The organism is Aliidiomarina halalkaliphila (assembly GCF_007096385.1).
Taxonomy (GTDB): domain Bacteria; phylum Pseudomonadota; class Gammaproteobacteria; order Enterobacterales; family Alteromonadaceae; genus Aliidiomarina; species Aliidiomarina halalkaliphila.
This window is the reverse complement of sequence record NZ_VJWL01000003.1, coordinates 288,358-337,762: the sequence shown is the minus strand read 5'-3', so window position 1 is coordinate 337,762 and position 49,405 is coordinate 288,358. Positions and strand designations below refer to the sequence as shown.

47 protein-coding genes and 1 tRNA gene (1 of these 48 cut by a window edge) are annotated in these 49,405 nt (G+C 49.8%); 23 read left to right on the top strand and 25 right to left on the bottom strand.

What is annotated here, in order from left to right:
- Window positions 1–339: 339 nt before the first annotated feature.
- On the top strand, window positions 340–828 hold the full coding sequence (locus FM042_RS10230; RefSeq protein WP_143236326.1) for an RNA recognition motif domain-containing protein: 489 nt from the start codon (window positions 340–342) through the stop codon (window positions 826–828).
- Window positions 829–910: 82 nt separating this feature from the next.
- Here the strand turns inward: FM042_RS10230 and FM042_RS10225 are convergent, their stop codons facing one another.
- Window positions 911–2,728: a S8 family serine peptidase gene (locus FM042_RS10225; protein WP_143236325.1), complete on the bottom strand. Its 1,818-nt coding sequence runs from the start codon at window positions 2,726–2,728 to the stop codon at window positions 911–913.
- Window positions 2,729–2,999: 271 nt separating this feature from the next.
- On the opposite strand from FM042_RS10225, the gene trmA reads away from it, so the two are divergent.
- Window positions 3,000–4,100 (top strand): tRNA (uridine(54)-C5)-methyltransferase TrmA, encoded by a 1,101-nt coding sequence (gene trmA, locus FM042_RS10220; RefSeq protein ID WP_143236324.1) that lies wholly within the window; start codon window positions 3,000–3,002, stop codon window positions 4,098–4,100.
- Here trmA and FM042_RS10215 read toward each other — a convergent pair.
- The 3 genes from FM042_RS10215 to efp all read right to left on the bottom strand — a co-directional run bounded on the left by FM042_RS10215 (window position 4,097) and on the right by efp (window position 6,193).
- A complete protein-coding gene (locus FM042_RS10215; RefSeq protein WP_143236323.1) occupies window positions 4,097–4,540 on the bottom strand; it encodes a MerC domain-containing protein in 444 nt (147 codons plus the stop codon). The genes trmA and FM042_RS10215 overlap by 4 nt on opposite strands.
- 100 nt (window positions 4,541–4,640) lie before the next feature.
- Window positions 4,641–5,618 carry an elongation factor P--(R)-beta-lysine ligase gene (gene epmA / locus FM042_RS10210; RefSeq protein ID WP_143236322.1) on the bottom strand — a complete coding sequence of 326 codons (978 nt, stop codon included), beginning with the start codon at window positions 5,616–5,618 and terminating at the stop codon, window positions 4,641–4,643.
- A gap of 8 nt (window positions 5,619–5,626) precedes the next feature.
- Window positions 5,627–6,193, bottom strand: a complete 567-nt coding sequence (gene efp / locus FM042_RS10205; RefSeq protein ID WP_143236321.1) for an elongation factor P — start codon at window positions 6,191–6,193, stop codon at window positions 5,627–5,629.
- A 130-nt stretch (window positions 6,194–6,323) separates the two neighbouring features.
- On the opposite strand from efp, the gene epmB reads away from it, so the two are divergent.
- Window positions 6,324–7,331 (top strand): EF-P beta-lysylation protein EpmB, encoded by a 1,008-nt coding sequence (epmB, locus tag FM042_RS10200; RefSeq protein ID WP_143236320.1) that lies wholly within the window; start codon window positions 6,324–6,326, stop codon window positions 7,329–7,331.
- A gap of 81 nt (window positions 7,332–7,412) precedes the next feature.
- Here epmB and FM042_RS10195 read toward each other — a convergent pair whose 3' ends face one another.
- The 4 genes from FM042_RS10195 to FM042_RS10180 form a co-directional block, all read right to left on the bottom strand.
- Window positions 7,413–7,928, bottom strand: coding sequence for a DUF3016 domain-containing protein (locus FM042_RS10195; protein ID WP_143236319.1), 516 nt, complete (start codon window positions 7,926–7,928; stop codon window positions 7,413–7,415).
- Between the two features lie 195 nt (window positions 7,929–8,123).
- Entirely contained in the window at window positions 8,124–9,755 is a 1,632-nt protein-coding gene (gene groL, locus FM042_RS10190; RefSeq protein WP_143236318.1) for a chaperonin GroEL, read from the bottom strand.
- Window positions 9,756–9,807: 52 nt separating this feature from the next.
- Window positions 9,808–10,098, bottom strand: coding sequence for a co-chaperone GroES (locus tag FM042_RS10185; protein WP_143236317.1), 291 nt, complete (start codon window positions 10,096–10,098; stop codon window positions 9,808–9,810).
- Between the two features lie 158 nt (window positions 10,099–10,256).
- Window positions 10,257–10,790 (bottom strand): FxsA family protein, encoded by a 534-nt coding sequence (locus tag FM042_RS10180; protein WP_143236316.1) that lies wholly within the window; start codon window positions 10,788–10,790, stop codon window positions 10,257–10,259.
- A gap of 86 nt (window positions 10,791–10,876) precedes the next feature.
- Between FM042_RS10180 and cutA the strand changes: the two genes are divergently transcribed.
- From cutA to purD, 12 genes are all read left to right on the top strand, one after another.
- On the top strand, window positions 10,877–11,194 hold the full coding sequence (cutA, locus tag FM042_RS10175) for a divalent-cation tolerance protein CutA (protein ID WP_143236315.1): 318 nt from the start codon (window positions 10,877–10,879) through the stop codon (window positions 11,192–11,194).
- Window positions 11,195–11,207: 13 nt separating this feature from the next.
- Window positions 11,208–12,980 carry a protein-disulfide reductase DsbD gene (locus FM042_RS10170; RefSeq protein WP_232366421.1) on the top strand — a complete coding sequence of 591 codons (1,773 nt, stop codon included), beginning with the start codon at window positions 11,208–11,210 and terminating at the stop codon, window positions 12,978–12,980.
- Between the two features lie 205 nt (window positions 12,981–13,185).
- Window positions 13,186–13,638 carry a type II 3-dehydroquinate dehydratase gene (gene aroQ, locus FM042_RS10165; protein WP_143236313.1) on the top strand — a complete coding sequence of 151 codons (453 nt, stop codon included), beginning with the start codon at window positions 13,186–13,188 and terminating at the stop codon, window positions 13,636–13,638.
- 23 nt (window positions 13,639–13,661) lie between these two features.
- Window positions 13,662–14,120 carry an acetyl-CoA carboxylase biotin carboxyl carrier protein gene (gene accB / locus FM042_RS10160; protein ID WP_143236312.1) on the top strand — a complete coding sequence of 153 codons (459 nt, stop codon included), beginning with the start codon at window positions 13,662–13,664 and terminating at the stop codon, window positions 14,118–14,120.
- 29 nt (window positions 14,121–14,149) lie between these two features.
- Window positions 14,150–15,493 carry an acetyl-CoA carboxylase biotin carboxylase subunit gene (gene accC / locus FM042_RS10155; RefSeq protein ID WP_143236311.1) on the top strand — a complete coding sequence of 448 codons (1,344 nt, stop codon included), beginning with the start codon at window positions 14,150–14,152 and terminating at the stop codon, window positions 15,491–15,493.
- A gap of 115 nt (window positions 15,494–15,608) precedes the next feature.
- Window positions 15,609–16,490, top strand: a complete 882-nt coding sequence (gene prmA, locus FM042_RS10150) for a 50S ribosomal protein L11 methyltransferase (RefSeq protein WP_143236310.1) — start codon at window positions 15,609–15,611, stop codon at window positions 16,488–16,490.
- Between the two features lie 155 nt (window positions 16,491–16,645).
- Complete coding sequence (gene dusB, locus FM042_RS10145) at window positions 16,646–17,629, top strand: tRNA dihydrouridine synthase DusB (protein WP_143236309.1); 984 nt, start codon at window positions 16,646–16,648, stop codon at window positions 17,627–17,629.
- A gap of 10 nt (window positions 17,630–17,639) precedes the next feature.
- The gene (gene fis / locus FM042_RS10140) at window positions 17,640–17,936 is read left to right on the top strand and encodes a DNA-binding transcriptional regulator Fis (protein ID WP_143236308.1); all 297 of its coding nucleotides are present in this window, start codon (window positions 17,640–17,642) and stop codon (window positions 17,934–17,936) included.
- 162 nt (window positions 17,937–18,098) lie between these two features.
- A complete protein-coding gene (locus FM042_RS10135; RefSeq protein ID WP_143236307.1) occupies window positions 18,099–18,908 on the top strand; it encodes a DsbC family protein in 810 nt (269 codons plus the stop codon).
- A 130-nt stretch (window positions 18,909–19,038) separates the two neighbouring features.
- Window positions 19,039–20,610 (top strand): bifunctional phosphoribosylaminoimidazolecarboxamide formyltransferase/IMP cyclohydrolase, encoded by a 1,572-nt coding sequence (gene purH / locus FM042_RS10130; RefSeq protein WP_143236306.1) that lies wholly within the window; start codon window positions 19,039–19,041, stop codon window positions 20,608–20,610.
- Between the two features lie 160 nt (window positions 20,611–20,770).
- Window positions 20,771–21,613 (top strand): class I SAM-dependent methyltransferase, encoded by an 843-nt coding sequence (locus tag FM042_RS10125; protein WP_221931530.1) that lies wholly within the window; start codon window positions 20,771–20,773, stop codon window positions 21,611–21,613.
- A 9-nt stretch (window positions 21,614–21,622) separates the two neighbouring features.
- A complete protein-coding gene (gene purD / locus FM042_RS10120) occupies window positions 21,623–22,906 on the top strand; it encodes a phosphoribosylamine--glycine ligase (protein WP_143236305.1) in 1,284 nt (427 codons plus the stop codon).
- Between the two features lie 38 nt (window positions 22,907–22,944).
- Here the strand turns inward: purD and maoP are convergent, their stop codons facing one another.
- From maoP to orn, 3 genes are all read right to left on the bottom strand, one after another.
- Entirely contained in the window at window positions 22,945–23,313 is a 369-nt protein-coding gene (gene maoP / locus FM042_RS10115; RefSeq protein WP_143236304.1) for a DUF413 domain-containing protein, read from the bottom strand.
- Between the two features lie 341 nt (window positions 23,314–23,654).
- Window positions 23,655–23,729 (bottom strand) — tRNA-Gly (locus FM042_RS10110).
- Between the two features lie 76 nt (window positions 23,730–23,805).
- On the bottom strand, window positions 23,806–24,378 hold the full coding sequence (gene orn / locus FM042_RS10105; RefSeq protein ID WP_143236303.1) for an oligoribonuclease: 573 nt from the start codon (window positions 24,376–24,378) through the stop codon (window positions 23,806–23,808).
- A gap of 148 nt (window positions 24,379–24,526) precedes the next feature.
- On the opposite strand from orn, the gene rsgA reads away from it, so the two are divergent.
- From rsgA to FM042_RS10090, 3 genes are read left to right on the top strand one after another with little or no spacing between them, the layout of a single operon-like run.
- On the top strand, window positions 24,527–25,540 hold the full coding sequence (gene rsgA / locus FM042_RS10100) for a small ribosomal subunit biogenesis GTPase RsgA (protein WP_143236302.1): 1,014 nt from the start codon (window positions 24,527–24,529) through the stop codon (window positions 25,538–25,540).
- Between the two features lie 38 nt (window positions 25,541–25,578).
- Complete coding sequence (gene asd / locus FM042_RS10095) at window positions 25,579–26,448, top strand: archaetidylserine decarboxylase (RefSeq protein ID WP_143236301.1); 870 nt, start codon at window positions 25,579–25,581, stop codon at window positions 26,446–26,448.
- A 53-nt stretch (window positions 26,449–26,501) separates the two neighbouring features.
- A complete protein-coding gene (locus tag FM042_RS10090; protein ID WP_143236300.1) occupies window positions 26,502–27,221 on the top strand; it encodes a glycerophosphodiester phosphodiesterase in 720 nt (239 codons plus the stop codon).
- A 74-nt stretch (window positions 27,222–27,295) separates the two neighbouring features.
- Here the strand turns inward: FM042_RS10090 and FM042_RS10085 are convergent, their stop codons facing one another.
- From FM042_RS10085 to nudC, 4 genes are all read right to left on the bottom strand, one after another.
- Window positions 27,296–30,442, bottom strand: a complete 3,147-nt coding sequence (locus FM042_RS10085; protein ID WP_143236299.1) for an efflux RND transporter permease subunit — start codon at window positions 30,440–30,442, stop codon at window positions 27,296–27,298.
- A 14-nt stretch (window positions 30,443–30,456) separates the two neighbouring features.
- Complete coding sequence (locus FM042_RS10080; RefSeq protein ID WP_143236298.1) at window positions 30,457–31,512, bottom strand: efflux RND transporter periplasmic adaptor subunit; 1,056 nt, start codon at window positions 31,510–31,512, stop codon at window positions 30,457–30,459.
- Between the two features lie 117 nt (window positions 31,513–31,629).
- Entirely contained in the window at window positions 31,630–32,697 is a 1,068-nt protein-coding gene (gene hemE / locus FM042_RS10075) for a uroporphyrinogen decarboxylase (RefSeq protein ID WP_185960771.1), read from the bottom strand.
- Window positions 32,698–32,734: 37 nt separating this feature from the next.
- Window positions 32,735–33,541, bottom strand: coding sequence for an NAD(+) diphosphatase (nudC, locus tag FM042_RS10070; protein ID WP_143236296.1), 807 nt, complete (start codon window positions 33,539–33,541; stop codon window positions 32,735–32,737).
- A gap of 133 nt (window positions 33,542–33,674) precedes the next feature.
- Here nudC and rsd point away from each other — a divergent pair, with 133 nt between their 5' ends.
- On the top strand, window positions 33,675–34,154 hold the full coding sequence (gene rsd, locus FM042_RS10065; RefSeq protein ID WP_143236295.1) for a sigma D regulator: 480 nt from the start codon (window positions 33,675–33,677) through the stop codon (window positions 34,152–34,154).
- A gap of 203 nt (window positions 34,155–34,357) precedes the next feature.
- On the opposite strand, the gene FM042_RS10060 is transcribed toward rsd, so the two are convergent.
- A complete protein-coding gene (locus FM042_RS10060; RefSeq protein WP_143236294.1) occupies window positions 34,358–35,356 on the bottom strand; it encodes an FKBP-type peptidyl-prolyl cis-trans isomerase in 999 nt (332 codons plus the stop codon).
- A gap of 116 nt (window positions 35,357–35,472) precedes the next feature.
- Here FM042_RS10060 and FM042_RS10055 point away from each other — a divergent pair, with 116 nt between their 5' ends.
- Entirely contained in the window at window positions 35,473–35,715 is a 243-nt protein-coding gene (locus FM042_RS10055) for a SlyX family protein (protein WP_185960770.1), read from the top strand.
- 24 nt (window positions 35,716–35,739) lie between these two features.
- Window positions 35,740–36,627, top strand: coding sequence for a phosphoribulokinase (locus tag FM042_RS10050; RefSeq protein ID WP_143236292.1), 888 nt, complete (start codon window positions 35,740–35,742; stop codon window positions 36,625–36,627).
- A 58-nt stretch (window positions 36,628–36,685) separates the two neighbouring features.
- On the opposite strand, the gene FM042_RS10045 is transcribed toward FM042_RS10050, so the two are convergent.
- The 7 genes from FM042_RS10045 to rpe all read right to left on the bottom strand — a co-directional run bounded on the left by FM042_RS10045 (window position 36,686) and on the right by rpe (window position 43,476).
- Window positions 36,686–37,093 (bottom strand): OsmC family protein, encoded by a 408-nt coding sequence (locus tag FM042_RS10045; RefSeq protein ID WP_143236351.1) that lies wholly within the window; start codon window positions 37,091–37,093, stop codon window positions 36,686–36,688.
- Between the two features lie 22 nt (window positions 37,094–37,115).
- The gene (gene astD / locus FM042_RS10040) at window positions 37,116–38,591 is read right to left on the bottom strand and encodes a succinylglutamate-semialdehyde dehydrogenase (RefSeq protein ID WP_143236291.1); all 1,476 of its coding nucleotides are present in this window, start codon (window positions 38,589–38,591) and stop codon (window positions 37,116–37,118) included.
- A 34-nt stretch (window positions 38,592–38,625) separates the two neighbouring features.
- Window positions 38,626–39,639, bottom strand: coding sequence for an arginine N-succinyltransferase (gene astA / locus FM042_RS10035; protein WP_143236290.1), 1,014 nt, complete (start codon window positions 39,637–39,639; stop codon window positions 38,626–38,628).
- A 9-nt stretch (window positions 39,640–39,648) separates the two neighbouring features.
- Window positions 39,649–40,860, bottom strand: a complete 1,212-nt coding sequence (locus FM042_RS10030) for an aspartate aminotransferase family protein (RefSeq protein ID WP_408608857.1) — start codon at window positions 40,858–40,860, stop codon at window positions 39,649–39,651.
- Window positions 40,861–41,037: 177 nt separating this feature from the next.
- A complete protein-coding gene (locus tag FM042_RS10025) occupies window positions 41,038–41,697 on the bottom strand; it encodes an anthranilate synthase component II (RefSeq protein WP_143236288.1) in 660 nt (219 codons plus the stop codon).
- A 24-nt stretch (window positions 41,698–41,721) separates the two neighbouring features.
- Window positions 41,722–42,726, bottom strand: coding sequence for a tryptophan--tRNA ligase (gene trpS, locus FM042_RS10020; RefSeq protein WP_143236287.1), 1,005 nt, complete (start codon window positions 42,724–42,726; stop codon window positions 41,722–41,724).
- Window positions 42,727–42,798: 72 nt separating this feature from the next.
- Complete coding sequence (gene rpe, locus FM042_RS10015; RefSeq protein WP_143236286.1) at window positions 42,799–43,476, bottom strand: ribulose-phosphate 3-epimerase; 678 nt, start codon at window positions 43,474–43,476, stop codon at window positions 42,799–42,801.
- 454 nt (window positions 43,477–43,930) lie between these two features.
- On the opposite strand from rpe, the gene FM042_RS10010 reads away from it, so the two are divergent.
- Complete coding sequence (locus tag FM042_RS10010) at window positions 43,931–44,140, top strand: DUF2970 domain-containing protein (RefSeq protein WP_143236285.1); 210 nt, start codon at window positions 43,931–43,933, stop codon at window positions 44,138–44,140.
- 68 nt (window positions 44,141–44,208) lie between these two features.
- Here the strand turns inward: FM042_RS10010 and prlC are convergent, their stop codons facing one another.
- Both prlC and FM042_RS10000 read right to left on the bottom strand, forming a co-directional pair.
- Entirely contained in the window at window positions 44,209–46,254 is a 2,046-nt protein-coding gene (gene prlC, locus FM042_RS10005) for an oligopeptidase A (protein ID WP_143236284.1), read from the bottom strand.
- Between the two features lie 72 nt (window positions 46,255–46,326).
- Window positions 46,327–48,420, bottom strand: coding sequence for a tetratricopeptide repeat-containing diguanylate cyclase (locus FM042_RS10000; protein ID WP_143236283.1), 2,094 nt, complete (start codon window positions 48,418–48,420; stop codon window positions 46,327–46,329).
- A 187-nt stretch (window positions 48,421–48,607) separates the two neighbouring features.
- Between FM042_RS10000 and FM042_RS09995 the strand changes: the two genes are divergently transcribed.
- A protein-coding gene (locus FM042_RS09995) for a mechanosensitive ion channel family protein (protein WP_143236282.1) crosses the window boundary here: on the top strand, window positions 48,608–49,405 show its 5' portion. Its footprint extends 549 nt past the window's final position; the window shows 798 of its 1,347 coding nt (coding positions 1–798); its start codon is at window positions 48,608–48,610; the stop codon falls past the right edge of the window.

The following is a 49,405-nucleotide window of genomic DNA, read 5'->3' as shown; positions in this document are numbered from 1 at the left end:
GAGGTGCGCATTCTACACGCCCCATTTTTTCTGTCAACCGCTTTCGGAAAGTTTTTTGTTTTCCTATGCTTCTGGTTAATCAGAAGGCCAAATTCGCGTAGGAAAACCTACTTTTTTGCGAACTTGCCGTTCGTCCGAAGACGAGAGGCGCATTTTAGGCATTTTTCATGATGGGTCAAGCCCAAAATTGTACATTTAAAACTGTTCGCTCAGGAATTGAGCAACGCTTATTTTGCCGGATGCTTAGATAACCGCTAAGATGAGGGCACGGTTGCTTGTTTTTCGTCACCGTTTCCTTATTGACTCTTTATTTTCACTTAATGCGAAAGGATTTTTATTATGAATCGCGCTTTTTCAGGCTTTCAGGTTGTTATCGCTGCTGTTGTAGCAGTTGTTTTTACCATTATTGCGCAGTTATTTATCGAAGCTCCAGACACTCTTGTTGTTTCCTTATTGGCGCTCGGTACGTTTTTAGGCGGGGTTGTGACTCCCTTTGTTTCTTTTTTCCTAAAGCAAAAGAAACAAGCCACGCAAACTACTCCAAAGAGTAAACGCTCGAGTAAAGGAACAGATAGCCGCACCCTCTATGTTGGCAATCTACCATTTAAAGTGACCGAAGAAGAAGTTGAAGGTATATTCGGCCGCTATGGTGAGGTGTATGAAGTACGTTTGGTGAAAGATCGTCGCACCGGTCGTAAGAAAGGCTACGGCTTTGTTGAAATGGAAGTGACTGGTGCAGACCTCGCTTTAGCGAAATTGAATGATCGTGATTTCGAAGGGCGTACCTTAAAAGTTCGAACCGCTCACGCTGATCAGAACGAAGAGTAAATCCTTGATGAAGGTTTTATAGAAAGGAAGAGGCCAGCATAACGCTGGCCTCTTTTTTACAACTATTACTTACCGGTTGGGGTTAGTAAGAAACAGTCACATCATCGGAACATGTTTGCGTTCCAGCTTCACACACTTTGTACGTTAAAGTACCGCTTCCGCGTAAGTTAGTTACATCGGTGTAAGACCCAGTGTTTGCTACTGTGGCTACTGAAGAACCGTTACGGAAGATAGTTACGCTTGACGAGTCAGCACCAGACCATGTGAGATCGGCACGTGCGCGACCTTGAACTTTATAGGTTGATGCACTCAGAGTGATTGACGCGCCATCATCGCCGCCATTATCACCACCGTTATCGTCATCGCCGCCGCCATTATCACCACCAGCACAGCCATTCGCTGTCAGGTAGTCATACGCAGCTTTGGCTTTCACAATACCGTGACCATAGTAGTTATCACGACCGGCTGCACCACGATCTTCCGCAGTCGCGTTAAGCGCCGCACGGATTTCATCGTTAGTACATTCAGTAAAGTGACTCCATACGAGTGCCGCAACACCTGCAACGTGAGGAGACGCCATCGACGTACCGTTGTAGCTTGCCCAATCGCTTGCACCAACAGATACTGACGCTGAAGAACCGACGCTACCTAAGGCAGTTTGACCATCAGCTTGGCTGATACCCACGGCTGGAATGTTTACAGAAACACCACCAAGGGTACCGTTTAGTGGGCCTGATTCGTTGTTATAAACAACTGCCGCAACACCGCCGCCATTTTGGCACGCGAGTACTTTATCGGCGAAGCTAATTTGGCCGCGCTCCATCAAACACACATTACCTTGCGCGCCCTGACAGGTTGACGTACCCAACCCACAGTCAATCAACGCACCTGAACCTTCGCCCTCAGGCGAACCGTCCATAGCTATGGCGCTGTATGTACCGCTGCCTGCGCTGAACAACGAAAGCTGACCCATGCCACGAGGCACTGTAGACATCACGTCAACGCCTGGAGCAGCAATCTCAACTTCATTGTTGTACTGTGAAAACGATGCATGGTTACCGTCGCGGTCTACCGCAGCAACCGAATATACCGCTGGGTATGAAGCAGGATATGAATGACGATTGTTACCGCCGTTACCTGCGGCTGCAACACTCAACACACCGTCATCGTTTAAACGCTGGAATGCATTGCGTTCCGTAGTGCTTGAGAAAGAACCACCCAAGCTCATGTTGATCACGTTCGAACCATAGTTCGCGCACTGATCAGCAGCAGCAATCAGGCTTGACGAATACGCCCAACCACTCTCGCTAAATACTTTAACAACATGGATGTTCAATTGGCCGTTTGGCACAACACCAACAACCCCTAAGCCATTGGCAAGCGCTGCAATAGTACCGGTAACGTGGGTTCCGTGACCGTTTTCGTCAGTGAACCAGTTACCTGTACCGCTATCAAAGACACCATCAACACCTGAAGTTTGTAAATCTGGGTGACCCAGATCATAACCCGAATCGATCACGCACACTTTTCGGTTGCCCGCTAGCGCTGCGCTTACCTGATCCGCTTGCACCATCATAATGCCGTAAGGCAGGTTAGGTTCAAACTCTGTGCTATACAGTTCGCGCTTCACATCTTCTTCAATGTAAAGAACGTTCGGGTTGCGCTCAAGGCCTCGCAATGCTTGCGCTGGCACTTTAATCGCCATGGCATTGTCGTTTGATAAATCAACAACAGTGCGGCCACCGGCACGCTCAACCGCTTGTTGTACAGCAGCTTTAGCGCCTGGCTGGAATGCAACGATGACGCGCTCTTCATCATTTGCGATAACAGATGGTGCAGCCAGCAATGAAGCGACTGCTGCAGCGATTGCGCCGCGTGTGAATACTTTTGTCTTTGACATGAATTATACCTTGTTGTCCTGAATATTATTTTTATCCTTCCGAAACGAAGTTCCCTAAAGCTCCTTGTAACTACCAAGCGCAATCGCGCCCAACGGCTCTGTTCGAGTTGTTATTATTTTGTGAACAGCGTTTAGGGATGTCTATTAATAACTGAACCCTAGGTATAACAAAATAGGGGTTTACCCCTGTATTTGAGTAAAAGTGCGGATTAAATGAAAAACAGGTAGAATGCGCGGCCTAGAAAACGTCGACTCAACACAGGTGTTAGTTATGCAAAAACCAATCGATCTCGGTGCGGCTTATCAAGCCCAATTGGCGGAGAAATCTGATCGCCTCACCACCTTGCTCACACCTTTTGCAGCACCTGCATTGGCAGTATTTCCATCCCCTCCTGAACATTACCGCATGCGTGCGGAATTTCGCGTGTGGCACGATGGCGATGATCTTTACTATGTGATGTTTAATCCTGAAACCAAAGAGAAGTACCGAGTCGATCAATTCGCCGCTGCAAATGTACTGATTAATCAGCTCATGCAGGGGGTGTTAGATTTTATTCGCGATAAACCGCAACTGCGACGCAAGCTATTTCAGGTGGATTTTCTTACGACCACCACAAATGAAGCGCTCATTTCCTTGCTTTACCATCGGCAGCTCGATGACGAATGGAAAGCGCATGCCGAACACCTGCGCGACCACCTTCAGCAGTTCGCTACTGTTGATTTGATCGGCCGGGCCCGAAAACAAAAGGAAGTATTGCATCGCGATTATGTGGTGGAGAAACTCACGATCCACGAACGGCCCTATCAGTTCGAGCATATCGAAAATAGTTTTACCCAGCCCAATGCTGCAGTGAATACTCATATGATTGAGTGGGCCTGTGATGTCGCCAAAGATGCGCAAGGGGATTTGTTAGAGCTCTATTGCGGCAACGGGAATTTCAGCTTGCCCTTGGCAAGTCAATTTCGTCATGTGCTGGGCACGGAAATTAGCAGAACCTCGGTAAACTCGGCGAAGAAAAACATTGCCATGAATGGCATTGAGAATGTTCGCATCGAACGCTTATCTGCCGAAGAGTGCTCTGCCGCGATCAAGGGCGAAGCCTTGCCGTCGCGGCTGCAAGATATTGACTTAACGAGTTATGATTTTACCACCGTGCTGGTGGATCCGCCGCGGGCGGGACTTGATGAGATGACCGTAGCCATGGTTGCGGAGTTCCCAGCGATTATATATGTATCTTGTAATCCGGAAACACTTGCGGAGAACTTGAAGGAATTAACCAAAACCCATGATATTCAGCATGCGGCCTTATTTGATCAATTCCCGTTTACGCACCATATCGAAGCGGGCGTTTACCTTACACGGAAAGCTTAAACCGTACTTTCGTTCGCCTGCTTTGCAGCTTCCAGCGCGCTGTGCTGGGCGGCTTCCACTTCCTCGCACGGCTTGTTTCTATTTTTCACGCGGCACAAATGCAAGTTCAGAGTGTGTGCAACAACGATAAACGCCGCTCCCGTCAAAATAAGTAATGGTTCCCATGTACTTCCAAAGGTGTTCTTACCGAAATACAGCACCCCACCTAAGGCGAGAAAGAAAAACGGTGTCCAGCTCCGGTGGTGACGCATGCCCATAAACACGGCCACACTACCAATCAACAAACTGATAGAAAGGATAATGCGTTCGAAGAGTTCAAAGCCCAAAAACGACAAGCCCACCAACGCTAATGTTGGTAATACAACAGGGACTAATAGGCAGTGAATGGCGCACAAAACGGCGACAATAATTCCTGCTTTATCGAGGGGCTTGTGGTACATACGCGTGATCTAACCTTGGACTGACTAAAAAATTTAGGATGTAATAATATAACAAAGAGTGCGAAATTGAAAGGCGACTTTTTGACCAGCTCGCTACCAACTAGGCTCTCTCAATAGGAAACGACAGTACCTGACTAATGTCTTGTGCTCCCACGCGAAGCATCAGCAATCGATCTAAACCCACCGCGATGCCAGCGCATTCAGGTATGCCCGCATCTAACGCCGCAAGGAAACGTTCGTCTACCGGCTGTTCTTGCAAACCGAGCGCTTTCCGCTCCCGATTATCCTGCTCAAAACGTTGGCGCTGCTGCTTGGCATCGGTAAGTTCCCAAAATCCATTTGCAAGTTCTAATCCCTGATAAAACAACTCAAAACGATGGGATACTCGCGGGTCATCGGTGCTTAGCTTGGCAAGCGCCGCTTGCGACGCTGGAAAGTGCGTTACAAAACACGGCCGCTCCTGCCCAATATTCGGCTCCACATACATACTCATGGCTAACTGCAAAAGTGTATCGGCGCTGTCACTTTCATCGATGGCGCTTCCATAGCCATCATGAAGTAACCGTTGCTTTAATTCGGCAATGCCCGCTGAGGTTAATGGATCAATGTTGAGCTCACGCTGAAACGCATCTTGATAGGTAACATACTCCGCTTCCGCGCAGCCAAGAATATCCCGCACTAAGACGTCGGTTTCCGCCATCAGATCCGCATCGCTAAAACCAGGCCGATACCATTCGAGCATGGTGAATTCGGGGTTGTGGCGCACGCTAATTTCATCATCGCGTACCACCTTACAAATCTGATAGATGGAACCGCTCCCTGCCGCCAACAGCCGTTTCATCGCGTATTCTGGTGACGTTTGTAGATAGAAGGTTGTTGGGATTGGCATCCCCGGCCCCTGCAATTGCGCCGTCACATTCTGAAGGTGCACATCAGTGACACCCGCGTGAGACAGGAGCGGCGTGTCGACCTCAAGTACATCGCGTTCAGCAAAAAAAGTGCGAATACGCCGAAGCATATCCGCACGATTATGAAGCACGTTCCACGATGCCGTGGGTTGCCAGCGAACGTCGGTCATTCGAGCGCTTATTTTACCCGTGACACGTATTCGCCAGACCGCGTATCAACCTTGATCACTTCGCCGATTTGCACGAATAAAGGTACGCGCACCACTGCACCGGTACTTAAAGTCGCCGGTTTTCCGCCAGTTCCCGCGGTATCACCTTTCAAACCAGGATCGGTTTCAACGATTTCCAACTCAACGAAGTTTGGCGGTGCAACGTTAATCGGCTTGCCGTTCCAGAGTGTTAACGTACACACGTCCTGTTCCACCAACCATTTTTTATTGTCACCGACAGCCGCGTCGTCCGCTGCAATTTGTTCGAAGGTTTCGTTGTTCATGAAGTGCCAGAACTCGCCATCTGCATACAAATACGCAAGTTCAACATCCACTACGTCCGCACCTTCAACGCTATCGCCAGACTTGAAGGTTTTCTCAACCACCTTGCCAGACAATAATTTACGAATGCGTACCCGGCTAAATGCCTGACCTTTGCCTGGCTTAACCATTTCGTTCTCAAGAATCACGCACGGCTCGCCGTCCTGCATGATTTTTAAGCCCTGTTTAAATTCATTTGTACTGTAATTGGCCATGAGCCCCTCGTGCCTTCGATAACGAATTTGAAAAACGGCCTAATAATAAACCAAAGCGAATTGTATTTCAGGTAAAATAGTTGACTCAAGTGATGAATACGTCGATTCAATGGAGCTTAGCACCTAGCGTATGGCAGACCACGCATTCAATATTCAACTCCAAAGCAGTTGGCAGCGCGAGCTGGCCCAATCCTTTACCTCGCCGCAAGCACTCGCCGACTATTTGCAGTTACCTGCCGATTGGGTGACTGCGCACGAGTCTGCGCGCTCTTTATTTCCTATGCGAGTGCCTAAGCCTTTTGCTGCATTGATGGAGCCAGGCAACACCCAAGACCCATTGCTGTTGCAGGTGCTTCCACAAAGTGATGAGTTTGCGCAGGTGCCTGGATACAGCACGGACCCATTAGACGAGAAAAACGCCAGTCAGATTCCCGGGTTACTGCACAAATATAAGAGTCGTGTATTGGTGATCTTTCGTGGGGGATGTGCGGTAAATTGTCGCTATTGTTTTCGGCGCCACTTTCCCTACCAAGAGCATCACATTAGCAAATCAGACCTAGACCATATGTGCGACTACATCGCGCAGCACCCAGATATTAATGAAGTGATCCTCAGCGGCGGTGACCCCTTAATGGCAAGTGACGCGCATGTAGTGGATGCCTTACACCGCTTTACCGCTCTGGCACAAATTCGGCGCGTACGCATTCATACACGCCTACCTGTGGTCATTCCCCAACGCCTTACTTCCGATCTCGGTGACGCACTCAGTTCATTGCCCGTTCCAGTAACAATGGTGCTGCATATTAACCACGCCCATGAGGTTTCAACAGAGCTAAGTGATTTTGTCGCTCAGTGGCGCCAGCGCGGAATCCACTTTTTAAATCAAAGCGTTTTACTCAAGGCAATTAACGACAGCCTAGATGCACAGATAGCCCTTCACGAAGCCGTGTTTCGCGCCGGCATACTGCCCTATTATTTGCATCAGCTCGACCCGGTGTCTGGAGCGGCCCACTTCGCAGTCGACGATGCCAAAGCGTTGAAGCTACATCAACAAATGCAATCCCAACTTCCCGGATTTCTGGTGCCCACTTTAGTGCGCGAGCTAGCAGGGGAACCCAATAAAACACCGTTGCGCTAGAAGCTCTCTCTCCATTGTTTGCCAACCAATAAAAAACCACCGTTACAAAGAACGGTGGTTTGGTATAGCACTATTGTTTACTTAATCGTCTGCTTTAAAAGTATTTTTAAACCAGCGATCCAACATGGCACCTTCGTACTCAATGAGCTCAACGCCTCGGCGCCGCTGCTTTGATTCCAAACGACCTTGACCAAAAAGCTCTCGGCCTCGAATATGTTCATCGCCGGCCTGAACTTCATTACCATCCGCATCTACGAGCGAGTAAGTTAGTTTCATTTCCGGATAATAGCCCGGACGAATCACGCGCATTTGCTTCGGTTGACCTTGTAAGTCATGCATTTCCACCAAACCCGCTAGCATTACGTCTGTCACGATAATAGAAAGCGTGTAGCCGTCAGGTAGATCTGCTGCGAGCGACTCAAACTTGCTTTCGAAAGCCGCAAACAACTGCTCTTGAAAGCGTGCTTGTTGCATATCAGCCGCTTGAATATCTCGATAGCTACTTGGATCTTGCCAAGTAACTTTCACATCCGCAGCGTTCACTGCCACGGAAACAAACATCGTGCTAGTGATCAACGCGATCCACAATGCTTTCATATATGCCCTCCTTCAAGGTAACGCATCTCATCTTAGGTATAGTTGTTACGCCGGTTTACTACAAGTGGATGCCTACCGCTATTTCGTAAAGAATTGTCAAAGATGTGGATAGAAAAAAGGGCGGTGCTCGCGCACCACCCTTTTTCAAACACCAGAGGTCGCCAACGCAATGCGTTGGCTGCCTTAGGAATGGGCTTACATCATGCCGCCCATGCCCATATCACCGCCAGGCATGGCTGGTGCGTCTTCCTTTGGAAGTTCAGCCACCATTGCCTCGGTGGTAATCATCAGGCCAGCGATTGATGCAGCAAACTGCAGTGCAGAACGGGTTACTTTTGTTGGATCCAAAATACCCATTTCTAGCATATCGCCGTATGTGTCGTTACCTGCGTTGTAGCCGTAGTTACCTTCACCCGCTTTCACGTTGTTGGCAACAACTGAACCTTCCGCGCCAGCGTTGGCAGCGATCTGGCGCAGTGGCGATTCCATTGCGCGCAGTGCTAAACGAATACCCACGTTTTGGTCTTCGTTGTCGCCCATCAGCTCAGAAAGCTTGCTTGCGGCACGAACCAATGCCACACCGCCACCAGGAACCACGCCTTCTTCAACGGCAGCACGAGTTGCATGCAGCGCATCTTCAACCCGGTCTTTCTTCTCTTTCATTTCTACTTCGGTTGCAGCACCTACTTTAATTACCGCAACACCGCCGGCAAGCTTCGCTAAACGCTCTTGTAGCTTCTCGCGGTCGTAGTCAGAGGTTGTTTCTTCCATCTGCTGACGAATTTGCGTGACGCGTCCTTCAATGGCTTTATGGTCGCCAGCGCCGTCAACAATGGTGGTGCTGTCTTTGTTGATGACAACACGCTTCGCGCTACCCAACTCTTCTAGGGTCGCTTTTTCTAGCTCCATACCGATCTCTTCAGAAATCACGGTACCGCCAGTTAAAGCCGCGATATCTTGTAACATCGCTTTACGACGATCACCAAAGCCTGGTGCCTTCACCGCGGCAACTTTCACGATGCCACGCATATTGTTGACTACCAAGGTGGCTAAGGCTTCGCCTTCCACGTCTTCAGCGATCATCAACAATGGCTTGCCTGATTTTGCCGTGCCTTCCAGTACCGGCAACAACTCACGGATGTTGCTGATCTTCTTGTCGACCAACAAAATCAACGGATTGTCGAGCTCTACAGAGCCAGACTCTTGATTGTTGATGAAGTAAGGAGACAAATAGCCACGGTCAAATTGCATACCCTCAACCACGTCGAGTTCGTCTTGCAGACCTTGGCCTTCTTCAACGGTGATCACGCCTTCTTTGCCCACTTTGTCCATAGCTTTTGCGATGATCTCACCGATGGTGCTATCTGAGTTCGCAGAAATGGTACCTACTTGAGCAATAGCTTTGTTGTCGGCACAAGGCTGAGAGATTTTCTTCAGCTCTTCAACCGCGGCGATAACGGCTTTATCAATACCGCGCTTCAGATCCATTGGGTTCATACCCGCGGCCACTGCTTTTAAGCCTTCGGTTACAATTGATTGCGCTAACACGGTAGCGGTCGTCGTACCGTCACCGGCTTCATCATTCGCCTTAGACGCCACTTCTTTCACCATTTGTGCGCCCATGTTTTCGAACTTATCTTCTAGCTCGATTTCTTTGGCAACGCTCACACCGTCTTTGGTGATGGTTGGAGAACCAAAGGATTTTTCGAGTACAACGTTACGGCCTTTCGGGCCCAGGGTTACTTTTACCGCATCTGCTAAAACATTCACGCCTTTTAGCATCTTCTGACGCGCAGTATTTCCAAATTTCACTTCTTTCGCTGCCATCTTCCTAATTCCTTCTCTTTAAATACGTTGTTCAATATGCTTGCAAAGACAATTATTCAGCCACTGCCAGAATGTCTGACTCGCTCATAATGAGGTATTCTTCACCGTCAATTTTCTCAGTTTTCACACCGTAGCCTTCACTGAACAGCACAACGTCGCCAACTTTCACATCTAATGGCTTTACATCGCCATTGTCGAGAATGCGACCGTTGCCTACGGCAATCACTTCACCGCGCGTTGATTTTTCTGCAGCCGAACCGGTGAGTACGATACCACCTGGTGATTTGCTTTCAGCTTCAGCGCGCTTAACAATCACACGATCATGTAATGGACGAAGTTTCATTCGAGTTACTCCTACTCAATGATAGTTTGTTTGGGTTTCAATAAGGTGATGCTCGCAAGCTCACCTCGGTTTAAAAAATTCGTGACGTGCTTTACCGCACTCGGGTGTTCTGAAAATGGGGGCGGCCCAATGGAATACAAGGGGCAGATCGCAAAAAATTACTTATCGTCGCGATCATCGCGCTGGATACGCTCTTGATCGGCGTCTTCCGCTTTATATTCACCTTCAAAGGTACGTCCGCCCTGTGATTCATTGCTTGGCCCTCGAGGATCACTGCCGGGGCCACGTGGGCCTGCACGAAATGAACCATGCATATGTACCCCGCCGTGCATGGTATGCATTTGCATCCGTTGCATGACTTTTCGCGCAAAGGCTTGTCGGAATCCCGGTAACAAAAACACCACCGCAACAATATCAGTCACAAAGCCAGGCGTGACAAACATCACCCCCGCCATAAAGATAATCATGCCTTCCGCTAACTGCTGCCCTGGCATTTCGCCCATGGCCATACGTTGTTGCGCTTGCGACCATGCCCGCAGGCCTTGGCTCCTCACCAACGAGGCACCCACGACCGCGGTAACGATCAGCAACAAGATCGTATTTAAGCCACCGATCACTTGCCCCACTTGAATCAAAACCAGAATCTCGATTAAGGGAACCACGATAAATAGAAGCAGTATTACTGGAAACATAAGTCACCTTGTCTTGGTTATCTCGCATACATGGGGCATCATACCCCTGTTTTCAAGTGCTCACATTCGAAGAGTTGGAGGTTCAAATGACCCTCATGGTGTTTTGTACCGTACCTGATATCGAAACCGCTCGTGATTTAGCTAGCCGCTTAGTAAAAGAAAAACTGGTGGCTTGTGTGAACATTCAGCCTGGAATTGAGTCGGTATACGAGTGGCAAGGAAACATTGAGCAAAGCAATGAAGTAATGCTGATATTAAAAACTACCGACGAGCGCTATCAAGCGCTCGAGCAACAGCTGCAAGAATGGCATCCCTACGATACGCCGGAGATTCTAGCTGTGCCTGTCGCCAAAGGTTTGTCGGATTATATACAATGGGTCGCCGAGGTCACGGCACGAACATGAGGTAACCAATACTGTGCGTACACGTAGTAGCAAACGTTTTTCCCGCTGGTTCAATTGGATTGGTGTACTTTTTCTGGTGTGGGGTGTCGCTCAGGCGCAACCATCATTCTTCTCTAATGCCGAAGGTGAATTCCTGCCGGTGCACCAAGCCTTTCCTTTTTCATACAGTCAGGATGGCGACCGCCTGTATCTCAATTTTGAGATCACGGAAGGCTACTACCTATATCAGCATCGCTTTGGTTTAACGCCTGAAACTCTCGTCAATGAACTTCACCCGCTCCCCGAGGGCATCGCGCACAATGATGAGTTCTTTGGTGATTCCATAATCTATCGAGATTTTGTAACCCTAACCGTGGACCTTGCTCAAGCACAAACTGGGGATGTATTAACAGTGCGCTTTCAAGGCTGTGCCGATGCCGGGCTGTGTTATGCACCAGCCACCGTGGATGTGTTCCTCGATGGTACTACGGGGGCAGGGCCAAGCGGAAGCTATCAGCTCGAGGATTTTTCCAGTACCTCACCAGCACCTGCTACCGGCGTATTTAGTTTATTACAGCCAGACCGTATTTGGCTGACCGCCGGCATTTTCTTGTTGCTCGGTCTAGGACTCGCATTCACACCCTGCGTGTTCCCCATGTATCCGATTATCTCAGGCATTATTATTAACCAACAGCAAGGTGGACGCTCACTCAGTGTGCGGCGTGGCTTCTGGTTGTCATTCGTATACGTGCAAGGAATGGCGATCACCTACACCCTATTGGGTATTCTGGTAGCACTGGCCGGAATGCAATATCAAGCTTACTTGCAACACCCGGTGTTACTCGGAGTTCTCGCGGCGTTATTTGTAGTTTTTGCGCTGGCGATGTTTGGTGCGATTCGCATGGATATGCCCAGTGGTCTAAAACAAAAACTCACGGAACTTAGCTCCAAGCAAAAAGGCGGTGTGTACCCAAGTGTATTTATGATGGGTGTTTTATCAGGCCTAATTGCATCACCATGCACCACGGCGCCACTCTCGGGAGCATTGCTCTTTATTGCCCAATCCGGCGACGTCTTTGTCGGTGGTTTTGTGCTTTACGCTCTGAGTTTAGGCATGGGCATACCACTGATTTTAATTGGGATGTCCGGTGGCAAACTATTGCCGAAGAGCGGCCAGTGGATGAATACCGTGAAAATCCTATTTGGCATCTTGATGTTGGCAGTCGCCATATTCTTGGTAGAACGTCTGTTGCATTACAGCATTGCCGGTTGGGTCTGGATTGCTTTCTTTGTGGGCAGTGCTGCCTTATTACTACGGGAACTATGGAAACAACTCGGAACCACAGGACGAGCCATTAGTCTTATCTTATTACTTGGCTACGCCGGCGCCGGTGTAAAGTGGCAATTACCGTACGTTGATGGCTCTTTCGCCGAACGTAAATTGCAATTTACCATGGTGAGCGATCTGAGCGGACTGCAAGAGCAGATAGCCAAAGCTAATACACAAGGCCAATGGGTTATGCTTGACCTCTATGCCGACTGGTGTGTTGCCTGTCTTGAACTTGAGCGTTACACCTTCGCCGATCCTGAGGTACAAAGCACCCTTAACGACTTCCATGTGCTGCAAGCAGATGTGACGTCTATTAGCGCCAACAACACGGCGCTGTTAAGTGAATATCAAGTATTAGGCCTCCCGACGGTGCTGTTTTTCAATCGCGATGGCGAAGAAATGACCGAATGGCGCGTTACTGGATTTATCGATGCAGAGCAATTTAACAACCATTTACGGCGAATAATGCAGCAATGATGCGGCAATAATAGAAAATCCGATGCTTTAGTGATGGCGTCGCGGTTCAGAAGCAGCAAACATTGCTGCGAATTTCGCTGATAAGACCAGTATTTTGCTGCGAAAACGAAATTATTATTTATAATGACCCGAACCTTGTTGAAAGTTTCGGGTCTTTTTTATACTTAGGCCGAAATATTTCAATTTCGCAGCAGATAGCGACACGATGACAGATAAAAAACATATTTTTGTGGTGAACGGACCGAATCTAAACTTGTTGGGTACACGGGAACCCGACGTTTACGGAACCACGACCCTGAACGACATCGAATCAATGCTGCGCACGGAAGCCAGCCAGCTTGGCCTCTCGATAAGCTTTATCCAGAGCAATGCCGAGCACATATTGATCGACGCAATTCATCAGGCGCGTGGTCAGGCCGATTTCATCATTATCAATCCCGCTGCGTTCACGCACACCAGTGTTGCGTTGCGCGATGCTCTACTCGGGACAGGGATTCCTTTTATTGAAGTGCACCTTTCAAATGTGCACGCTCGGGAGCCCTTCCGACGTCATTCGTATTTTTCCGACTGTGCCAAAGCCGTGATTTGTGGCCTAGGCGCACAAGGCTACCACTTTGCATTGGCTGCAGCGGCAACGCAGCTTTCGAATTCAAATTAAACTAGTTAAAGGTTATTCAGCTAATGGATATTCGTAAAATTAAGAAACTGATCGAACTGCTCGAAGAGTCTGGCATCTCTGAGTTAGAAATTACTGAGGGTGAAGAATCAGTACGTATTAGCCGCCACTCGGCAGCCCCTGCTTATCCGCAAATGACGCACATGCAAATGCCGGCGCCCCAGCAAGCGGCACCAGCTGCAGCACCAGCGGCCGCTCCTGCCGCTGAGCCGAAGGCAGAAGAGATTTCTGGTCATGTGGTGAAATCGCCGATGGTTGGTACCTACTATGAGTCGCCAGCCCCTGGCGCGAAGGCCTTTATTACTGTTGGTCAACGCGTGAACGTAGGCGATACCCTCTGTATCGTTGAAGCCATGAAAATGATGAATCATATCGAAGCCGACGTATCCGGTGTGGTGAAGCAAATTCTGGTAGAGAATGAAGCTCCCGTTGAGTTCGATCAGCCATTATTCGTGATCGAGTAAGCCACGCGTACGCAAAAAAGGCACTTGTTATGCTAGATAAAGTAGTGATTGCGAACCGGGGCGAGATTGCACTGCGAATTTTGCGAGCCTGTAAAGAGCTTGGCATTAAAACGGTGGCAGTCCATTCCACGGTCGATAAAAATTTGAAGCACGTGCTGTTAGCGGATGAGTCCATTTGTATTGGTCCGCCTTCAGCCACCGAAAGTTACTTAAATATTCCGCGTATTATTAGCGCAGCAGAAGTCACCGACGCAGCCGCCATTCATCCAGGCTACGGGTTTCTTGCAGAAAACGCTGATTTCGCCGAGCAAGTCGAAAATTCCGGATTTATCTTCGTTGGTCCAACGCCTGAAGTTATTCGCATCATGGGTGACAAAGTATCCGCGATTGAAGCCATGAAAAAAGCAGGTGTACCTTGTGTACCTGGTTCCGGTGGCCCACTCGACGATGACGGCGAGAAAAACAAAAAGATCGCCAAACGCATCGGCTACCCTGTGATCATTAAAGCGGCCGGTGGTGGCGGTGGTCGCGGTATGCGCGTTGTACGCGAAGAAAAAGACTTACTAAAATCCATTCAAGCTACTCAAAGTGAAGCCCGTTCTGCGTTCGGTAACCCTGTTGTGTATATGGAAAAGTTTCTTGAGAACCCACGCCATATCGAAGTTCAGGTACTCGCCGATGGTCAAGGCAATGCGATTCACTTAGGTGAACGTGATTGCTCTATGCAGCGTCGCCACCAAAAAGTGGTAGAAGAAGCGCCTGCGCCAGGGATCACCACTGAGATGCGTAAGAGCATCGGTGAGCGTTGTGCGCGAGCCTGTGTCGAGATTGGTTATCGCGGTGCCGGTACCTTTGAATTCTTGTACGAAAATGGCGAGTTCTATTTCATTGAAATGAACACCCGTATTCAGGTTGAGCACCCGGTAACTGAAATGGTCACCGGAGTCGATTTGGTGAAAGAACAGTTGCGTATCGCCGCCGGTCGACCACTGTCTATCAACCAAGAAGACATTATTGTGCGCGGTCATGCCATTGAGTGTCGGATTAACGCCGAAGATCCGAAGAACTTTATTCCGTCACCGGGTACCATCAATCGCTTCCATCCTCCGGGTGGTATGGGCGTGCGTTGGGATTCCCACATCTACACGGAATATCGGGTACCGCCAAATTACGATTCAATGATTGGTAAGCTGATTACTTACGGCGAAAACCGTGATGTGGCCATTGCGCGCATGCGCAACGCGTTAAGCGAACTGATTATTGAAGGCATTAAAACCAATGTTCCGCTGCAAAAAGATATTATGGCAGACGAGAACTTCCAGCACGGTGGCACCAATATCCACTATTTGGAGAAAAAGCTCGGGCTGAGCTAAATCCAATTGTGCTAAACTATGCCCCGTAATCGGGCGCCGACATACACCAAAGCTCAGGTTCCTCCTGAGCTTTTTTATTGGCCCCAGAGATTTATTGATTGATAAAGAGATTGCCATGGCTTGGATACAACTCACCCTCACTACGAAAGAAGATTACGGACGGCAACTTGGCGATATTCTTATGGCCAACGGCGCCCAAGCGGTGACCTATCGCGATGCAAAAGACGCCCCTATCTTCGAGCCGGGTCCCGGCGAAGTCCCTTTATGGGAGCTTTCTCAGGTGACGGGTTTGTTTCCTGCCGAAACCAATATGCAGCCCGTAATAAAAAATCTTGCCAAAGTGAGCTTTCTGGAAAAGCCCTTGCGCTATAAAACCGATCAATTAGAAGATAAAGATTGGGAACGGGAGTGGATGGACAACTTCAAGCCCATGGATTTCGGCAACGGCCTATGGATCGTTCCATCATGGCATCAGCCGCCCCACCCGGACGCAACTAATATTCTCCTCGATCCGGGCATGGCCTTTGGCACCGGTACCCACCCCACCACCTCTATGTGTTTAGCCTGGATCGGCGAGACTGAGCTTCAGGGAACAAGCGTCGTAGATTTTGGCTGTGGTTCTGGCATCTTGGGTATTGCCGCGCTTAAGCGGGGCGCTGCGCATTGTGTAGGCACGGATATCGATCAGCAAGCACTGCTTGCCACGCGTGAAAACGCAGTTTTGAACCACGTGTCCGATCAGTTTGACGTCTACCTTCCAGAGTTTGCGCCAAATGAACCTGTGGATGTCGTGATTGCCAATATTCTGGCAGGCCCGTTGCAGGAGTTAGCACCTATCCTGTTGAGTTACCTCAAACCGGGTGGTCAGATTGCACTTTCCGGAATACTTGCACGGCAAGCGGAGGATGTTATGGCGGCCTATACACCAGAGGTAACCTTTGCCCCTGTGCGTTACCATGACGAATGGTGTTTCCTACACGGAACACGGCAAAAATAACAACTCATTAACAGGCGTCCGCGAGAGAGTCTTTCGGACGCTAAAGTCAAGTGTAAAAATTGCAATTTTATTCAAATTTGGTCACTTTCTCGCCTTTTCTTTAGGCGCTAAATTCCCTAAAATTCTCGTCCCTTTCGCTGAACAGAAAATAACCGATGCGGATAGGTTCCTACGAATTGACGAACAATGTGTTACTCGCACCCATGGCTGGGGTGACCGACCTGCCGTTTCGTCGATTGTGCGTTCAATTAGGTGCAGGGATGGCGGTATCCGAGATGCTTTCGAGTAATCCGGATGTATGGGATACCGAGAAATCTCGCGCACGAATGGTACATACACAGGAACCGGGAATTCGAGCGGTCCAGATTGCCGGATCCGATCCGGAGTTAATGGCGCGAGCGGCTCAGCACAATGTGCAGGAAGGCGCTCAGATCATTGATATCAATATGGGCTGTCCAGCGAAAAAAGTGAATAAGAAGCTCGCAGGATCTGCGTTATTGCAAGATCCCGCATTGGTGGAGCGCATCGTCACCGCAGTTGTGCAAGCGGTTGATGTTCCGGTCACCTTAAAGATTCGAACCGGGTGGAACCCGGAGAATCGCAATGGCGTAGACATTGCGAAAATTGCCGAGCAAGCAGGGATTCAATCGCTCGCAGTTCATGGACGCACTCGCAGCTGCATGTATAAAGGCCACGCGGAGTACGACACCATAAAGGCGATCAAACAGGCCATCTCCATTCCTGTAGTCGCTAACGGCGATATCACAACGCCACAGCAAGCTCGCGATGTACTGCTGTACACGGGAGCCGATGCAGTAATGGTGGGACGAGGAGCCCAAGGAAACCCTTGGATTTTTCGAGAGATCGTGCATTTTTTGAATACCGGCTCGGAATATACTCCGCCTACGGGTCAAGAAATCACAGAGGTAATGCGGACACATTTAAACGCGTTGCACGAATTTTACGGCGAACAACGTGGGTTACGCATTGCCCGCAAGCACATCGGTTGGTACTTGCAGGGGAACTTGGCAGATAAGCCCGGTGCAGCGAACTTTAAACGCGCCTTTAATGCGTTAGAAAGTGCGCCAGCCCAATTGCAGGCACTTGAAGAATATTTTGTTAACTTAGACGAGAAATAAGAGCGCTATTATGTTTGACCAAAACGCAAATCGTGAAGCAGTATCGACACCTTTGACTACCATTGGCCAGAATTCAAATCCGAAGCCATTACGCAATTCGGTAAAGCAAGCGCTGAATAACTTCCTTAAGCAGCTGGATGGTCAAGATCCAGAAGAGCTGTATGAGTTAGTTCTCGCAGAAGTCGAAGCACCATTGCTTGAAGAAGTGATGACCTATACCCGCGGCAACCAAACCCGCGCAGCAACCATGCTTGGCATCAATCGCGGTACATTACGCAAGAAATTAAAAAAGTACGGCATGAACTAACGGATCATCGCCAAAACTATTGTGGAAAAGCGCTGTCGAAATAACAGCGCTTTTTTATTGGCTAAGACCTGCCCGAAAAACTTTCTGTAGCGCAACTTTGCGCTCGTAGGTAACTTCGGTTAGAGTGAGTTTTCTTTTCTTGTAGTAACGGATACCGCCTTGATGAACAAACTATTGATCCCTGTTTTTGCCATCCTTGTCGCGATCGGAATTTTTCTAAGTTCAAGCAATGGAAACGACGTCGCCGAGGTAGATACTCACGATCACAGCGCCCTAGTGAATGCCATTCGCGAAGGAAATCCGCGCTTCGCCAATGCTAGTGTTATTGTGCATCGGAACCTCAGTGAGTTCGGCTTTAACGATCTCTACGAAATCAGCTTAGGTGGACAAAGCATGGTGGTAAGCAGCGACGGTCAATATGCCTTCGTGGGCGATTTTTTCGAACTTGCCAGTATTACCAACTTGAGCCAAGAATTCCGCGCGCAGCGTATGGCTGAAATCGCCTCAGAGGAAATTCCGAACTTACCGCAAGAGATGCTCGTGAGCTATCCAGCGAACAGTAACGTGAGCGAAGTGGGAGCCATCTATGTGTTTACCGACCCAACCTGCGGTTATTGCCGTCGCCTCCATGAAGAGCTTGATATTTATGCTGCTTCAGGTGTAAGCGTTCACTATCTACCATACCCGCGCACAGGATTACAGGGCGGACGCGATTTCGATCAGTTAACGACGATTTATTGTGCCGATGATCAACAAGCCGCCATGAACGACTTTAAAGCCGGCACCCAAGGTAGCACCTATGCTCAAGTCGATAAGACAGAAGCATGTCAGCGCACCGTACGTGAAGGCTACCAGCTTGGTCAACGGATTGGCGTTACAGGCACACCATTTATTGTGTTGTCGAACGGCGGCGTTATTAACGGTTACCAGCCGGCGCAACAAATCGTACAGCGATTACGCCAAGGCGGTTAATCACCAACGCCTTTGACTTCGCTTCACTGCGCTTTTCGCGTATAATGCTGAGCCGCATCCATCATGCGGCTTCTCCTCCTCGGTGCGCCCGTGATGTCCCCTTCACGCTAGCAAATTACGAGACCTGACCATGAGCCAGATTCGTCCTATTCGTCGCGCACTATTAAGCGTTTCCGATAAAACCGGCATTGTTGAATTCGCCGAAGCCCTGCACGCCCGCGGTATCGAAATTCTATCCACCGGCGGCACCGCAAAACTTCTTGAACAAGCCGGTGTACCCGTGATTGAAGTGTCTGCACATACAGGACAGCCGGAAATTATGGATGGGCGAGTAAAAACGTTACACCCAAAAATTCATGGCGGAATCTTAGCAAGGCGCGATCAGGACCAGGCGGTGATGGATGAACACGGTATTGCACCCATTGATTTGGTAGCCGTTAACCTATACCCATTCGCTGATACCGTAAAAAAACCAGGGTGTACGCTAGAAGATGCCATTGAGAATATCGATATTGGCGGCCCCACCATGGTGCGCGCGGCAGCCAAGAACCATCGTGATGTCACCATCGTAGTCAATGCAACTGACTATGACCGCATTCTTGGCGAACTTGCCGACCTTGATGGTGTGACCGATGAAACGCGCTTTGATTTGGCCATTCGTGCTTTCGAGCACACGGCCGCATACGACGGTATGATTGCAAATTACTTTGGCCAACGTACCAACGACTACCAAGCACCCGATCGTTTTCCACGCACCCTTAATTTTCAACTTCATAAGAAGCAAAACCTGCGCTATGGCGAAAACGCCCACCAACAAGCGGCGTTCTATGTGGATCCAAGCCATCAGGAACCCTCGGTGGCAAGCTCAACACAGCTACAAGGCAAAGAGCTTTCATTTAATAACATTGCCGACACTGACGCCGCCCTTGAGTGTGTAAAGTCATTCCATGAGCCTGCCTGCGTCATCGTCAAACATGCGAACCCCTGTGGTGTCGCCGTTGGCGAAAACATTTTTGACGCTTATGAGCGCGCGTTCAAAACCGACCCAACCTCAGCATTTGGCGGCATTATTGCCTTTAACCAGCCGCTCGATGAAAAAACAGCCCATGCCATTATCAATCGTCAGTTCGTGGAAGTGATCATTGCACCGGGCGCCAGCAAAAAAGCACAGACGATCGTTGCGGCGAAAAAGAATGTGCGCTTGCTGGTCACCGAACCATTCACCAAGCGCCAAGCACAACTAGATTTCAAGCGGGTTCAAGGTGGACTGCTCGTCCAAGAAATCGACCATGGTGTTGTTGCCGATGTCGACTTAAAAGTAGTCACCGAAGTGGCTCCGACGGAACAGCAACTCAGTGATTTGCGCTTCGCGTGGAAAGTCGCTAAGTATGTGAAGTCCAACGCAATCGTGTACGCGAAAGATGGCATGACCATTGGTGTCGGTGCTGGCCAAATGAGCCGGGTATATAGCGCCAAGATTGCCGGCATCAAAGCCGCTGACGAAGGACTCGAAGTTCCGGGTTCAGTGATGGCATCTGATGCCTTCTTCCCGTTTCGCGATGGTATCGATGCAGCAGCGGCAGCGGGAATTAAAGCCATTATCCAACCTGGCGGATCCATTCGCGATGAGGAAATCATTGCAGCTGCAAACGAGCATGGGATCGCTATGGTCTTTACCGGCATGCGTCATTTCCGTCACTAATCTTAATAGGAAACATCAACGTAGTGTCATGAGTGCATGCAGGGGTTCAACACAAATTTGAATCCCTGCTACGCTTATTAGCACGAAATTACACTCAATGTACGCATGACCCATATGCATGCTCGTGCATGCATGACAACTACGAATGCAAGGAGCGTTTATGAACATCCAAGCAAAAATCCTGTTAACAAGTGTGGCCGCTGTTTGTGCCATGTCATTTAGTGCTCTGGCTATTGCCCATAACCACGGTGGTAATCAAGCCCTTAAAGACGCCATTGCGGGCGAACATCGCACGCCGGCGTTTGTTGCCCGTGATTCATTTCGCAACCCCTATGAAACGCTGAACTTCTTCGAAGTGAAGCCAGATATGACCGTGGTCGAGATTTGGCCGGGTGGTGGTTGGTATACAGAGATACTCGCCCCGTACCTGCATGATAACGGCACCTTATACGCGGCGCATTTCTCAACAGACCATCCACGGGAAATGTATCGCAACTCGCGCACCCGATTTGATGAAAAGATGGCCAGTCATTCCGTGTATGAGAACGTCATCGTCACATCATTTGCTCCAGGCACTGAGCATGATATTGCGCCTGCCGGCAGCGCTGACCGCGTACTAACCTTCCGTAATCTGCACAACTGGTTTATGCAGGGCCAAGAAGAAGGCATTAGCGATGCCTTTGCTGCATTCTATGCTGCGCTGAAACCAGGTGGCATTCTCGGGATTGTCGATCACCGCTTACCTGATGATCGTGCCGATGAAGAAATGCAATCCTCTGGTTATATGAAAGAAAGCTGGGCGCGCGCTTTTGCGGAAGCTGCCGGATTTGAATATATCGGTAGCAGTGATGTGAACGCGAATCCAAATGACACAGCGGATCATGAAGGCGGTGTGTGGGCGTTACCCCCCACCTTACGCCACGGTGATATCGACCGTGAACATTATCAACGCATCGGGGAGAGCGACCGCTTTACCCTGAAATTTCGAAAACCTGACGCGTAGGAAAAAAGCATGAAGGTACTGGTGATTGGCGGGGGTGGTCGCGAACACGCCCTCGCTTGGAAAGCGGCGCAATCGAGCCGTGTTGAACATGTATTTGTAGCCCCTGGCAATGCTGGCACTGCAGCAGAAGCACATATTTCCAATGTCGACATTGCCGCCGACGATATTTCGGGCCTGCTCGCCTTTGCTCAAAAGGAACGCATCGATCTCACTATCGTAGGCCCAGAGGCTCCGCTTGTACTTGGCGTGGTGGATACATTTCAGGCACACGGATTGGCGATTTTCGGCCCCACCAAAGGGGCTGCACAACTGGAAGGCTCTAAGGCGTTCTGTAAAGACTTCCTCGCCCGTCACCAGATTCCCACTGCCGCCTATCAAAATTTTACCGATATTGAGCCGGCTAAAGCCTACGTGCGCACTCAGTCATTGCCTATCGTGATCAAGGCCGACGGCCTTGCCGCAGGCAAAGGGGTGATCATTGCCGAATCACTCGAACAAGCCGATGCAGCCATCGATGATATGTTAGCTAGTAACAAATTCGGTGATGCTGGCAGCCGGGTGGTCATCGAAGAATTCTTAGTGGGCGAAGAAGCCAGTTTTATTGCCATGGTCGATGGCGATACCATTCTGCCATTTGCATCTAGCCAGGATCACAAAGCCCGTGATAACGGCGACAAAGGTCCGAATACAGGTGGCATGGGTGCGTATTCTCCCGCGCCTGTGGTCACGCAAGCGGTCAATGATTGGGTGATGGAACACGTGATGCGGCCTACCGTGGAAGGCATGAAAGCGGAAGGTAACACCTATGTCGGTTTCCTCTACGCTGGTTTGATGGTGGCACCAGACGGTTCCGCGAAGGTTTTAGAATACAACTGTCGGTTTGGCGATCCAGAAACTCAGCCGATTATGATGCGCTTACAATCCGACTTAGTGGAATTGTGTTTAGACGCATTAGCGGCTCGTTTAGGCACTACGCCAATTGAATTTGATCCGCGCGCTGCTGTGGGGGTTGTACTCGCTGCCAGGGGCTATCCTGAGAGCTATCGCAAAGGCGATATTATTGAAGGTATTCCTGCTGCCACTGAGAACAGCAAAACTTTCCACGCGGGCACCGCACTTAAAGACGAGAAAACCGTAACTGCAGGTGGTCGGGTGCTTTGCTGCACGGCCATGTCCGACTCCGTCACCACAGCACAACAAGCTGCCTATAAACTGGTTAAGCAGATTCATTGGGACGGTGTGTATTACCGTACCGACATCGGTCATCGCGCCATAAAACGCGAGCAAGTTTAACGACACAAACAAAAATGGCTCCCGAGGGAGCCATTTTTTTAATCTTCAACCACCAGATCATCGTCTGCGGTAGTCGAATCAAAATCTGAGTCGTCTTCCACTACTTTTGAGCGGCCGTACATGCTGCCGACCTTCGGACGGTTAATTCGCGCCTGATATTTCGCCCACGCCTTTTCAACTGCCGTTTCCGGGGCTTGTTCGCCTTTTGCTACCGCAAGCAACGATTTATCTTCCTTCGTTTCCGGTGCAAAATCGCCATTTAGCATGGCCGTAATCAAGCATCCGTAATGCAACAGTGCGTCACTCTCGCGAATTGAAAAATCACCAGAGCGGGCGAATCCATAAGGATAATTCCGAAAATCGTTAAACGGTTTCCGAAGCAATGTATCTCGGTTTGCAGTCGCCATATCATTCCCACCATTCAGACAACTATCCTAAACGACAGTGAACTGTCGCGTTCAGGAGACGATATAGAGGTACTGAAAAACTTTGTCAATCTTTTTCGACAAAATTTCGCAATTGCTTGCAACCGTATTTCTAAAAACCACCAGACTGAAAACGCAAAAAGCAGCCCTAAGGATGCTTTTCTGCAATTTGGAGCGGGACTCCGAGCACACGGATGTGCGAGAGCGTGACCGCAGGGAACCCGAAGGGCTCAGGCCAGGGATGGCCTGAGCAATCGAGATGTAATCTCGTTTCCCCCGGTTAGAAACGCAAAAAGCAGCCCTAAGGCTGCTTTTCTGCAATTTGGAGCGGGAAACGAGATTCGAACTCGCGACCCCAACCTTGGCAAGGTTGTGCTCTACCACTGAGCTATTCCCGCATTTTTTGTTGCACCGCTATATTGCAAGTGCGGAGCGCATTTTACTGAATTCAGGGGGCAATGCAACCCCCTTTTTTTAAGATTTTTTCTGTTCGTCGAAAAAATGCTCACGATAATATTTCAATTCTTCAATCGACTCGCGAATATCCGCCAAAGCTTCATGCTTATTATGCTTCGCAAACCCAGGTAAAATCTCAGGTTTCCATCGCTTGGCCAGCTCTTTTACAGTGCTCACATCTAAATTTCGATAATGGAAAAACGCTTCGAGAGTTGGCATATAGCGCGCTAAAAAGCGGCGATCTTGGCAAATGCTATTCCCACACATGGGCGATTTACCGGGCGCTACGTGCTTCTCCAAAAAGGCAATGGTCTCGGCTTCCGCTTCTGCCTCGCGATATTTGCTCTGCTGCACTCGTGCAACTAGGCCAGAACCCGTGTGCGTACGTGTATTCCACTCATCCATGGCCGCCATCCGTGTTTTACTCTGGTGTACGGCAAGCACTGGGCCTTCGGCAATAATATTTAATTGATCGTCGGTCACAATAGTGGCAATTTCGATAATGACGTCTTCTTCGGGGCTTAATCCGGTCATCTCAAGATCAATCCAAATCAGACGCCCGTTGTCCGCAGCTGAAGTCTTTTCGCTCATCCGTATCTCCTTCCCTTTCGTGATCTCATGCTAGCACGAAATAGCTCCCTTCGGCATTGAAAAACGTGCAGCCAAACACGCTTTATGTAACTCATTAACAAATATTTTGCTACCATAAGCACAGCGTTTCTTAAAGTTGGAATAAGCATTGGCAAAACGTTCAAAATTGACCAAAGGGCAACTTCGCCGGGTGCGTGAAAATCAAGAAAAGCGCCTTGCCAAACGGCACATGAAACAAGAAGCCGAGTGGCTTGAAGAAGATCTCGGACATCTTGAACATGGTCGCGTTGTCAGTCGTTTCGGTCAACATGCAGATATTCTCACTGCGAGCGGAGAAATATTGCGCTGTAATATCCGTCGAACAGTGGCATCTCTGGTGACTGGGGATCGGGTTGCATGGCGACGTGCTGGTGAGGAAGAGCAGGGCTTACAGGGTGTCGTTGAAGCCGTGGAAGATCGCGCCTCGGTACTGTGTCGGCCAGACCAATACGATGGCATTAAGCCGATCGCCGCAAATGTCGATCAGATATTTATTGTGTCGTCATCGCAGCCAGCGTTTTCCGACCAAATCATCGACCGCTATTTAGTGGCCTGCGAAGATGCCGGAATTGATGCCATTATTGTCATGAACAAAGTTGATTTGATCACACCGGAGGAAGCGGATGTGATTGAGTCGCGCTTGCGTGTGTATGAAGCCATTGGGTATCCGGTGATTCGTGTGAGTGCTCACACCGGCGCAGGCATTGAGGCATTGCGCTCGCGCTTCCCCAATCATATTTCCGTGTTTGTGGGGCAATCAGGTGTTGGCAAATCGTCTTTAATTAAAGCCTTGTTGCCGGACATTGACCTCGCCATAGGTGCCATTTCAGATAATTCAGGATTAGGACAACACACCACCACGGTGGCGCGTTGGTACGCATTGGAGCAAGCTGGTGCCTTATTGGATTCACCAGGGATTCGAGAGTTTGGCCTCTGGCACATCGATCCAGAACGGGTGGCTTACTGTTTTAAAGACTTTCGCGCCTATTTAGGAACCTGTAAATTTCGCGACTGCAAGCATGGCACCGATCCCGGATGCGCCATACAAGCAGCCGTCGCCGAAGGTAAACTCGATGGCAAGCGCCTCGAGAATTACCATCGTATTGTCAAAGAACATGCATAATACATTGTTAGATTTAGCACGAGTGGAGAGGTAGTTACGTGTCAGCTTTCGATCGGTTTAAAATTATTGCCCAATACATAATGCCAAAGCATTTGCTATCCAGAGCTATGGGTAAATTCGCAAGCGCACGCGCTGGCTGGTTCACCCGTACCTTCACCCGATGGTTTATCAACAAATATAACGTGGATATGAGCGAAGCTCAGCAGGAAGATTACCGTGCCTACTCGACGTTTAATGAGTTTTTTACACGCCCATTAAAACCCGAAGCGCGGCCCTTGCAATGTACGGAAGGCGAATTGGCGCATCCGGTCGATGGTGCGGTTAGTCAACTCGGTCCTATTCATGGGGATAGCATTGTACAAGCTAAGAATCATAATTATTCGACCCGGGCGTTGTTAGGGGGGGATGAAGCCCTCGCCGCGGAGTTTGAAAATGGTCAGTTCGCTACCATCTATTTGGCCCCTCGGGACTATCACCGGATTCACATGCCTCTCGACGGCACCTTACGGCAAATGATTTATGTGCCGGGCGATCTATTCTCAGTGAACCCACTGACAGCGGCGAATGTACCCAACCTGTTTGCCCGTAACGAGCGCGTTGTTGCGGTATTCGATAGCCCCCAAGGTCCATTTACCTTGGTATTGGTAGGCGCCACTATTGTCGCAAGTATCGAAACCGTATGGGCTGGCACAGTCACGCCACCCACGGGGCCGCGGGTGCACACTTGGGATTATCCCGCAGAAGGATTAAACGCTATTCATTTGCGTAAGGGCGAAGAAATGGGCCGATTTAAACTCGGCTCTACAGTGGTGCTCACCTTCCCAGAGAATATGGTGGAGTTTGCCAATGACTTACAACCCGGCACCATCACACGGATGGGCACGGTGATGGGTACAGTTAAGGGGTAAACGTACCCTGCAACGGCAACAGATCCGAAGGCAACCTCAGAAAGGAGTGAAGGATGTTAGTGATCGCACACCGTGGCGCGAGCTTTGAGGCCCCTGAGAACACCCTGGTGGCCTTTGAGCGTGCAATTGATGCCCACGCCGATGGTATCGAATTCGACGTCATGGCGGTGGATGGAGAGCTGTTCGTCTTTCATGATCGCTATTTACGTCGCCTTGCTGCGCAACCGGGTCGCTTTCAAGATCTCACCGCTGATCAGGTGCGTGCTTTGCGCATATTTAGTCAGCATCCCATTCCTACACTGATGGAGGCTCTGGAGTTCATTCAGGGCCGATGCATGGTGAATATTGAGCTCAAATCTCAGGTTGATGAAGCGGCGCTCATTCAGCATTTGGACCATGCGGAGAAGTCCCTTGGGTTTCGTCCAGAACAACTGTTGGTGTCGGCGTTTAATCATCATTGGTTACGTGCGCTAAAACAACATCGACCACATACACGCATTGGTGCCTTAAGCGCCAGTTGTTTGTTAGAGTACGCCCGGTTTGCAGAACAGCTATCGGCTTACTCACTCCATATCGATATCGACTTCGTAACGCCTGAGCTAGTTGCTGATGCACATCAGAGAGACTTGCAGGTTTATGTTTACACTGTCGACGAGCCAGAGGATATTTTGCTCCTCCAGCAGTGGCAGGTCGATGGGATCTTTACCAATCATCCGCGCCATACCCGAAATATTCTCGACGGCCTGACTCGCGCATCCCCGTTTACCCTGTAATTTGTCGTTCAGCATAAAAAAACTCCCGAGCGGTATATTCAGCGTCGGGAGTTTTTTAGCGCGTGCGTTCGTGGCTAGGACTTCGCCACTTCTTCAGCTTCTGTTACTACATCAACTTCGCCGCGGCGATCCGGATGTTCGATTTCCATCCGTTTTAGGTCGCGCTCTAGTTCACGTGGTGAACGAGTATTCTTCGCAAGACCCATATACAGCGCAGGCACTAAGAAGATGGTCATAAACGCAGAGAAGGCGACACCGGCGAAAATCACCGTACCAATCACCATCCGACTTTCTGCACCAGGGCCTGAAGCCAATACCAGTGGCAAGGCACTCATCAGTGTCGTGAAGGCCGTCATAATAATCGGACGCAAACGCAAGCGAGAGGCGCGAGCCAGTGCATCTTCAAACTTCATGCCTGCATCACGGAGCTGGTTGGCAAACTCGACAATCAAAATACCGTTCTTTGCCGCCAATCCGATCAGCATCACCAAGCCTATCTGGGAATAAATATTAATCGTCATACCCGTAACCATGAGCCCGAACAAGGCGCCGAATATGGCCAAGGGTACGGTTAATATAATCACAAACGGATGCACAAAGCTCTCGAACTGTGCCGCCAGCACTAAGAAGGTGATGGCCAACGCTAATGCAAATATAAAGATAATGGTGTTACCACCCTCTTGATACAGGAGCGACTGGCCTTTGTAGTCGATCATCACATCGTCAGGTAAGTGCTCTGCCACGATATTTTCAAGATAGCCAAGGGCCTCACCCAGCGAATAGCCATCCGCTAAATTCGCGGTAATGGTGATAGAACGCATTCGGTTGTACCGGTTTAACTGAGAAGCTGTCGCCCCTTCAGTGACCGTCACCAAATTCGACATCGGCACCAATTGGCCGGTGCGCTGGGAACGCACATAGATATTGTTGATCGACTGCGGTGTGCGATAATCATCCCGCTCACCCTCTAAGATCACGTTGTATTCTTCCCCGCGATCTTGATAGCGAGTTACCCGTCGCTGCCCTAGCATACTTTCCAGAGTGCGGCCGATATCGCCTACAGAAACACCTAAATCAGCAGCGCGCTCTTGATCAATTTGAATCAACAACTGCGGTACGGTTTCATTGTAGTCACTGTCTAGCTGGATCAAGCCCGGATTCTCCGAGGCTTTTTCCAAAACGATATCTCGGTAGCGGGCCAAGTCTTCGAAGGTGTTGCCTTGCAGAACAAACTCCACTGGTCGACCGCCGCCGCCACCGCCGCCAATACCACTACGCATATTGGCAAAAGAAATGACATCCGGCACATCTTGTAACTTGACGCGAATTTCATTCATCAAGTCAAAAGAACTCCAATCCCGCTCATTGAATGGAATGGTCCCTACAATCGCGATACCCGCGCTATTGCCCCACCCTGGAGTACGGATAATCAAACGGTCGACCTTGCCTTGATCGATATAAGGCAACAGGATGTTCTCAATTTCACGCATGTTACGGGCATTGGATTCTTGACTCGCCCCTTCTGCTGCACGGATCATCACAAAAAAGTTACCGCGATCTTCCGGTGGTACAAATTCTTGGCCAATACGATCAAACATCAAGTAACCTGCGCCAGCGGCAAGGATGACAACCACGAAGGCCATAATCGGCATACTGATGGTTTTGCGCACCAAGACTTCATACTTTTCTTCGATGCGTTTAAAGCCACGATCAAGAAACTTCCCGAATCCCTTATTGCGCTCTTGTTTCTTTAAGATCTTGGAGCACAACATGGGCGATAACGTAAGTGCCGTTATACTGGAGAACGCGACCGCCGCAGCGAGCGCTATGGCAAACTCCGTAAACAGCATCCCAATATTGCCATCAAGGAAAATGAGCGGCACAAACACCGAGATCAGTACCAGAGTCGTCGCGACTACCGCAAACCCAACTTCTCGAGCGCCTCGATACGCAGCGAGTAGAGGTGGATCTCCCGCTTCAACGCGTCGATATATATTTTCCAACACTACAATGGAGTCATCCACCACCAACCCGATCGCCAACACAAGCGCTAGCAGGGTTAATAGGTTAATGGAGAAGCCCATGGCATAGAGCACGATATAAGACGATAGCAAAGCCACCGGTACCGTAATGGCGGGAATCAGGGTAACCCGGATATTTCCGAGGAACAGGTAGATGACGATCACCACCATTCCCATGGCGATAAACAGGGTGTTATATACTTCCTGAATCGAGTCGCGAATGAAGATCGAGGAGTCGTAAGATGGCACTAAAATCATACTGGCCGGCAGCGTTGCACGCAGGCGTTCAATTTCGCGCTCTACGTTGTCAACCACCTCGAGGGTGTTTGCGTCCGACTGACGAATAATCCCCAGCCCGATCATATTAATGCCGTTACCGCGGAATTCTGAGCGGTCGTCTTCGGCTTCGAGGGATACCCGTGCAATCTCACCTAAACGCACTAGATAGCCATCGGATCCAGACACAATGGATAGATTAGCGAAATCCTGAGGGCTCAAATAACTCCGCGCAACACGCACAGAGAATTCCCGATCCCGCGACTCAATGCGCCCAGCCGGTAATTCCACGTTTTCTGCCCGCAGCCGGTTTTCTATATCTGTGACCGTAATACCCCGTGCCGCCATCGCATTGCGATCAAGCCAAAGCTTCATAGCATAACGCCGCTCACCACCGATATTTACCCGTGCAACACCATCCACGACCGATAAACGATCGACAATATAGCGACTGGCGAAGTCCGTGAGTTCTAGGGTGGTCATATTCTCACTGCGCAAGTTATACCAAACCACCGTATCTTCATCGGCATTCGCTTTGGTCACTTCGGGAGGCATGACTTGTTCAGGGAGGTTTCGTAGTACCCGCTGCACCCGCTCGCGCACATCGTTGGCGGCCGAATCAATATCACGGCTCTGTTCGAATTCGATAGTAATCCGTGAGTTACCGTCGCGGCTGCGCGATGTGATGGTTTTTATCCCATCAATACCGCTAATGCGCTCTTCGATCACTTGGGTGATTTGTGTTTCCACGATCTCGGCATTCGCACCGGGATAATTGGTATTTACCGAAACAACAGGGGGTTCAATATTGGGATACTCGCGCAGTGGCAACGATGTAAAGGCTACCACTCCGAAAATAATCAATAGAATATTTATTACCGTCGCAAAAACTGGACGCTTTACCGACGTATCAGACAGAAACATCGCACTGCCTCCAATTAGCGTTCAGTGACATTGACAGGCAAACCATCACGGACGCGAATGGTTCCCTCAACGATAATCATATCGCCTTCTTCGATACCACCGAGGATTTCAATCCAACCCGGTTGACGACGTCCGGTTTCTACGAGCGTGCGTACGGCACGACTTTCATCGTTGACCACATACACAAACTGCTCGTTACGAATTGGGATTACCGCACTTTCAGGGACCATTAAGGTGTGATCAACGCGACGCTCCAATTGAATGCGTAACAACATTCCAGAACGTAATTCCCGCCCTTCGTTATCGATGGATGCGCGCACTAGGATGGAGCGGGTAACCGGATCGACACGAGAGGCCAAGCTTACGATTTCACCAATAAATTCACGATCGGGGTAGGCTGCAGAGATGGCTATCACACGTTGGCCTGCGTTCAAACTTGGGAGGTATAACTCAGGAACGCTAAAATCGACAAAAATAGGGGTGATGGCATCGAGCGTGGTGATCACATCGCCGGACCGGACCAGTTGCCCTTGGCTCACTTTACGTAGACCCAACTTACCGGAGAACGGCGCATGGATGGTCATTTCAGCAAGGCGCGAACGCGCCACTTCAAGTTCAGCACTGGTTTGCTCGACCCGCACTTCCTGCTCGTCGATCATACTTCGCGATGCAGCGTTTTCTTGGGCAAGCTCGCGCAAGCGACTTAATTGGCGGCGGTTCTCTGCCAACCGGAACTCAAGCTCTTGCACACGAGCGCGCTCTTCGCGATCCGAAAGGCTCACCAAAAGCTGGCCTTCTTCCACATCATCACCGTCTGAGAAATGGATGCTGCTCACGGTTTGTGAGACCCGTGCCATGATATCCACCGACTCACGCGCTTGGGCGGTACCCAAGCCTTCGATAACATCTCGAAATTCCATGACTCGGGCAGGTGCCCCGATAATTGACGCAGCACCCATGCCACGCTGATCTGATGTGCCTTCTTCTTCAGAAAAATACAACACACCAACAACCACAGCCAATATGACTGCGACCACGGTTAACGGTGTAAAATATGAACGATTCGACATATGCTCCCAGCGTCCCTTTAATTCAGCTCTAAAACTATATACGAGCATTGTAACGTAAAGGTGCCAGTCCTCCTGACACCTTCAACGCTTATATATCGGGATTGGTCGCAAAAACGATCACTTATGGAAGGCAGGGCTCAATTCAGTAACCGCTTTAATAAAGGCTTCGGCATGTGCCGGATCGACTTCCGGATGAATTCCGTGGCCCAAATTAAATACATGCCCGGTACCATGACCAAAGCTTTCCAGTATCGTTTGCACTTCTTCCCGAATGCGCTCAGGACTACCATACAACACACTTGGGTCCATATTGCCTTGCAGGGTAACTTGATCGCCAACACGCGCCCGGGCGTCGCCCAAGTTGGTGGTCCAATCCACGCCCAACGCATCGCATCCTGTGGCCGCCATCATCTCGAGCCACTGACCGCCATTTTTGGTGAACAATGTGACAGGAACATGACGCCCTTCGTTTTCGCGCGTTAAGCCATCGACGATTTGTGCCATATAACGCAAACTAAATTCTTGATAATCACGTGGTGACAGGACACCGCCCCAAGTATCAAAAATCATGACAGACTGCGCACCATTAGCAATCTGTGCATTCAAATATGAGGTGACCGACTGCGCCAGTTTATCCAGCAACTGATGCATCACTGCCGGTTCTTGGAACATCATTTTTTTCACGATAGAGAAATTCTTGGTGCTACCCCCTTCCACCATATAGGTCGCTAGGGTCCATGGACTTCCAGAAAATCCAATCAAGGGTACTTCACCTTTGAGTTCCCGCCGAATGGTGCTCACGGCGTTCATCACGTAGCCCAGTTCATCTTCAGGATCGGGAATACCTAAGGCCGCTACTGCACGCGCGTCGCGTAGTGGCCGTTGAAAACGCGGCCCTTCACCTTGTTCAAAATACAAACCTAAGCCCATGGCATCAGGAATCGTGAGAATATCCGAGAACAAGATGGCTGCATCAAGCGGATACCGACGTAATGGCTGTAAAGTTACTTCACACGCCAACTCGGCGTTACGACATAAACTCATAAAATCGCCGGCTTGTGAACGTACTTCCCGATACTCTGGTAAATAACGTCCCGCTTGGCGCATCATCCAAATCGGCGTCCGATCAACCGGCTGTTTTGCCAGGGCCCGCAAATAGCGATCATTCTTTAACTCAGTACTCATAGCATCCTGATCCTTAAAATTTATGCGCGGAATTCTATCAGGAAGCATCCAAAACTTCAGCTTTTACTATCGCAATTAAACGCGATGCGATGGTTCCTGCGGGCGGTATCTGCGGTAAGTCATCGAGCGGAAACCAGCCCCCTTCAATCAGTTCGCTTGGATCTAACGTGAGATCCCCTGACTTCCATTGGGCAGTAAAGCCCGCCATTAGCGAGTGGGGGAACGGCCATGGCTGACTGAATGCATAGTGAATGTCGCAAATTTCGATGCCAGCCTCTTCAAATACCTCTCGGTGAACCGCTTCCTCGAGCGATTCTCCACTTTCCACAAAACCCGCCAATAGCGAAAACACCCCTTCTGGATGACGGTTTCCCCGGGCCAATAAAATATCGGTTCCTCGATAAATAGCGACGATAATGCATGGTGAAATACGCGGGTAACAAACAAAGTCGCACTGTGGACACAATACCGCGAGCTCATGCTCCACATGTACAGTGTCACTGCCGCAGCGTCCGCAGTACTGATGGGTTTGCAAGAAGTGCTGTACCTGGCACGCACGCCCAGCTAAGGCGAAGGTCTCAGCATTACTGTTTAGAAATAATTGGCGCAACGGTGTCCAGCGGTACCCCGCCGGCTCGGCTTCGGCGGCCGGCCACAACAGCACATAAGCGGAACGGCCTTCGAGCTCACCAATCTTTGCCGTGTACTCCGTTTCCGCAAGCGGGAACTGATCGATGTCAGCACAGGGCAGTTTCCCATTTGGGTCTGTCAGGAGCTGATTGCCCTGAACGATAAACCAATGAACCGCATGTTTCTGCTTAGGTGTATCTGCTGGATGTATCATCACAAATCCTTGGCGACAGGCCGCGTGTAAAGAAAACGCAAGGTGCCGATGAATAAATTTGATCTTGCCTATCGTCCCACAGTACAGTGGAGTTAATCACCCGGTCTGCCGGACGCTTGCAAGGAGTTATATTATGTTACGCCGGAACAAAGAAGCCAAACAACAATGGGCAGGATTGCACTCGGCGTTGGACCGCTGGCTTGATGAACGCCAAGACCTACTCGTACGCTATTTTAAGCTCGCCGGATTACCGCCTTACGACCAAAATCGGGAACAATTGCCCTCGGCAGCAGATATTCGGGAATTCTGTGAAATTTTGGTGGATTACGTATCCGCAGGTCATTTTGAATTGTATGACCATATTCTTGAGGAAGCCAAAGCTCATAATCAACACACAGACGCACTGTCGCAACGTGTTTATCCATTAATTGCCGTAACCACCGAAGTAGCCTTGCGCTTCAATGATGATTACGCGGAGGTCACCGAGCAGGATTCATTACCGAAATTTACTCAAGATCTTTCAAACCTAGGCGAAGCACTCCAAAATCGTTTGGAACTTGAAGATCAGCTGATTGCCTTGCTAGCCAGCCATGAGGTGCTTCCTGAGGTCTAGTGGATCGATGGCAGCGACCGCGAGAAACCATAAGGCCAGTGGCACCTACCACTGGCCTTTTTTGCATCTATTCACTGCCATTCCTAGGGCGGAATTGTTGCCCGTACCCAACGCACTGCGTTGGCCTGGCGCCATAAAAAAGCCCCTAACCTTTGCAGATTAGAGGCTCCCGCTCACATTAGAGATGCTATCGAAGGCAAGCCTTAATTCGCTTCAGTAGAAACCACATCTACCAGTTCTACTTCAAAAATCAGCACCGAATAAGGGGCAATCATTGGTCCACGTTGAGTATCTGCATACGCCAATTCATGCGGAATCACGAACCGGTACTTCGCACCCACTTGCATCAGCTGAATACCCTCAGTCCACCCGGGGATCACGCGATTTAACTGGAAGCTTGCCGTTTGGTTCCGCTCAACTGAGCTATCAAATATCTCACCACTTACCAACCAGCCTTCGTAGTGCACAACCACGATGTCTGTCGCTTTTGGCGACACACCCTCTGGGTCACCTTCTTGCAGAACTTCATACTGCAAGCCTGAATCAGTGATCATCACGCCTTCACGTTTGGCATTTTCTTCTAAATAGGCCAAACCCGCTGCGTGGTTTTCAGACATCACTTCATCAACACCCGGCGCTGGTGTCGTCAGGATGTCGCGGATGATTTCCCACTGCGTATTAATTTCTTCTGCGCTCATGCGGCTTTCATTTGCCAGCGCTTCTAGAAAGCCAATCGAAGCGATGCGGCCGCTAATGCCTTTCTCGTAATCCTGTAGCAGGTTATCCACCATGAGCACTTGCAGTCCCATGTATGCACCTAACATGTAAAGCTGTGACGAGGTCTCATCATCATCGATGGTCACCTCTTTAATCGCTGGCAAATCAGCCATCGCTGGCGCGTCTTGTAAGCCACGCACCATCAATTCTAGCGATATCATCTGCTCTTCCATGCGTGGCTTACGGTTGAGTACATCAACAAAGCCCACGTGCAGCAATTCGTGCTTCTCTTCACGACCAAGATCTGGTGATTCTTCACCAATCATTTCAATTAATTGTTGCGCTTCCCGCAGCGATGCGGCACCAACGGCATAAGAACGAGCATCATGCTCTTGATTCAGATTAATGCGGTCTGGGGACGGGCCACAGGCGGCCAATAATGCTGTTCCTGCAACAACTAGGAACCACTTTGTCATTAATTTCATTCAATTCTCCGCTATCATGTAGGTTCGGTCGTGTACAATTCCTGAGAAGCGCACACCAAAATCAGGCGCCTATCATATACGTAAATACGCGCAAATGACCAATGGATAAAGTAAGAATGAGTAAAGAATCACCAAAGATCGATGTAACAGTTAATGAAATTGCAGAACGTATGGAACGACTTGAAACCCAGTTAGCCTTTCAAGAAGATACCATCGCGGAGCTCAATGATTTAATTACGGAACAAAATCGTGAGTTACAGAAGTTACACAAACATATGATTTTAATGGTAGAACGTGTACAACAATTAGACGACGACCAAAAAGACGCGCCCATAGACGAGCGTCCACCGCACTATTAAAACCATTTCCGAAGGGAGTTATTCATGTCTGATCGCCATCCAATTATCGCCGTTACGGGGTCGTCCGGTTCGGGAACCACGACCACCAGCCAGGCTGTGCGTCATATCTTTCGCAGCCTTCGGTTGAATGCGGCTTTCGTTGAAGGAGATAGCTTCCATCGGTATACACGTCCAGAAATGGATGTCGCCATTCGTAAAGCACAGGAGCAAGGCAAGCACATTAGCTACTTTGGTCCAGAAGCAAACGATTTTAAAGCCCTTGAATCGCTATTTAAAACCTATGGCAGCACCGGCTCCGGCCGGCATCGTCGCTATTTGCACAGCTTTGATGATGCAGTGCCTTACAACCAGATGCCCGGTACCTTTACGCCATGGGAGATGCTCCCTGCCGATACCGATTTGCTTTTCTACGAAGGACTGCACGGCGCCGTTGCCGCCGACGATTATGATGTGGCTTCCCATGTCGATCTGATGATTGGCATGGTGCCCATTGTGAACTTGGAGTGGATACAAAAAATTATTCGGGACACCTCAGAGCGGGGCCATTCTCGAGAAAGTGTGGCGCAGAGTATCGTACGCAGTATGGATGATTATATTCACCATATTGTGCCGCAATTTTCCCGTACCCATATCAACTTTCAGCGCGTCCCCACAGTGGATACCTCGAATCCATTTAGTGCCAAGGATATTCCCTCTATGGATGAGAGCTTTGTGGTGATTCGCTTTCGTGGTATTCCGAATCCAGATTTTACCTACTACTTGCAGATGATCGACGGCTCATTTATGTCGCGGATCAATACGTTAGTGGTGCCGGGAGGTAAAATGGGACTGGCCATGGAACTGATTTTAGCGCCGTTAATTGAACGGCTGATGGATCGCAAACAACGAGCGATTATTCAGGAACAAGACTAATAGTAGGGCGCACTCACTGCGGTCGAGAACAACTCCCCACCGCAGCGTAGTAGCGAAGTTAAGCCTCGTTTATAATCTCGTAACTATGGCTAATATTCACGCTTTTCCCGAGCATAATCGATACTGAGCAGTACTTATCCGCGCTGAGCTTAACTGCTCGTTCTACATGATTCTCGGACACGTCGTGGCCATATATAACAAAGGTCATGTGAATGTCGGTGAATACAGCAGGGGTGCCTTCTGCACGCTGCCCATCGAGCTTTACTTCGACCGTGCGAACCTTCTGCTTGGCCTTCTGTAAAATACTAACCACATCCACCGATGAACAGCTGCCCGCGGCCATTAACACCATTTCCATGGGGCTAGGCGCGTTCGCGGCACCATCGCCGTCCATCACGACAGCATGACCGCTCCCCGAAGTGGCCACAAACTTTAAACCATCGACCCAACGAACCTGTGCAGACATTGGCTTTGCCATAGGTTACCTCTTAAAATTTGAGACCTGGATTCAAGGTTGCCGGTAAATCCACTTGGTCGGCTTCCACCGAAGCCACTGGATAGGCACAATAATCCGCCGCATAGTAGGCGCTTGGGCGATGGTTTCCGCTATCGCCAATGCCACCAAAAGGTGCTGCGCTGCTTGCGCCGGTGATGGGTTTATTCCAATTCACGATACCTGCGCGAATACGCGTAAAGAAGTAATCCCAATCACTGCGCGCGTCCGCCAATAAGCCAGCAGAGAGGCCAAAGCGAGTGTGGTTGGCCATGGCAATAGCATCATCGAAATCCGTGTAGCGATACACCTTCAACAGGGGCCCGAAATGTTCTTCATCGGGCATGTCGCTTACCGCCGATACGTCGAGAATACCCGGCGTCACAAATCCCAGTTCAGGGCTTGCTTGTTTCATCTCTACTAAGGCCTTAGCCCCTAATTTAAGCAAGTCCTGTTGTGCTTTCACCATCCCGGCGGCCGCTTTCGCAGAAATCATTGCCCCCATAAAAGGTTGATCATCGGCGTCATATTCTGCGACGCGAATGTTTTTCGTCACGTCAATTAAGCGGGCTAAAATGGCGTCGCCATTTTTGTCATCCTTTAAGAATAATCGGCGTGAACAGGTACAGCGTTGCCCTGAAGTAATAAATGCAGACTGTACAATGGTGTGCACAGCGGCATCGATATCGGCTACATCTTTTACGATAAGGGCGTTATTGCCACCCATTTCCAGTGCCAGAATCTTATCCGGACGACCACCAAACTGTTCATGTAACAGCTTGCCCGTAGTTGATGACCCCGTGAAGAACAAACCGTCCATTTCCGGATGTGCAGCGAGCGCCTTGCCGGTTTCAACGAGCCCTTGCACCAAGTTGATCACGCCTGCGGGGATACCTGCTTTCTCCCACAGCTCCACCGTGAACTGGGCAACCCAAGGGGTCATTTCACTCGGCTTAAACACCACCACATTACCGGCCAACAAGGCCGGAACGATATGGCCATTAGGCAAGTGTCCTGGAAAATTATAGGGACCAAATACCGCCACCACGCCGTGGGGTTTATGGCGTATAAAGGCCTTCGCTCCCGGCATCGCATTCTCCACGGTACCGGTGCGTTCTTGGTATGCACGCTCAGAAATAGCCACTTTGCCGACCATGGCGCCCACTTCAGTGCGTGTTTCCCACACCGGCTTGCCCGTTTCTTGGGCCATAATCAGCGCCATTTTCTCTTTGTTTTCTTCTAAGAGCTGGCTAAACCGTTGAGCAATCCCGAGACGCTCTTCAAAGTGCAATGATGCCCACGCAGGAAAGGCCGCACGGGCAGCGCGCATCGCCTGATCCACTTGCTCGTGAGAAGCTGCTTGCCCTTCCCAAACCACTTTGTTTTTTGCAGGATCAACCGACGTAAACCGATCACCTTCGCCGGCAACCCAACGTCCATTAATAAAGTGTGTGCGTGCTTGTTCCGACATACTTCATTCCTCGTTATTCGTTAAATGTGGCCGCCTACAGGGCAGCTAACCGCACGTGATCACCGGCGGCAACGCCTAAGGCCTGCGCCGTTTCTTCTGTCATGATCACGTCATCGCCGTTACAGGTCACATCCGCCTGACAGGCGCGAAAATCTTTCAACTTGGTATTACACAGCAATACGTTTTCTGCCACTTCCGGGCGACCAACCCGCACTTTCATCAGGCGACTATTGCGCACCGTGCGTAACTGCTTGATCTCAGCTTCCACAGTGGGTCCCGCATCAAAGATGTCGATATACCCGCGGAAGCGAAAACCTTCTGAGGTTAATAATTTCAAAGCTGGCACCGTATTTTGATGCACTTTGCCCACTACTTCTTGAGCGCTTTTATCCAACAAATTGACGTAGATAGGAAATTTAGGCATCAATTCAGCGATAAAGGTCTTTTCACCGATTCCGGTGAGATAATCGGCACTGGGGAAATCCATGGTAAAGAAATGCTTCTCCAGCCACGCCCAGAATGGCGAGCGACCATCTTCATCAGAGATTCCACGCATTTCGGCGATAACCGTATCAGCAAAACGCTGCCGAAATTGGGCCATAAAGAGCAAACGAAACTTACTCAAGACTCGGCCGTTACGCCCTTTCCGATAGGGTTCCCGCAAAAACAAAGTACACAGCTCGCTTACTCCGGTGTAATCATTACACAGGGTTAAAGTTTGTAAGTTGTTGTACACATTGTGTTTGGCCGAGTGATGAACTACCCGGCCAACATGGTAATGATAGAAGGCAGACGACAAACCAACCGCCGCTTCGATGGCACTAACACCCACGATTTCTTGGGTATCAGTATCTTCCATTACGAACAGATAACCCTCTTCGCCCGGTTGTTCAACAGTTGTCAGAGCAAAGGCTTCTTCGGCACGAGAAATCCGACGCTTTAATAGGGTTTCATCCACCGGCAGCGAGGTGAAGCCGTGTCCCGACTCCACCGCACAGGCGTACAGCGCTTCATAATCTCGCGCCTCAATTGGCCGAACGACTAGCATAATCTGCCCTTATGCGTTTGCAGCAACAACACGTGCAACGGCTTTTTCTAACCGCGCCATGCCTTGTTGAATATCGGTATCAGAAATCACCAACGACGGCGTAAAGCGCAGCACATCCATGCCAGCCACAAGAATCATCACACCTTCTTCTGCACCAGCGGTAAGGAAATCGCGGGCTTTCCCTTTGTACTTGTCGTTCAATGCGGCGCCGAGCAATAAACCGCGCCCACGCACTTCACTAAACACATCGTATTTGTCGTTGATCTTAGCCAGTGCATCCCGGAACCATTGTTCCCGCTCTTTCACACCTTGCAATACTTCTGGCGTGTTGACGACATCCATCACCGCCTCAGAAACGGCACACGCCAACGGGTTACCGCCGTAGGTACTGCCATGGGTTCCTGGCTTCAAGTGCGCAGCAATAGCTTGTGTGGTGAGCATCGCACCAATTGGGAAGCCACCGCCCAGTGCTTTCGCGGTGGTTAGAATGTCTGGTACTACTGAGGTTTGTTCATATGCATACAGGCTACCTGTACGACCAAAACCCGTTTGCACTTCATCAAAGATGAGCAGTGCATTGTGGCGATCACAGAGATCACGCACGCCTTGTAAAAACTTATCTTCACCAGGCACAACACCGCCTTCCCCTTGCAGCGGCTCAATCATCACTGCACAGGTGCGGCTACTCATCACCGCTTCGAGGCTTTCGATATTGTTAAATTCCACATGTGAAATGCCGCCAGGCTTAGGTCCAAATCCGTCAGAATAGGCAGGCTGTCCGCCGACCGTCACGGTAAAGAAAGTACGACCGTGGAAGCCCTTGTGGAAAGCAATAATTTCTTGTTTCTCTTCACCGTGCTCTTCTAAGGCCCAACGACGCGCAAGTTTCAATGCAGCTTCATTGGCTTCGGCACCCGAGTTTGCGAAATACACGCGTTCAGCAAAGGTGGCATCCACTAATTTCTTGGCTAAACGTAAAGCCGGCTCGTTTGTCATGACATTACTTAAATGCCAGAGCTTGTTAGCTTGCTCTGTTAACGCCCGCACCATGGCAGGATGGCAATGACCCAAGCAGCTCACAGCGATGCCGCCGGCAAAATCAATATACTCACGCCCGTCTTGATCCCACACACGTGAGCCTTCGCCACGTACCGGAATAATATTGGCTGGGTTGTAATTAGGAACCATGACGTCATCAAACATAGCGCGAGTGACTGACATTACTTCTGACATATCGAAAGCTCTCCTCATTGGGTACTTTGCGCACCTGCCAATTTGTACAGACAAGTGCATATTTGGCCGTATTATGACACGAAGCGACGCAAAAGTCTTACTTGATAAGTATCTATAAAATAACGACTTTTAAAGGTAAATTAGAATTGCAGATCGGTCGCATAACTATGCAGAAGGGAGGGGTTCTCGTTGCGTGGTTATGCGCTCTTGGATCCCTGTTTGACTACCTTTTTTGTCGACGAGCCGACAAAAGTTTTCAAGAATATCATGGCCATAGCCACTTAAAACCGACTCCGGATGGAATTGCACCCCAAATATCGGTAAATCACGGTGAGATAACGCCATAATCTCACCCGGTACATCCTGTTGTTCAGCCCGCGGCACTACCCGTGCATCAATACGCAAACACTCCGGTAGGCTTGGTTCTTCGACCACTAAAGAGTGGTAGCGCACCACTGGAAAACTCGCCGGCAAGCCGCGAAACAGGGTGCTGTGATTATGTGTGATAGTAGAACGCTTACCGTGCATCACTTGCTGCGCACGCACCACGCGCCCTCCGAACACCTGGCCTATGGCTTGGTGCCCGAGGCACACACCTAGAATTGGAATTTTGTCGGCAAAGGCACGAATCGCGGCTAATGAAATTCCAGCCTCATTTGGCGTGCACGGCCCCGGTGAAATCACCAAGGCCTGAGGATCTAGCGCAAGAATTCCGGCAACATCGATGGCGTCATTTCGAATCACCCGCACCTCATAGCCAAGCTCTTGAAAATAGCGTGCTAAATTATGCGTAAATGAATCGTAATTATCGATCAATAGAATCAATGGACACGCACCCTTGGCTCGCTTTTATCGCGGTAATACAAAGCCAACGGCATCATACACGCGACGCAAGGTTGCTTGTGCCTCCGCCGATGCCTTCTCGGCGCCCTTGTGCATGACTGCATCTAAAGTGGCTTGATCCGCCCGCAACTCGTGATAGCGCTGTTGGATTGGCTCCAATAGAGCAACCACAGCATCGGCAACGTCGCCCTTTAGATGACCGTACATTTTCCCTTCGTATTCCGCGACTAGAGAATCAATACTACGTCCGGTGGCACCGCTTAACAAGGTTAGTAAGTTTGCCACACCAGCCTTCTCCGAGGGATCGTAAGCCACACGAGGCGGATCTTCAGAATCTGTGACCGCACTCTTTATTTTCTTGGCAATCTTCTTTGGATCTTCCAACAAACCAATGTAGTTCTTCGGATTATCATCGGATTTCGACATCTTCTTGCTGGCATCTTGCAAACTCATAATCCGAGCGCCGTGTTGCGGAATAAATGGCTCCGGCACCACAAATACGTCGCCGTAAATATTGTTAAAGCGCGTTGCTACATCTCGAGCCAGTTCTAAATGTTGTTTTTGGTCATTGCCCACCGGAACTTCGTTGGCGTTATACAACAAGATGTCTGCCGCCATTAGCACCGGGTAAGTAAATAAACCCGCATTCATGTTGGATTCTTGCTTCTGGGATTTATCTTTGTACTGGGTCATCCGGTTGAGCTCACCCATTTGCGTATAGCAATTGAGGATCCAAGCGAGCTCCGCATGTTGCGGTACATGAGACTGTAAGAACAAGGTGCTCTTCTCAGGGTCTAAACCACAGGCAAGATAAAGCGCTAAGCCATCCAGCGTAGCTGCGCGCAGCGCCGCGGGATCTTGACGTACCGTAATCGCGTGTAAATCCACCAACATAAAATGACACTGATGTGTGTCCTGCATTGCTACCCACTGCCGCAAAGCGCCCATATAGTTGCCAATAGTTAATTGTCCGGAAGGCTGGCAGCCACTTAATACAACGGGTTTGTTCATGTGCAGTTTCCTAGTTAGCGTTCTCTGTATTCACTCGTGATGACATCATCAATAGAGAAAATTCAATGCAAATTACGACCGTGACACTTGGGCCAGTTCGTCGCGCATTTGACGAATCACCTGACTGTAGTCCGGTTGATTAAAAATGGCCGAACCGGCGACAAACATATCAGCGCCCGCATCCGCGATAGCGCGAATGTTATCGGTTTTTACACCACCGTCGACCTCTAAAATAATATCGCGTCCGCTCTGATCGATGCGCGCCCGTACTTCACGTAACTTATCAAGGGTGCTGGGAATAAACGACTGACCACCAAACCCCGGATTCACCGACATCAATAAGATAATATCCACTTTATCCATCACGTAATCCAAGTAATGCAGTGGCGTCGCCGGATTAAACACCAAACCCGCTTTACAACCCTGATCACGAATTAACTGTAGGGTGCGGTCTATGTGTGTAGAGGCTTCTGGATGGAAAGTAATGATACTCGCCCCTGCTTTTGCAAATTGGGGCACAATGGCATCTACCGGCTGTACCATTAAATGAACATCGATAGGTGCGGTGATACCGTAATCACGCAATGCTTGGCAGACCATAGGGCCAATGGTGAGATTCGGCACAAAGTGATTATCCATCACATCAAAGTGCACCACATCGGCTCCCGCCGCGAGCACTGCGTCCACTTCTTCACCCAAGCGAGCGAAGTCGGCAGATAAAATTGAAGGGGCAATGAGATAATCGCGCATACGGTATCCTTTGGCGTCATTTTCCACAAATTTCTCCTATTCTATCAACACATGAGCCACCAAGCACCCAAAAACAATTCTGGATTGCCCCTACGCTTGCTGATAAAGTGGACGTTGTAGTATTTGTTAAGGATTAAGCGCTCCGAGGTCGACTATGTTGAAACTAACCATAGGCCTGTGTGCGGTGGCAGTAACGGGTGTATTGACTCTACAGTACGCCTCCTATTCAGCGGAAGCTGAAGACTGCCGTACAAACGTTCGCGATAGGGACCAGCGAACGGTCAGCCAAACATGTACACGGAGCGTAAACTGGTTTGCTTGGGCAAGTGGCAAGAGCCGCTCAACGCAATTCCATTTTCTGGATTTACTAGAGCTCACATTGGGTAAATCCAATGATCAAAACAATAAGCAGAGCGGGTCAAAACCTGCATCATAAAGGATCTGTGAGTTTATCATGACGGAACAACGAGAGCGCCCTGGGTTATTTGCGGTTGTTATCAGTGTGCTCGCAGCCATGTTTGGTGTACAAACTGAGGCCAACCGTCAACGTGATTTCTCCGCAGGAAATCCACTTGCTTATATCATCGTTTTTGTCATTATCTTGGTGCTCTTTGTACTCAGCGTCGCTGCGGTGGTAAAGCTGGTTATGAATCTCACCGGTTAACAACGCCAAATTCTAAAAAGCCCCGGGTTGTCTCCACAGCCCGGGGCTTTTTGCTGGTCGACGCCGCGTTACGCCGCTATACCTGAGTGACGTAAGAGCGCACTGATTTCTGGCTCACGACCACGGAACTCACGAAACAAGGTTTTTGCGTCGCGGCTTCCACCTTTTTCCAAAATCTTAGTGAGAAAGTCGCGGCCAGTTTGAGGATTGAAAATACCTTCTTCCTCAAAACGTGCATAGGCATCCGCCGACAACACCTCCGCCCACTTGTAGCTGTAATACCCTGCAGCATATCCACCGGCAAAAATGTGACCAAAACTATGCTGGAATCGATTGTAAGCAGGGGGCCGCACCACCGCTACCTGCGATCGAACGCGGTTCAGAATTTCTTGCACACGACCCGGTTGACCCGCTTGAAGATCTTGGTGAATACCCATATCAAATAACGAGAACTCAAGCTGTCGTACCATTTGCATCGCCGCTTGAAAGTTTTTCGCCGCTAGCATCTTGTCTAACAAATCCTGTGGCAGAGGTTCGCCGGTTTCATAATGCCCCGATATAAATGCCAAAGCCTCGGGTTCCCAACACCAGTTTTCAAGAAACTGACTGGGTAACTCGACCGCATCCCATTCCACCCCGTTAATACCAGACACTCCCGCCACATCCATTTGCGTGAGCATATGGTGCAGCCCGTGACCAAATTCATGGAATAGGGTGATCACTTCATCGTGCGTAAACAACGCAGGCTTGTCGCCCACTGGCTTATTGAAATTACAGGTGAGGTAGGCCAACGGCAGTTGTAACTGTCCGTTCGGCAAACGTCGGCGCACCGCACAATCGGCCATCCATGCACCCCCGCGCTTTTTTCCGCGGGCGTAGAGATCAAGATAGAACCCAGCCCGTTTCTGATTTTTTTCATCAAAAATTTCAAAATAACGAACATGGGGATGCCAAGTTTCTGCCTCGGCCTCGATAATACGAATGCCAAACAAACGCTCAGCCACCGTAAATAACCCCTCAACCACGCGCTGCTCGGGGAAATATGGTCGCAACTGCTCATCAGAAATGGAAAAGGACGCTTGTTTAAGCTTCTCGGCATAATAAGGCACATCCCAAGCCTCAAGCTCATCGATCCCATGCTCCGATTGTGCATAGGCTTTAATCTCTGCAAATTCCGCTTTTGCCTGCCCTAGTGACCGCTCAGCAAGATCCTCGAGAAACGCCATCACTTGCGCAGGGCTGTCTGCCATTTTGGTGGCTAAAGACACATCCGCATAGGTGGCAAAACCCAATAGATTAGCAAGTTCATGGCGCAAAGCTAGCGTCTCATCAATGATCGCCGTGTTATCAAATTGCCCTGCGTTTGGCCCTTGGTCCGACGCACGGGTGGTATAGGCTTCCTGCATTTCGCGCCGCAGTTCCCGGTCTTCGCAGTACATCATCACCGGCAAATACGACGGGATATCCAAGGTAAATACCCAACCATCAAGCTCACGCTCTTTTGCCGCTTCCTGCGCCGATGCGATCGCGCTTTCAGGCAAGCCTGCTAGGCGACTTTCGTCTTGCACATGACAATACCAATGATGGGTTGCGTCGAGAACGTGATTGCTAAACTGTGAACTGAGCTGCGACAAACGGTTTTGAATATCGCCATAGCGTTTCTTTTGCGCATCCGGCAAGCCCACGCCCGATAATTGAAAATCACGAATAGTATCGGTAACCACCCGCTGTTGTGCTTCGCTAAGTGACGCGAACTCTGCGGATGCCGCCAGTTTTTGATATGCCTGATATAAACCTTCATGCTGGCCAACCCAGGTTGCGTATTCCGAGAGTAATTCCAAGCAGCTATCGTGGGCTTCGCGCATGGCATCGTCACTCACCACTGCGTTCATGTGTGAAACCGGCGACCAAATGCGACTCAGCACATCATCTGCTTGCTCGAGAGGGGCTACTAATGTGTTCCACGTGGGTTGTGCTTGCGTCACGACATCGTCAATAGTGGCGCGACAATGGGCAATGGCTTCTTCCACAGCTGGGCGGACATGTTCCGCTTTAATCGCCTGAAACGGGGGATGAAAAAAGGGCTGAAGTAACGGGTTTTGATTCTCTTGCATGGGTGCGGCCTATTCTGTCCATAATGATATAATACGTGAGGGAGAATAGACCGGATTTCAAGGGCCGTTGGCTTATTTTTGCGGCCCTTTCACAATGATGTAGTCCACTTTATCTTGATCGATGGCCTTCGAGAGGTCGCGTTCCAATAACGGCTGTACTTGTTCATAAGGCGCATTCAAGCCCATAATCCCGTATGCCTGATTACGACCGTGGACCTTGCCAATATACAACGCCATGTCGGCGATTTGCAGAGCACGTTCCCAATTCAGGTCTTTTTCTGGAATGCCGGCGAAAGGCAGTGAAATAAAACCAGCGGTGGCTGTCACAGGAATCTCCATATCCTCGTGCTGTACCGGCTCGTCACCAATCGTACGCAACACCCGCTCAGTAATTTCTGCAAGCTTTTCCGGATCGCTGTTACGCAGAAAGATTAAAAACTCTTCCCCACCCCAGCGAATCACCATATCCGACGAGCGGGCCAATGTGGCTAAGCGCTCACCAATGACCTTGAGTACTTGATCGCCTGCAGCATGGCCGTATTGGTCGTTAATCTTCTTGAAAAAGTCGATATCCAACAGAATCATGGCATCCGGATGCTGCCCGGGCTGTGCTCTGCGCTCATCAGTCTGGCGCTTCGACATTTGCTCTTGCAGGGCCCTACGATTCAGTAACTGAGTCAATGGATCTCGCAGTGAATGGAATTCCAATTGCTTATTGGCGTCTTTCAAGCGCAAGTTAGCGCGACGGGCAGCACGATAGAGCAAGGCCACCAGAATTAGACCAAACACCACCACGATTCCAAACAGAATAAAGATCGTACGCTGCAAGCGGGCATTTTCAATGACGCGTTCTTGCAATGCATTACGCTGTTCAAGCAGCTCAATCTGTTGGGCCTGTTCGATGGCTTCGTAGCGCGCTTGCATTTCCGACATGCTTTTCTCGCGTTCGCTCTGGAACACCTCTTCATTCAGGCGACGCTGTTCTAATAAGGCTTCCGCTTGCTGCTCGAACATCCCAGCTCGCTGATACGCTTTGGCAATGTAGGTATACAAATCCACTTGCTCAGATTCGCTATAATGCTCTAACAGATACGCCCCATGCTCTTCAATAGCGGCGATACCTTCACTGGCGTTTCCAAGCATGACCTGAATATACCCGAGGTTAAACTGGATTAAGTGCGCCGTGTCTTCATTTTCCGCCGCCAGCGCTTGCTCGAGCGCTTGGCTTAGCACTTCCTCTGCCTCAGCGTAGCGCTCTTGATGAATCAAGGTACTGCCAATGTTATTCATGCTGACAAGCACAATGCCAGGCTGATTCGTTCGCTCCGCCCACTCAATGGCTTCTTGGTGAACATCAATCGACGCTTGATGCTGATCCATCTGTCCATGCAAATAGCCTTTCATTAGCAACAACGACGGAATATCTTCTTCGAGGCTGGAATCTTCTCGAGCCTCTCGAATAGAGCGGTTCACAATTTCTAATGCCGCAGGGTAATTTCGCAGATCCGACTGAATCAGTGCAATTTGTCGATTCAAGCCTAGTCGGCGCGTCGCACTGCGCTCATTATTAATTTCACTTAGGGCATCTTGCGCGTATAGAGCATGGGTGAGCGCCCGCTCAAACTGACTATTGGAACGAAACATGCCGGTAATCACAACATTACCGTAGTAGCGAACCCGGGGATTTTCTGCATGAATCAAGTGTTCTGCAAGTTGATCAGATACCAACAAGGCTTGGGTAGTTTCTCCCTGCCACGCCAAAAGCGCGACTTTATTGGCGAGCACTTCCGACCATACATCAGGATACGGGTTACGTTCGGCGTAACGCACTAAGTCAGTCACTATACTAACCGCATTATCGACATCACCGTCTTCGGCAACTTCAAACGCACGATAGGTCCAAGCTCGAACATAGGTGCTCGGGGCATGGCGGGTGTTTAGGCCGACAATGACTTCTTGCAACAGCACACGTTTCGCTTCTCGATCGGAAAGCGATAAGTAGCGATCCAGTTGCTCTTCATAGGGCGTGTGGGTGAGCGCACTACCGTCCGCTTTTACCACCGGGGCAAATAAAACACTCAATAATGCGATCCACAAACACGCCACCACAAACGAACGTTGTCGAGGAGAAATACACTTATGATCAACTGGGTGTGTTAGGGTCATCGCCGTTTCTTTTATAGTAATAATGGTGGAGTTGCGTAATTTTCGCTAAGTTGTTTTTATTCTTCTTTTTATTATGTAAACAAATGTGTCAAAGTCTGATTAGAAATACTACAGTTACCTTCACAGGAATTAAACAATTATTGCAAAAAAATAACGCCGAGTTGTATAGCTAACAAGAGAGCACACCATGACATCAGCGGAACCTAGCGAACAGATTTGGCAATTTCTAGAAAATGCTATTTTAACCACGGATAACATTCCCCAAGCGATTGTGATTGTGTTTGCCTTAGCCAGTGCCTTAACCACCGGAAAATTACTCCGTGATGCCATCGGACAACGAGGCGAAGCGAGCCAGGGCTTTCGGCGAATTGCCATTCGTTCCGTAGAGCGCTTAGTTTGGCCCGTAAGCATGGTGATCGTAGTAGCCCTTGGTCAGCTTGTCTTGCGCGCATTAAACTTCACCACCTCCGCGTTGGACATCATTCTTCCGCTATTGCTCTCATTCGCCGCCATTCGACTGGTGGTCTATTTCCTGCGCAAAGGTATCCGCGGAGGCCCCCTATTAAAAGCTTCAGAAAGCGTGATCGCCGGTACCATTTGGTTAATTGTCGGGCTCTATTTGGTTGGCTTGCTACCAGATACATTGGCCGCACTCGATTCGGTTGGTGCCAACATAGGCAACTTCCGCTTATCACTGCTTTCAGGATTGCAAATCGCCTTTCTAATCATTGTTGCACTCACGGTCAGTGGCTGGCTTACGCACCTCATCGAGCGACGCTTGTCGGCAACCAACGTAATTACAGCAACTACCCGTGTTGGTCTCGTAAAGTTCGTGAAGTTCGGCTTTATTACCATTGCTATTTTGGTGGTTCTTGGCAGCGTAGGCATTGATTTATCGACGTTAGCCGTTTTCGGGGGGGCCCTCGGTGTTGGTTTAGGCTTCGGTTTGCAACGTATCGCCGCCAACTTTATTAGTGGCTTTATT

Bases quoted from the DNA above. Each gene is read 5' to 3' on its own strand.
- FM042_RS10230 (WP_143236326.1), top strand. From the start codon at position 340: ATGAATCGCGCTTTTTCAGGCTTTCAGGTTGTTATCGCTGCTGTTGTA.
- FM042_RS10225 (WP_143236325.1), bottom strand. From the start codon at position 2,728: ATGTCAAAGACAAAAGTATTCACACGCGGCGCAATCGCTGCAGCAGTC.
- trmA (WP_143236324.1), top strand. From the start codon at position 3,000: ATGCAAAAACCAATCGATCTCGGTGCGGCTTATCAAGCCCAATTGGCG.
- FM042_RS10215 (WP_143236323.1), bottom strand. From the start codon at position 4,540: ATGTACCACAAGCCCCTCGATAAAGCAGGAATTATTGTCGCCGTTTTG.
- epmA (WP_143236322.1), bottom strand. From the start codon at position 5,618: ATGACCGACGTTCGCTGGCAACCCACGGCATCGTGGAACGTGCTTCAT.
- efp (WP_143236321.1), bottom strand. From the start codon at position 6,193: ATGGCCAATTACAGTACAAATGAATTTAAACAGGGCTTAAAAATCATG.
- epmB (WP_143236320.1), top strand. From the start codon at position 6,324: ATGGCAGACCACGCATTCAATATTCAACTCCAAAGCAGTTGGCAGCGC.
- FM042_RS10195 (WP_143236319.1), bottom strand. From the start codon at position 7,928: ATGAAAGCATTGTGGATCGCGTTGATCACTAGCACGATGTTTGTTTCC.
- groL (WP_143236318.1), bottom strand. From the start codon at position 9,755: ATGGCAGCGAAAGAAGTGAAATTTGGAAATACTGCGCGTCAGAAGATG.
- FM042_RS10185 (WP_143236317.1), bottom strand. From the start codon at position 10,098: ATGAAACTTCGTCCATTACATGATCGTGTGATTGTTAAGCGCGCTGAA.
- FM042_RS10180 (WP_143236316.1), bottom strand. From the start codon at position 10,790: ATGTTTCCAGTAATACTGCTTCTATTTATCGTGGTTCCCTTAATCGAG.
- cutA (WP_143236315.1), top strand. From the start codon at position 10,877: ATGACCCTCATGGTGTTTTGTACCGTACCTGATATCGAAACCGCTCGT.
- aroQ (WP_143236313.1), top strand. From the start codon at position 13,186: ATGACAGATAAAAAACATATTTTTGTGGTGAACGGACCGAATCTAAAC.
- accB (WP_143236312.1), top strand. From the start codon at position 13,662: ATGGATATTCGTAAAATTAAGAAACTGATCGAACTGCTCGAAGAGTCT.
- accC (WP_143236311.1), top strand. From the start codon at position 14,150: ATGCTAGATAAAGTAGTGATTGCGAACCGGGGCGAGATTGCACTGCGA.
- prmA (WP_143236310.1), top strand. From the start codon at position 15,609: ATGGCTTGGATACAACTCACCCTCACTACGAAAGAAGATTACGGACGG.
- dusB (WP_143236309.1), top strand. From the start codon at position 16,646: ATGCGGATAGGTTCCTACGAATTGACGAACAATGTGTTACTCGCACCC.
- fis (WP_143236308.1), top strand. From the start codon at position 17,640: ATGTTTGACCAAAACGCAAATCGTGAAGCAGTATCGACACCTTTGACT.
- FM042_RS10135 (WP_143236307.1), top strand. From the start codon at position 18,099: ATGAACAAACTATTGATCCCTGTTTTTGCCATCCTTGTCGCGATCGGA.
- purH (WP_143236306.1), top strand. From the start codon at position 19,039: ATGAGCCAGATTCGTCCTATTCGTCGCGCACTATTAAGCGTTTCCGAT.
- FM042_RS10125 (WP_221931530.1), top strand. From the start codon at position 20,771: ATGAACATCCAAGCAAAAATCCTGTTAACAAGTGTGGCCGCTGTTTGT.
- purD (WP_143236305.1), top strand. From the start codon at position 21,623: ATGAAGGTACTGGTGATTGGCGGGGGTGGTCGCGAACACGCCCTCGCT.
- maoP (WP_143236304.1), bottom strand. From the start codon at position 23,313: ATGGCGACTGCAAACCGAGATACATTGCTTCGGAAACCGTTTAACGAT.
- orn (WP_143236303.1), bottom strand. From the start codon at position 24,378: ATGAGCGAAAAGACTTCAGCTGCGGACAACGGGCGTCTGATTTGGATT.
- FM042_RS10090 (WP_143236300.1), top strand. From the start codon at position 26,502: ATGTTAGTGATCGCACACCGTGGCGCGAGCTTTGAGGCCCCTGAGAAC.
- FM042_RS10085 (WP_143236299.1), bottom strand. From the start codon at position 30,442: ATGTTTCTGTCTGATACGTCGGTAAAGCGTCCAGTTTTTGCGACGGTA.
- FM042_RS10080 (WP_143236298.1), bottom strand. From the start codon at position 31,512: ATGTCGAATCGTTCATATTTTACACCGTTAACCGTGGTCGCAGTCATA.
- hemE (WP_185960771.1), bottom strand. From the start codon at position 32,697: ATGAGTACTGAGTTAAAGAATGATCGCTATTTGCGGGCCCTGGCAAAA.
- nudC (WP_143236296.1), bottom strand. From the start codon at position 33,541: ATGATACATCCAGCAGATACACCTAAGCAGAAACATGCGGTTCATTGG.
- rsd (WP_143236295.1), top strand. From the start codon at position 33,675: ATGTTACGCCGGAACAAAGAAGCCAAACAACAATGGGCAGGATTGCAC.
- FM042_RS10060 (WP_143236294.1), bottom strand. From the start codon at position 35,356: ATGAAATTAATGACAAAGTGGTTCCTAGTTGTTGCAGGAACAGCATTA.
- FM042_RS10055 (WP_185960770.1), top strand. From the start codon at position 35,473: ATGAGTAAAGAATCACCAAAGATCGATGTAACAGTTAATGAAATTGCA.
- FM042_RS10050 (WP_143236292.1), top strand. From the start codon at position 35,740: ATGTCTGATCGCCATCCAATTATCGCCGTTACGGGGTCGTCCGGTTCG.
- FM042_RS10045 (WP_143236351.1), bottom strand. From the start codon at position 37,093: ATGTCTGCACAGGTTCGTTGGGTCGATGGTTTAAAGTTTGTGGCCACT.
- astD (WP_143236291.1), bottom strand. From the start codon at position 38,591: ATGTCGGAACAAGCACGCACACACTTTATTAATGGACGTTGGGTTGCC.
- astA (WP_143236290.1), bottom strand. From the start codon at position 39,639: ATGCTAGTCGTTCGGCCAATTGAGGCGCGAGATTATGAAGCGCTGTAC.
- FM042_RS10030 (WP_408608857.1), bottom strand. From the start codon at position 40,860: ATGTCAGTCACTCGCGCTATGTTTGATGACGTCATGGTTCCTAATTAC.
- trpS (WP_143236287.1), bottom strand. From the start codon at position 42,726: ATGAACAAACCCGTTGTATTAAGTGGCTGCCAGCCTTCCGGACAATTA.
- rpe (WP_143236286.1), bottom strand. From the start codon at position 43,476: ATGCGCGATTATCTCATTGCCCCTTCAATTTTATCTGCCGACTTCGCT.
- FM042_RS10010 (WP_143236285.1), top strand. From the start codon at position 43,931: ATGACGGAACAACGAGAGCGCCCTGGGTTATTTGCGGTTGTTATCAGT.
- prlC (WP_143236284.1), bottom strand. From the start codon at position 46,254: ATGCAAGAGAATCAAAACCCGTTACTTCAGCCCTTTTTTCATCCCCCG.
- FM042_RS10000 (WP_143236283.1), bottom strand. From the start codon at position 48,420: ATGACCCTAACACACCCAGTTGATCATAAGTGTATTTCTCCTCGACAA.